Annotated in this window: 48 protein-coding genes and 2 pseudogenes (1 of these 50 only partly in view); 31 read left to right on the forward strand and 19 right to left on the reverse strand. The window is 69.3% G+C overall.

The window, feature by feature from the left end; genetic code table 11:
• A partial coding sequence (locus BM314_RS22930) for a methyl-accepting chemotaxis protein (protein WP_091980574.1) occupies positions 1-1,106 on the reverse strand: 1,106 nt, incomplete at its 3' end.
• A 247-nt stretch (positions 1,107-1,353) separates the two neighbouring features.
• On the opposite strand from BM314_RS22930, the gene BM314_RS22935 reads away from it, so the two are divergent.
• Positions 1,354-3,687, forward strand: coding sequence for a putative bifunctional diguanylate cyclase/phosphodiesterase (locus BM314_RS22935; RefSeq protein ID WP_091980422.1), 2,334 nt, complete (start codon positions 1,354-1,356; stop codon positions 3,685-3,687).
• Between the two features lie 7 nt (positions 3,688-3,694).
• Here BM314_RS22935 and BM314_RS22940 read toward each other — a convergent pair whose 3' ends face one another.
• Positions 3,695-5,509, reverse strand: coding sequence for an acyl-CoA thioesterase (locus tag BM314_RS22940; protein ID WP_091980425.1), 1,815 nt, complete (start codon positions 5,507-5,509; stop codon positions 3,695-3,697).
• 196 nt (positions 5,510-5,705) lie between these two features.
• Positions 5,706-6,590, reverse strand: a complete 885-nt coding sequence (locus tag BM314_RS22945) for a LysR family transcriptional regulator (protein ID WP_091980427.1) — start codon at positions 6,588-6,590, stop codon at positions 5,706-5,708.
• Positions 6,591-6,798: 208 nt separating this feature from the next.
• Between BM314_RS22945 and BM314_RS22950 the strand changes: the two genes are divergently transcribed.
• The 5 genes from BM314_RS22950 (at position 6,799) to BM314_RS22970 (ending at position 12,412) form a co-directional block, all read left to right on the forward strand.
• Positions 6,799-8,109, forward strand: a complete 1,311-nt coding sequence (locus tag BM314_RS22950; RefSeq protein WP_020093573.1) for a dicarboxylate/amino acid:cation symporter — start codon at positions 6,799-6,801, stop codon at positions 8,107-8,109.
• A 52-nt stretch (positions 8,110-8,161) separates the two neighbouring features.
• A complete protein-coding gene (locus BM314_RS22955; RefSeq protein ID WP_091980430.1) occupies positions 8,162-9,001 on the forward strand; it encodes a bifunctional allantoicase/(S)-ureidoglycine aminohydrolase in 840 nt (279 codons plus the stop codon).
• The gene (locus tag BM314_RS22960; protein ID WP_091980432.1) at positions 8,998-9,510 is read left to right on the forward strand and encodes an ureidoglycolate lyase; all 513 of its coding nucleotides are present in this window, start codon (positions 8,998-9,000) and stop codon (positions 9,508-9,510) included. The genes BM314_RS22955 and BM314_RS22960 overlap by 4 nt, the downstream gene beginning before the upstream one ends.
• A gap of 230 nt (positions 9,511-9,740) precedes the next feature.
• The gene (locus BM314_RS22965) at positions 9,741-10,775 is read left to right on the forward strand and encodes a TRAP transporter substrate-binding protein (protein ID WP_020093576.1); all 1,035 of its coding nucleotides are present in this window, start codon (positions 9,741-9,743) and stop codon (positions 10,773-10,775) included.
• Positions 10,775-12,412 carry an acyl-CoA synthetase gene (locus BM314_RS22970; protein WP_091980435.1) on the forward strand — a complete coding sequence of 546 codons (1,638 nt, stop codon included), beginning with the start codon at positions 10,775-10,777 and terminating at the stop codon, positions 12,410-12,412. The genes BM314_RS22965 and BM314_RS22970 overlap by 1 nt, the downstream gene beginning before the upstream one ends.
• Before the next feature lie 523 nt (positions 12,413-12,935).
• Here the strand turns inward: BM314_RS22970 and BM314_RS22975 are convergent.
• The 3 genes and pseudogenes from BM314_RS22975 to BM314_RS22985 form a co-directional block, all read right to left on the reverse strand.
• Positions 12,936-14,828, reverse strand: coding sequence for a TRAP transporter large permease (locus BM314_RS22975; RefSeq protein ID WP_091980437.1), 1,893 nt, complete (start codon positions 14,826-14,828; stop codon positions 12,936-12,938).
• Positions 14,829-15,078: 250 nt separating this feature from the next.
• Positions 15,079-15,458: pseudogene (locus tag BM314_RS22980) on the reverse strand (LysR family transcriptional regulator); the annotation flags it as partial.
• Between the two features lie 122 nt (positions 15,459-15,580).
• Entirely contained in the window at positions 15,581-15,868 is a 288-nt protein-coding gene (locus BM314_RS22985; RefSeq protein ID WP_020093581.1) for a hypothetical protein, read from the reverse strand.
• Between the two features lie 464 nt (positions 15,869-16,332).
• Between BM314_RS22985 and BM314_RS22990 the strand changes: the two genes are divergently transcribed.
• Positions 16,333-16,563 (forward strand): hypothetical protein, encoded by a 231-nt coding sequence (locus BM314_RS22990; RefSeq protein ID WP_091980440.1) that lies wholly within the window; start codon positions 16,333-16,335, stop codon positions 16,561-16,563.
• Between the two features lie 11 nt (positions 16,564-16,574).
• Here BM314_RS22990 and BM314_RS30730 read toward each other — a convergent pair whose 3' ends face one another.
• The 5 genes and pseudogenes from BM314_RS30730 to BM314_RS23015 form a co-directional block, all read right to left on the reverse strand.
• On the reverse strand, positions 16,575-16,715 hold the full coding sequence (locus tag BM314_RS30730) for a hypothetical protein (protein WP_012319948.1): 141 nt from the start codon (positions 16,713-16,715) through the stop codon (positions 16,575-16,577).
• A complete protein-coding gene (locus BM314_RS22995; RefSeq protein WP_091980442.1) occupies positions 16,715-16,960 on the reverse strand; it encodes a membrane-bound lytic murein transglycosylase EmtA in 246 nt (81 codons plus the stop codon). The genes BM314_RS30730 and BM314_RS22995 overlap by 1 nt, the downstream gene beginning before the upstream one ends.
• Before the next feature lie 292 nt (positions 16,961-17,252).
• Positions 17,253-18,470 carry a flagellin N-terminal helical domain-containing protein gene (locus tag BM314_RS23000; protein ID WP_091980445.1) on the reverse strand — a complete coding sequence of 406 codons (1,218 nt, stop codon included), beginning with the start codon at positions 18,468-18,470 and terminating at the stop codon, positions 17,253-17,255.
• 200 nt (positions 18,471-18,670) lie between these two features.
• A pseudogene (locus BM314_RS23005) lies at positions 18,671-19,123 on the reverse strand (transposase); the annotation flags it as partial.
• Positions 19,124-19,809: 686 nt separating this feature from the next.
• Positions 19,810-20,118 (reverse strand): hypothetical protein, encoded by a 309-nt coding sequence (locus BM314_RS23015; protein WP_091924196.1) that lies wholly within the window; start codon positions 20,116-20,118, stop codon positions 19,810-19,812.
• Between the two features lie 170 nt (positions 20,119-20,288).
• Here BM314_RS23015 and BM314_RS23020 point away from each other — a divergent pair, with 170 nt between their 5' ends.
• The 8 genes from BM314_RS23020 (at position 20,289) to BM314_RS23055 (ending at position 31,352) form a co-directional block, all read left to right on the forward strand.
• A complete protein-coding gene (locus BM314_RS23020; protein ID WP_091924199.1) occupies positions 20,289-20,897 on the forward strand; it encodes a PAS domain-containing protein in 609 nt (202 codons plus the stop codon).
• Positions 20,898-21,736: 839 nt separating this feature from the next.
• On the forward strand, positions 21,737-22,633 hold the full coding sequence (locus BM314_RS23025; RefSeq protein WP_091980450.1) for a LysR substrate-binding domain-containing protein: 897 nt from the start codon (positions 21,737-21,739) through the stop codon (positions 22,631-22,633).
• Between the two features lie 219 nt (positions 22,634-22,852).
• The gene (locus tag BM314_RS23030) at positions 22,853-23,602 is read left to right on the forward strand and encodes an SDR family NAD(P)-dependent oxidoreductase (protein ID WP_091980453.1); all 750 of its coding nucleotides are present in this window, start codon (positions 22,853-22,855) and stop codon (positions 23,600-23,602) included.
• A 13-nt stretch (positions 23,603-23,615) separates the two neighbouring features.
• Positions 23,616-24,467 (forward strand): transketolase, encoded by an 852-nt coding sequence (locus BM314_RS23035; RefSeq protein WP_056522141.1) that lies wholly within the window; start codon positions 23,616-23,618, stop codon positions 24,465-24,467.
• Positions 24,464-25,486 (forward strand): transketolase family protein, encoded by a 1,023-nt coding sequence (locus BM314_RS23040; protein ID WP_091678179.1) that lies wholly within the window; start codon positions 24,464-24,466, stop codon positions 25,484-25,486. Before BM314_RS23035 ends, BM314_RS23040 begins: the two co-directional genes overlap by 4 nt.
• 303 nt (positions 25,487-25,789) lie before the next feature.
• Positions 25,790-26,806 (forward strand): TRAP transporter substrate-binding protein, encoded by a 1,017-nt coding sequence (locus tag BM314_RS23045; protein ID WP_091980455.1) that lies wholly within the window; start codon positions 25,790-25,792, stop codon positions 26,804-26,806.
• A 12-nt stretch (positions 26,807-26,818) separates the two neighbouring features.
• Positions 26,819-28,720 (forward strand): TRAP transporter large permease, encoded by a 1,902-nt coding sequence (locus BM314_RS23050; RefSeq protein ID WP_091980458.1) that lies wholly within the window; start codon positions 26,819-26,821, stop codon positions 28,718-28,720.
• A 757-nt stretch (positions 28,721-29,477) separates the two neighbouring features.
• A complete protein-coding gene (locus BM314_RS23055; protein ID WP_091980460.1) occupies positions 29,478-31,352 on the forward strand; it encodes a Hint domain-containing protein in 1,875 nt (624 codons plus the stop codon).
• 27 nt (positions 31,353-31,379) lie between these two features.
• Here the strand turns inward: BM314_RS23055 and BM314_RS23060 are convergent, their stop codons facing one another.
• The 3 genes from BM314_RS23060 to BM314_RS23070 all read right to left on the reverse strand — a co-directional run bounded on the left by BM314_RS23060 (position 31,380) and on the right by BM314_RS23070 (position 35,394).
• Positions 31,380-33,068 (reverse strand): putative bifunctional diguanylate cyclase/phosphodiesterase, encoded by a 1,689-nt coding sequence (locus BM314_RS23060; RefSeq protein ID WP_091980463.1) that lies wholly within the window; start codon positions 33,066-33,068, stop codon positions 31,380-31,382.
• The gene (locus BM314_RS23065) at positions 33,065-34,903 is read right to left on the reverse strand and encodes an ATP-binding protein (protein WP_091980466.1); all 1,839 of its coding nucleotides are present in this window, start codon (positions 34,901-34,903) and stop codon (positions 33,065-33,067) included. The genes BM314_RS23060 and BM314_RS23065 overlap by 4 nt, the downstream gene beginning before the upstream one ends.
• A gap of 290 nt (positions 34,904-35,193) precedes the next feature.
• Entirely contained in the window at positions 35,194-35,394 is a 201-nt protein-coding gene (locus BM314_RS23070; RefSeq protein ID WP_056522129.1) for a hypothetical protein, read from the reverse strand.
• Positions 35,395-35,584: 190 nt separating this feature from the next.
• Here BM314_RS23070 and BM314_RS23075 point away from each other — a divergent pair, with 190 nt between their 5' ends.
• The 3 genes from BM314_RS23075 (at position 35,585) to BM314_RS23085 (ending at position 37,473) form a co-directional block, all read left to right on the forward strand.
• A complete protein-coding gene (locus BM314_RS23075) occupies positions 35,585-35,827 on the forward strand; it encodes a hypothetical protein (protein WP_020091367.1) in 243 nt (80 codons plus the stop codon).
• Between the two features lie 34 nt (positions 35,828-35,861).
• Positions 35,862-36,077 carry a hypothetical protein gene (locus tag BM314_RS23080; RefSeq protein ID WP_056522126.1) on the forward strand — a complete coding sequence of 72 codons (216 nt, stop codon included), beginning with the start codon at positions 35,862-35,864 and terminating at the stop codon, positions 36,075-36,077.
• Between the two features lie 115 nt (positions 36,078-36,192).
• On the forward strand, positions 36,193-37,473 hold the full coding sequence (locus BM314_RS23085; protein WP_091980467.1) for an O-acetylhomoserine aminocarboxypropyltransferase: 1,281 nt from the start codon (positions 36,193-36,195) through the stop codon (positions 37,471-37,473).
• 163 nt (positions 37,474-37,636) lie between these two features.
• Here the strand turns inward: BM314_RS23085 and BM314_RS23090 are convergent, their stop codons facing one another.
• A complete protein-coding gene (locus BM314_RS23090; RefSeq protein WP_091980470.1) occupies positions 37,637-39,424 on the reverse strand; it encodes an acyl-CoA dehydrogenase C-terminal domain-containing protein in 1,788 nt (595 codons plus the stop codon).
• Between the two features lie 301 nt (positions 39,425-39,725).
• Here BM314_RS23090 and BM314_RS23095 point away from each other — a divergent pair, with 301 nt between their 5' ends.
• Positions 39,726-42,995 carry an SEL1-like repeat protein gene (locus tag BM314_RS23095; RefSeq protein WP_091980472.1) on the forward strand — a complete coding sequence of 1,090 codons (3,270 nt, stop codon included), beginning with the start codon at positions 39,726-39,728 and terminating at the stop codon, positions 42,993-42,995.
• Between the two features lie 138 nt (positions 42,996-43,133).
• On the forward strand, positions 43,134-43,571 hold the full coding sequence (locus BM314_RS23100; RefSeq protein ID WP_020091372.1) for a DUF3429 domain-containing protein: 438 nt from the start codon (positions 43,134-43,136) through the stop codon (positions 43,569-43,571).
• Positions 43,572-43,602: 31 nt separating this feature from the next.
• Here the strand turns inward: BM314_RS23100 and BM314_RS23105 are convergent, their stop codons facing one another.
• Complete coding sequence (locus BM314_RS23105) at positions 43,603-43,833, reverse strand: hypothetical protein (RefSeq protein WP_091980475.1); 231 nt, start codon at positions 43,831-43,833, stop codon at positions 43,603-43,605.
• A 150-nt stretch (positions 43,834-43,983) separates the two neighbouring features.
• Here BM314_RS23105 and BM314_RS23110 point away from each other — a divergent pair, with 150 nt between their 5' ends.
• From BM314_RS23110 to BM314_RS23120, 3 genes are all read left to right on the forward strand, one after another.
• The gene (locus tag BM314_RS23110; protein WP_091980478.1) at positions 43,984-44,712 is read left to right on the forward strand and encodes an autoinducer binding domain-containing protein; all 729 of its coding nucleotides are present in this window, start codon (positions 43,984-43,986) and stop codon (positions 44,710-44,712) included.
• 175 nt (positions 44,713-44,887) lie between these two features.
• Complete coding sequence (locus BM314_RS23115; protein WP_026604656.1) at positions 44,888-45,511, forward strand: acyl-homoserine-lactone synthase; 624 nt, start codon at positions 44,888-44,890, stop codon at positions 45,509-45,511.
• A 2-nt stretch (positions 45,512-45,513) separates the two neighbouring features.
• The gene (locus BM314_RS23120; RefSeq protein ID WP_020091376.1) at positions 45,514-45,693 is read left to right on the forward strand and encodes a hypothetical protein; all 180 of its coding nucleotides are present in this window, start codon (positions 45,514-45,516) and stop codon (positions 45,691-45,693) included.
• A gap of 78 nt (positions 45,694-45,771) precedes the next feature.
• Here the strand turns inward: BM314_RS23120 and BM314_RS23125 are convergent, their stop codons facing one another.
• Positions 45,772-46,986 (reverse strand): NADP-dependent isocitrate dehydrogenase, encoded by a 1,215-nt coding sequence (locus BM314_RS23125; protein ID WP_020091377.1) that lies wholly within the window; start codon positions 46,984-46,986, stop codon positions 45,772-45,774.
• Positions 46,987-47,192: 206 nt separating this feature from the next.
• Between BM314_RS23125 and BM314_RS23130 the strand changes: the two genes are divergently transcribed.
• Positions 47,193-47,978 (forward strand): RNA methyltransferase, encoded by a 786-nt coding sequence (locus BM314_RS23130; RefSeq protein WP_091980480.1) that lies wholly within the window; start codon positions 47,193-47,195, stop codon positions 47,976-47,978.
• Here the strand turns inward: BM314_RS23130 and BM314_RS23135 are convergent, their stop codons facing one another.
• A complete protein-coding gene (locus tag BM314_RS23135) occupies positions 47,979-48,164 on the reverse strand; it encodes a hypothetical protein (RefSeq protein WP_020091379.1) in 186 nt (61 codons plus the stop codon). It abuts the gene before it with no gap.
• Between the two features lie 127 nt (positions 48,165-48,291).
• Between BM314_RS23135 and ccmA the strand changes: the two genes are divergently transcribed.
• From ccmA to BM314_RS23165, 6 genes are all read left to right on the forward strand, one after another.
• Complete coding sequence (gene ccmA / locus BM314_RS23140; RefSeq protein ID WP_091980482.1) at positions 48,292-48,930, forward strand: heme ABC exporter ATP-binding protein CcmA; 639 nt, start codon at positions 48,292-48,294, stop codon at positions 48,928-48,930.
• On the forward strand, positions 48,927-49,595 hold the full coding sequence (ccmB, locus tag BM314_RS23145) for a heme exporter protein CcmB (RefSeq protein ID WP_026604658.1): 669 nt from the start codon (positions 48,927-48,929) through the stop codon (positions 49,593-49,595). The genes ccmA and ccmB overlap by 4 nt, the downstream gene beginning before the upstream one ends.
• Before the next feature lie 311 nt (positions 49,596-49,906).
• Positions 49,907-50,173 (forward strand): 30S ribosomal protein S20, encoded by a 267-nt coding sequence (gene rpsT / locus BM314_RS23150; RefSeq protein ID WP_007561677.1) that lies wholly within the window; start codon positions 49,907-49,909, stop codon positions 50,171-50,173.
• Between the two features lie 489 nt (positions 50,174-50,662).
• A complete protein-coding gene (dnaA, locus tag BM314_RS23155) occupies positions 50,663-52,159 on the forward strand; it encodes a chromosomal replication initiator protein DnaA (RefSeq protein WP_091980484.1) in 1,497 nt (498 codons plus the stop codon).
• 279 nt (positions 52,160-52,438) lie between these two features.
• The gene (locus BM314_RS23160; protein WP_091980576.1) at positions 52,439-53,647 is read left to right on the forward strand and encodes an acetyl-CoA C-acetyltransferase; all 1,209 of its coding nucleotides are present in this window, start codon (positions 52,439-52,441) and stop codon (positions 53,645-53,647) included.
• A gap of 120 nt (positions 53,648-53,767) precedes the next feature.
• Positions 53,768-54,283, forward strand: a complete 516-nt coding sequence (locus BM314_RS23165) for a hypothetical protein (RefSeq protein ID WP_056522105.1) — start codon at positions 53,768-53,770, stop codon at positions 54,281-54,283.
• A gap of 30 nt (positions 54,284-54,313) precedes the next feature.
• On the opposite strand, the gene BM314_RS23170 is transcribed toward BM314_RS23165, so the two are convergent.
• The gene (locus BM314_RS23170; protein ID WP_020091385.1) at positions 54,314-55,093 is read right to left on the reverse strand and encodes an EAL domain-containing protein; all 780 of its coding nucleotides are present in this window, start codon (positions 55,091-55,093) and stop codon (positions 54,314-54,316) included.
• 113 nt (positions 55,094-55,206) lie between these two features.
• Between BM314_RS23170 and BM314_RS23175 the strand changes: the two genes are divergently transcribed.
• On the forward strand, positions 55,207-57,096 hold the 5' portion of the coding sequence (locus BM314_RS23175) for a 3-hydroxyacyl-CoA dehydrogenase NAD-binding domain-containing protein (protein WP_091980486.1). The gene runs 312 nt beyond the window's last position; the window shows 1,890 of its 2,202 coding nt (coding positions 1-1,890); it begins with the start codon at positions 55,207-55,209; its stop codon lies off the right edge, out of view.

Raw genomic sequence — 57,096 nt, forward strand, 5'->3', positions numbered from 1 at the left:
ATCGTCTGGGTCTTCTCCGACAGGCTGACGATGTTGCCGGCCACCGCCTCCGCCTGCTCGCGGATCGCGTCCATGGCCTTGGCGGTGTCGGACACCGCGCGCAGGCCCTGGCGCGAGGTCTGCGCGGTCGCCTGGGCGGTGGCGATCACCTCGGTGGCGCGCTTGGAGATCTGCGCCCCCGAATGGGTGATCTCGTCGACCGTGGCGGCGGTCTCCTGCACGGCGGCGAACTGCTGCTCGACCGAGGCGGCCTGCTCCTGCGCCGAGGCGCGGATCTCGGCCGCGGCCGCGTTCAGGTCCGCCGTCGCCGCCCGGTTCGTCCGCGCCAGGTCCGACAGACCCGAGACCATCGTGTTCAGCGTCGTGCTCAGACGGCCCACTTCGCCGCCGGCGCGGACATCGAGCGTGCTCGACAGGTCGCCCTCGCCGACCCGTCCCACGAAGCCCATCACCGCCACGAGAGGCCTGACGACGAGGCGGTTGATGGCGATCCCGATGCCCAGGCAGATCAGCAGCGTGATCAGCGTTCCGCCCCAGAGGGCGAGGCCCTCGTTGCGCTCGCTCCGCGCGACGCGATCGGCCAGCGCGGCCCGAACCGCTCCTTCGAGACCCTCGATGGCCGCGAGCTTCTCGCGGAAGGTGTCGAACAGCCGCTTGCCCTGACCGTCCGCCTCGATCTTGACCGCCTCGTCACGCTTCGCCGGATCGGCCGCGATTCGCACGACGACCTCGCCGACCTCGGTCTGCCAGCTGCGGGCCGCGGCCACCGCGTCGGCCAAGAGGCGCGTCCGCTCGGGATCGTGGCCGATCAGGGTCCTGAGCCTGTCGATCGCCTCGTCCAGTGTCTGGCGCCCCGTGCGGTAGGGCTCCAGGCTGCCGTCGCGGCCCGTGATCAGGTAGCCGCGCAGTCCGGTCTCCTGATTGAGCATGGCCGCGCGGAAGCCGTCGAGGGCGCGGATCAGCTGGTTGGACCGGCTCCGGGCATCGGTCGCGTCCCGCAGCTGATCGGCCGTGATCAGGACCGCGCCGCTGGTCAGGACCGACACCAGGGCGATGACACCGATCGCACCGCCCAGGATGCGGTTGAGGCCCAGCGTTTGCGGCATCGTCTGCTTCATCCTACGCGGCCCCACGGACGGCTCTGGCTGAGCCGCGACCGGGGCGCGCTCGCCTCTTAGCGCCGCCGCCCGGCGGATGCGAGCCGCAGCGCCGGGTACCGGTGCGATATTTACGAGTTGTAAACCGACGAGCGACTTGTACTTGTGCAAGCGAGCGATTGTGTATGCATCTAAATAGCGAGACCCGCAGTTTTCGATCGTAAAGGTTTCTCAGAGGGCGTTTGCGTCGCGCGAGATGTTGATTTCTTTCCTGATCGATACCGATCGCAAAGCGGATCCACTCGACGCGAACCTTCGCGCGCGGGCCCGCGTCGAGCAGCTCGACGTCGCGCTCCGCCTGGTTCCCTTCACGATTCTTGTGAGCCTCAGCGTCGTACAGGTCATCGTTTATCTGTTCTGGCAACCGGGCAACCGGGTTTACCTCGCCGGGCTCGAGGCGCTCGTTCTGCCCCTGGCGGTGGTCTCGCTCCAGCAGTGCTGGCGCTGGCGCTCCCGTCCGAAACCGCTCGAAGTGCCGTCCTCATTCGTCCAGGGCGTGGTGCTGGCCGCCCAGGCCTACGGCCTCCTGCTGGCCTCCATCCCGGTCATGCTCTTCGCCGGGGCCGACGCGCACGGGCGGCTCCTGATCGCCTCCAGCATCGCGGGCCTGATCGCGACCGGCATGAGCGCGGCGGTGCTGCCCCGCGTCGCCATCGGCTATTCCGGCCTGATCATACTCGGCTCGTTCATCGCCCTCGCGACGACCGGGGAGCCCTTCTACATCTACGTCGCGGTCCTGCTGTTCTTCTACGCGATCTTCATCTGCTTCACGATCGTGCATCTCAGCCGGCTGTTGACGATGCGGGTCATCGCGCAGATCGAGCTGGAACGGCAGCAGGAATTCACCCACCTCCTGCTCAACGAGTTCGAGGAGAGCGCTAGCGACTGGCTGTGGGAGACGGATGCCGACCTGCGCCTCCAGCACGTCTCGCCGCGTCTGATCGAGGTCGCCGGCTCCTCCGAGCGCCAGCTGATGGGCCTGCCCCTGGAGCGGCTGCTGCTGCCGCCGGTGGCGCCGCCCAGGAGCCACTCGAGCACCACCCTGTGGGGCTGCATCGCCGAGCGGCGCGCGTTCCGGAACCTGCACCTGCAGCTCGACATCGCCGGCGAGCGGCGGACGTGGTGCCTCAGCGGCAAGCCGACCTTCAACCGGGCCGGCGCATTCTCGGGCTATCGCGGCGTCGGCTCCGACGTGACCGAGAAGCGGCGCTCCGAGGAGCGGCTGTCGTATCTCGCCCTGCACGATTCCCTGACCGATCTGCCCAACCGGGTCCTGTTCCATCAGCTCCAGGAAACGGCGCGGGAACGGCTCGCGCAGGGGGACCGGTTCGCCGTGCTCGCCCTCGACCTCGACGAGTTCAAGAGCGTCAACGACACCTTCGGCCACGCGGCCGGCGACAGGCTCCTGAAATCGGTCGCCGAGCGGCTGCGGAGCTTCGAGGCGTCCGACGTCCAGCTCGCCCGTCTGGCGGGCGACGAGTTCGCGGTTCTCGCGACCGGACGGAGCGCCCGGGACCTGCACGGCATCGAGTCGCTCGCGAACGGCATCGTCGAGGCGCTCGCGTCGCCGTTCACCATCGACGGCATCCGGCTGTCCGTCAGCGTCAGCATCGGGATCGCGATCGCCCCGCAGGACGGGTGCCAGGAGATCATGCGGCGGGCCGACCTCGCCCTCTACCGCATGAAGAGCGAGGGCCGGAACGGCTACCGCTTCTACGAAGCGGAGATGGACGAGCGGATCGAGGCGCGGCGCGCCCTGACGGCCGACCTGCGGGGCGCCCTCGATCGGGACGAGTTCGTCCTCTACTTCCAGCCGATCGTGGCGGCCAAGGAGTGCCGCGTGCGCGGCTTCGAGGCGCTGATTCGGTGGAAGCATCCGGTGCGCGGCTTCGTCTCGCCCGGGGATTTCATCCCGCTCGCCGAGGAGACCGGGGTGATCATACCGCTGGGCGAGTGGATCCTCCGGGAGGCCTGTCGGATCGCGGCGGGCTGGCCGGGAGATGTCCGCATCGCCGTCAACCTGTCCCCGCGGCAGTTCCGGCACTCGGACCTGACGCAACTCGTCCGCTCCGCGCTGCGCACGAGCGGGCTCGCCGCCCCGCGCCTGGAGCTGGAGGTGACCGAATCGGTGTTCCTGGAGGCCACGCCGGCGATCAACGCCACGCTCGCCAAGCTCCGCGAGATGGGCGTGCGGCTGTCCCTCGACGATTTCGGAACCGGCTACTCGAGCTTGAGCTACCTGCGCCGGATCGCCTTCGACAAGATCAAGATCGACCAGAGCTTCGTCCGCGACCTGCCGCAGGAGCGGAGCGCTGCGGCGATCGTGAACGCGATCATCGACATGGCGACGAGCCTCGACATGACGATCACCGCGGAGGGCGTCGAGACGGATGCCCAGCGCGCCTGCTTGCTGGAGCAGGGGTGCCACGAGTTCCAGGGCTACCTGTTCAGCAAGCCGCTGCCGGCCGAGCAGGCCGCCGCGCTGGCGCGCAGCCGTCAACTCCTCCCGGCGGCGGTTCGGGCGGCGTGAGGCGCGGTCAGACGCCGAGCGGCGCGACGCCGGTCGTGCCGCTCCCGCCCGCGACGGCGTGCGGGGACGTCTTCGGCCAGTAGGGCAGGAAGCCCTCGATGATCGCCCGCGGAATATCGAGCGGGCGATAGTGGACTGTGTCCACGAACATCAGCGACTGCTCGCCCCGGCCGAGGAGGCCGTTGACCTCGCTGTGGATCTCGTGCGCCAGGGTCACGAACTTCCGGTTGTGGCTCGCGATCGAGATGCGGACGGTGACCGGCTCGAACTCCATCGCCTCCCGGCGGAAGTCGTGCTGGAAGGACTTTGTCAGAATGTAGAAGTCCGTCGATTTCAGGTCGAAATCCGGCATGCAGATGTTGAAGAAAAGCTCGCGGGCCTTGCCCACCCAGCGCACGTAATTGGCGAAGTAGACGTTCCCGACTGAGTTGGTGTCGTCGTAGGTCGGGATGAGGCGCAGGACGAACCAGTGCCCGTCGAACCCGTGCGACGCGACGGCGTCGGTCTGGTCCACCGCCACGGGCACCGGCGCCGCCCGCGGCGCCCGCTCCGCCGCCGGGATCAGCTCCGCGACCGGCGGCGGCGCGCGCCAGCCGAGGACCTCGGCGATCATCGGGAGTGCGCCGATCAGGCCGATCAGCGGCGCGATGGCCAGCAGCGCCCAGCTCGGGGCCAGATAGCCTGTCACGAAGATCAGGCACGCCGTCGCCCCGATCATGGAGGTGAGAACCGGGTCGTAGCGGCGGGTCGCGCCGAGCGTCTCGCACACGAGACACGCCGCCGCCCCGACGAGGAGCGTGGCGAAGGGCATCATCAGGTAGAGGAGCGAGAGGTTCGCCCAGATCGCCGCCGCCGCTGTGGCGAGCGCGGCACCGAGGATCCAGACCGGCGACGCCACGAGGCCGGCCGGCACGAAGGCGAGGAGCGGGGAATTGCTGCGGGCCGTGACCGAGATCCCGAGCCAGCGCGTGGCGCTGTAGAAGCTGTCGATCGTGGTCGCGGCGGCGATCGCCGTCCAGATCACGAAGGCCACCGCGACGCCGGTCGCGGGTTCGCGCCCGATCGCCTGCGCCACGGCCGCGTAGGCTCCCGACAGGCCGTCGGACGAGACGACCGGCATGCCGAGCCCCGCCCGCGCGGCGATGAGCGCGTTGATCGTCAGGAGACCGAGGAAGAGGAGCGCGCCGGTCACGTAGGCCGCGCGCACCGACCCGCCCGAGCGCCGGATCTCGACCGCCCGCTGCCACTGCTGGATGTCCATCCAGGGGCCGAGCAGGAAGCCGACCAGCGAGGGGACGACGAGCCCGTAGAAGCGCTCGTCGAAGGCCTGCAGCGGGACGTCCCAGCCGTCCCGCTGCGCGGACAGACCGCCGAGCAGGATCACGCTCGCGGCGAGCCCGACCGCCAGCGCCCCGCAATGGACGATGCGGATCCCGCGCAGCGGGACGGCATGGCCGAGCGAGCAGGCGACGAGGACCAATGCGATCACGCCCACGGCGGCGTCGTGGCCGAACAGGGGAAGCCACGCGTAGGCCGCGAAGCCGAAGATCGTGATCGCGACGGCGAAGAACTGGGCCCCCATGAACAGGAGCGCGTAGGGGCCCTGCACGGCGGCCACGATCGCGTCGAGATTCCGACGGGGCGCGCCGAGCATCCAGCCGAACAGGCCGAGACCGGTCGCGTTCGGCAGGGCGAAGGCAAGGAACCCGACCCAGCCGTATGTCAGCGTGACATGGATCGCGTAGAAAAACCCGAGCCCCCAGAACCACGACAAAGCAATCGTGGGTGCCCAGGCCGCGGAGCGGATGAACTGGGAAGGCATTGTGGCTTCAATCGCTCCGGACCTTAAGCTGCAATAGCGTATCAGATTCGTTTCGGGAATATGGCGAACCCAAAAGAAGGCGGATACAAGAAATTCAGTGAGGGAAAAGCATCGGGCTGCTCCGCCACGGCCGGCGATCCGAGGGGGCGCGTGTCCTACAGGCACCCGCCATGGCGCCGAGGCCCGGGTGATCCGCCTAGTCGGCGAGCGTCTTCCGACCGTCGCGGACCAGATCGACGAAGTTGCAGACCAGGGCGGCTTTCGCGGGCGACCACAGCGCGAAGACGTCGGCGCGGATGCGGGGTCCCTCGAGCGGCCTGTAGACCACGTCGGCATGCGCCAGCCGGGCGACGTATTCCGGGATGATTGCGATGCCCAGGCCGGATGCGACGAGGCTCGTCAATGAGGCCGCCTCGACGGCCTGATGGGTGATGGTGGGGACGAACCCGGACTCGACGCAGCAATCCCAGAGATACTTGGCGAACAGCGAATCGGACATCCGGAGGAACACGAATCGCTCGTCCCGCAGGTCGGCGAGCCGGAGGCTGCCCCGCGCGAGACGGTGCCCCCTGGGAAGGACGACCTGCACGGTCTCGCTCCACGCGCGGACCCGGACCAGATCGGCATCCTGCGGCGGGGCTCGCAGGAAGCTGACGTCGGTCTGCCCCGCCTTCAGCATCGCGATCTGGCGATCCGGCGACATCTCGTGGATCCGGAGATCCACCGCGGGATAGACCTGCGCGAAATCCCGGATCGCGTGCCCGAGCGGCCCGGCGAGCATCGAGCCCGTCAGGCCGACATTGATGATGCCGGCGGTGCCCGCGCCGATCGCCCGGGCGCGCTCGACGGCCTCTGCGGCCCGCTCCAGGAGCCCGATCGCCTGAATGTGAAAGTCGTGACCGGCCCGCGTCAGCGCCACGCGCCGGGTCGTCCGCTCGAAGAGAGCCGTCCCGATCTCCGCCTCCAGATCGCGGATCTGCTGGCTGAGCGGCGGCTGCGCGACACCGAGGCTCTCCGCGGCGGCGGTGAAGCTCAGGTGCTTCGCCACGGCGACGAAGTAGCGGAGATGGCGCAGTTCCATGGGCGGATTAAAACTCTGAGCATCTCAAACTAAATGAAATAGATACTTGACGTCTAGATCGTTCGGCACGATTTTGCCGCCGGGAAGGCCGAGCAGGCATCGCTTTGCACAATGCCGCCGCGCCGCGCGGTCGGGCTCGACCGGACCCGCCCATGAGAGGCGGGACGATCGCGGTCGGGTCGGGGCGAGCCTTCCGAGGGAGATCGCGATGAAGCGCTTGTACGGGTCGCTGTTCGGGCAGGTTGTGGCCGCCCTGATGATCGGCATCCTCGTCGGCCGGCTCTGGCCCGACTTCGCCGTCACCCTCAAGCCGCTGGGCGACGTCTTCATCAAGCTCATCAAGATGGTGGTCGCGCCGCTGGTCTTCGGCGTCGTCGTGCACGGCATCGTCGGCGCGGGCGACCTCCGGAAGGTCGGTCGCGTCGGGCTCAAGTCCCTGATCTACTTCGAGGTGGTGACGACCATCGCGCTCGCGCTGGGACTCGTCCTCGCCTACGTGTTCGCGCCCGGTCACGGCATGAACGTCGATGTTGCGACCCTCGATGCCAAGTCGCTCACCAGCTACACCGACCGGGTCGGGCAGGTGACGGGCACCGTCGACTTCCTGATGAAGATCGTGCCGACGACCTTCATCGACGCCTTCGCCAAGGGCGACATACTCCAGGTTCTGCTCCTCGCGATCCTGTTCGGCGCCGGGCTCTCGCTCCTCGGCGAGCGCGGCAAGCCCCTGGCCGACAGCCTGGAGCGCATCACCGAGGTCCTGTTCCGGATCATCGGCTTCATCGTGCGGCTGGCGCCGCTCGGCGTGCTGGGCGCGGTCGCCTTCACGGTCGGGAAGTACGGCGTCGGGTCCCTGAAGCAGCTCAGCATGCTGGTGATGCTCTTCTACGCCGGCGTCGCGCTCTTCGTGGTCGTGGTGCTCGGCAGCATCATGCGGCTCGCGGGATTCAGCCTCTTCAAGCTGCTCGCCTACCTGCGCGAGGAGTTGACCGTCGTCGCCGGCACCGCCTCGTCGGACTGCGTGCTGCCGCAGGTCATGCGCAAGCTGGAGCGGCTCGGCATCAAGGAATCCACCGTCGGCCTCGTGATCCCGACTGGCTACTCCTTCAACCTCGACGCCTTCTCGCTCTACCTGACCCTCGCCACCGTGTTCATCGCCCAGGCGACCAACACGGACCTGTCCTTCGGCCACCTGATGCTGATCCTCGGCATCGCGCTCCTGACCTCCAAGGGCGCCCACGGCGTGCCCGGCTCGGCGATCGTGGTCCTCGCCGCCACGCTGTCGGCGGTGCCGGAGATCCCGGTGATCGGGCTGGTCCTCGTCCTATCGGTCGACTGGTTCGTCGGCATCGCCCGCGCCCTCGGGAACCTGATCGGCAACTGTGTCGCGACCGTCGTCATCGCCGCCTGGGAGGGCGACATCGACCGAGTGCGGGCCAACCGCGTCCTGAACGGCGAGGACACGACCGACACGGCGGAGATCCTCGAGGCACCCGTCGCCGAGCCGCGTACCGCGTGACCAGCTCCCCGACAGACGTTTACAGCTTGAAGTCGAATTCTGGAGACCGACCATGAGCGCTGGAGCCTACAACCCCCCGTGCGGTGGCCTACCCGGCCAGACGCGGCTGATGACCGGCCGCGCGGTGTTCACCGAGGCCTACGCGGTGATCCCCCACGGCGTCATGAGCGACATCGTCACCAGCCTCCTGCCGGGCTGGGACAGGACCCAGGCCTGGATCGTGGCCCGGCCGCTCTCGGGCTTCGCCGAGACCTTCGCCCAGTACCTCATGGAGGTCGCCCCCGGCGGCGGCAGCCAGGCCCCCGAGCCGGAGCCGCAGGCCCAGGGCGTCCTGTTCGTGGTCGCCGGCACGGCCAACCTCACCCTGGAGGGCGCGCGGCACGCCCTGCGGCCGGGCAGCTACGCCTACCTCGCTCCCGGGGCGGCCTGGGCGCTGCGCAACGACGGCGACGCGCCCGCGCGCTTCCACTGGATCCGCAAGGCCTACCAGCCCGCCGCCGGCCTCGACGCGCCGACGTCCTTCGTCACCCACGAATCGGCGGTCGAGCCGGCCGGCATGGTCGGCACCGACGGCGCCTGGGCGACGACCCGCTTCGTCGCCTCCGACGACCTGCGCCACGACATGCACGTCAACATCGTCAGCATGCGCCCGGGCGCCTCGATCCCGTTCGAGGAGACCCACGTCATGGAGCACGGACTGTTCGTGCTGGAGGGCAAGGCGGTCTACCGGCTCAACCGCGACTGGGTCGAGGTCGAGGCGGGCGACTTCATGTGGCTGCGCGCCTTCTGCCCCCAGGCCTGCTACGCGGGCGGGCCGGGCCCGTTCCGGTACCTGCTGTACAAGGACGTCAACCGCCACCCGGCGCTGGCGCCGCGCGGGCTCGGCCGGTGAGCGCTGGCGCCCGCACGGTGGTCGCCCGGCCGCTGACGGCCGAGGCGTTCGCGCCGTTCGGCACGGTGATCGACGTCGCCGCGGTGGCGCCGCGGCCGATGAACGGCGGGATGGCGCGGCGCTTCCACGATCTGGCGGCGGTCGAGGTCGTGGGCGAGGGGTCGCGGGTGGTGATCGGGCTGGTCGAGGCGCAGCCCTACCCGGTGCCGCTGCGGCTCGGCCTGGTCGAGCGGCACCCGCTGGGCGCGCAAGCGTTCCTGCCGCTGAGCGCGGCGCCGTTCTTGGTGGTGGTCTGCCCGGACGCGGAAGGTCGTCCCGGCCCGCCCCAGGCCTTCGTGACGGCGCCGGGGCAGGGCATCTGCTACGCGCGCAACACGTGGCACGGGGTGCTGACGCCCTACGGCCAGCCGCAGGACTTCGTCGTGGTCGACCGCGGCGGCCCGGGCGTGAACCTCGAGGAACACACCTTCGAGGAACCCTGGACGGTGCATCTGCCCGGCCGGGACTGAGGCCGAGCGCGCCATCCGCGCCATCGTCGCGTCGCCACGGTCTCGCGCGGCCGGGGCCGCCTCCGGTCGCCCCGTATCAGCGGCGGCCGGATGCAATCATTCCCGGGGACGCGGCCGCGAAAGTCCGTTGACTGGCACCGGTCAGCGGCTATCGAGGCCGCAATCAGGAGTCCGCACCAACGCGGACCCGAGGAAACGTCGGGCCCCGCGCCCGCACCGGAAAGGCCGCCATGTCCCCGTACCGCACGCCCCTGTCCCGCCGCCGATTCCTGGCGACCGGCTCGACGGCCCTCATCGCCGGTACCGTGGCGGCCCCGCACGTGGCGCGGGCGCAGAAGGCAGAATTCACGTACAAGTACGCCAACAACCTGCCCGACACGCATCCGATGAACATCCGCGCCCGCGAGATGGCGGAGGCGCTGCGTACGGAGACCGGCGGCCGGTTCGATCTCAAGATCTTCCCGACGAGCCAGCTCGGCTCCGACACCGACACGCTCAGCCAGCTGCGCTCGGGCAGCGTCGAGTTCTTCACGATGTCGCCGCTGATCCTCTCGACGCTGGTGCCGAACGCGTCGATCAACGGTATCGGCTACGCCTTCCCGAGCTACGACGCCGTCTGGCCGGCCATGGACGGCGAGCTCGGCGCCTGGGTCCGCCAGCAGATCGCCAAGGCCGGCCTCGTCGCCATGGAGAAGATCTGGGACAACGGCTACCGCCAGACCACCTCGTCGACCAAGCCGATCGCCACGCCCGACGACTTCAAGGGCTTCCGGATCCGCGTCCCGGTCTCGCCGCTCTGGACCTCGATGTTCAAGGCCTTCGACGCGGCTCCCGCGTCGATCAACCTGAACGAGACCTACTCGGCCCTGCAGACCAAGATCGTCGAGGGCCAGGAGAACCCGCTGGCGGTGATCTCCACGACGAAGTTCTACGAGGTGCAGAAGTACTGCTCGCTCACCAACCACATGTGGGACGGGTACTGGTTCCTGGCGAACCGCCGCGCCTGGGAGCGACTGCCGGCGGACCTGCGCGAGACGGTGGCCCGCCACATCAACGCCGCCGGCATGAAGGAGCGGGCGGACGTCGCCCAGCTCAACGCCAATCTGCAGGCGGACCTGTCGAAGAACGGGATGGTCTTCAACAAGCCCGACCCAGAGCCCTTCCGCGACAAGCTGCGCAAGGCCGGTTTCTACGCCGAGTGGAAGGGCCGGTACGGCGACGAGGGCTGGTCGCTGCTCGAGAAGGCCTGCGGGAAGCTCACCTGATGAGCGCCGCGGGGGCGCCGCGCGGCGGGGTCGCGCCGTGCTCCCGGCGGGTGATGAATCTCGCCCATTTCCTGCGCCGCGCCGCGCGCCGGTTTCCGGACGCGGTGGGGCTCGCCTGGGGCGAGCGGCGCTGGACCTGGGCCGAGCTCGACGCCCGGGTCGACGCGATGGCGGCGGCGCTCGCCGCCCGTGGCGTGACCAAGGGTGATCGCGTCCTGGTCCAGGCGCGCAACAGCAACCAGCTGTTCGAGTCGATGTTCGTCTGCTTCCGGCTCGGGGCCGTCTGGGTGCCGGCCAATTTCCGGCAGACGCCCGCGGAGATCGCCTACCTCGCCCGTGCCAGCGGCGCCTCGACGCTGATCTGCGGCGCGGGTTTCCCGGAGCACGCCGCCGCGGTGCGCGAGGCCTGCCCGGACCTAGACCGCGTCGTGGCGATCGGCGACGCGGCCTTCGGGGCCGGCTACGACGCGCTCGTCGCAGACTATCTGGGCGCGGCCGCGCCCGTCGCCGATGTCGAGCACGACGATCCGTGCTGGTTCTTCTTCACCTCCGGCACGACGGGCCGCCCCAAGGCGGCGGTCCTGACCCACGGCCAGATGGCCTTCGTCATCACCAATCACCTCTGCGACCTGATGCCGGGCACGACGGAGGCCGACGCGTCCCTGGTCGTGGCGCCGCTCTCGCACGGCGCCGGCATCCACCAGCTCGCGCAGGTCGCGGCCGGCACCAAGACGGTGCTGACCGCGGGCGAGCGGCTCGATCCCGAGGAGGTCTGGGCTCTCATCGAGGCGTGGCGCGTCACGAACCTCTTCACCGTGCCGACCATCGTGAAGCTGCTGACCGAGCACCCCGCGGTGTCGACGCACGACCATTCCAGCCTGCGCCACGTCATCTACGCGGGCGCGCCGATGTACCGGGCGGACCAGCAGCACGCGCTGCGGGTGCTCGGGCCGGTGCTGGTGCAATACTTCGGCCTCGGCGAGGTGACGGGCAACATCACGGTGCTGCCGCCCCGCCTGCACGCGGCCGAGGACGGGCCGGACGTCAAGGTCGGCACCTGCGGATTCGAGCGCACCGGCATGCAGGTCCAGATCCAGGACATGCAGGGCCGCGAGTGCCCGCCGGGCGTCACCGGCGAGATCTGCGTATGCGGGACGGCCGTGTTCGCGGGCTACTACGACAATCCGGAGGCCAACGCGGCGGCGTTCCGCGACGGCTGGTTCCGGACCGGCGATCTCGGCCATCTCGATTCCGAGGGCTTCCTGTTCATCACCGGCCGCGCCTCGGACATGTACATCTCCGGCGGCTCCAACGTGTACCCGCGCGAGATCGAGGAGAAGCTCCTCACGCATCCGGCGATCACCGAGGCCGCGATTCTCGGCGTCCCGGATCCCGGCTGGGGCGAGGTCGGCGTCGCGGTCTGCGTCGCGCGTCCCGGGGCCGCGGTGCAGGAGGGAGAGCTGATCGCGTGGCTGTCCGCGACTGTCGCCCGCTACAAGTTGCCTCGGCGCGTGTTCTTCTGGGAGGCCCTGCCGAAATCCGGCTACGGCAAGGTGACGAAGCGCGCGATCCGCGAGGGACTTGAGGCGCGGGGCGACCTGCCCTTCGACGGGCAGACGAGGCCGCAGGCCCGATAGGGCTGTCGCGATCCCATCCGGTTGATGCGGCGCCCCGTCTTTGCGAGCGGAGCGAAGCAATCCAGTCAGCGCCACGATCTCAGTGGACGCGCCGCCCTGGATCGCTTCTCTCCGCTCTCGAGGACGGCAGCGGCGGAATCGGCCTCCATATGCGGGACGCAGATTCAGGGAGCCGCGTCGATCTCGGGGCACTCGACCGGTAGCCAACATTCCGAGCGGAAAGTCGGGCCGGTCCACATCCCTCCGCGCACATTATGATCTCGCTGCATGGTAGCTCCGAGATGCAGACCCTGACATGTCCCCGGAGCTGCGCGCATATTGCAGTGCAGCACGCCGGGCCCCTGCCCGGCCCGGACCGGGATCTCGGCACCATGACAACCCTCGCGAATCTCGTCAGCCGGCTCGAGGGTGCAGTGCGGCGCGCCGCGGCCGAACGCTACGCCGAGCAGCGCGAGCGGATCGCGCGGACCGGCGGCGCCGGCATGATCTGATCGCGCGCGGCGCGTCCCCGCGGTGGAGATCGTCAGAGAAAGCCGATCGAGAACCAGGGAACGAGGATGATGGCGAGCAGCCCGATCAGCAGGGCCACGATGTAGCCGACGATCGGGCGCATCCCGGCATCGGGATGGATCCGGCTGATGGCGCAGGCGGCGTAATAGCCGACGCCGAAGGGCGGGGCGAACAGGCCGATGCCCATCGCGAGGATAACCACCATCGAATAGTGCACCTCGTGCACGCCCACCGCCCGCGCGATCGGGAACAGCAGCGGCCCGAACAGCACGATCGCCGGTATGCCCTCCAGCACCGAGCCCAGGATGATGAAGGCGAAGGCCGAGACGAACAGGAACCCGAGCGCGCCGCCCGGGAGGCTCTTCATCACCTCGGCGAGCGTCTGCGAGAAGCCCGACTGCGTAAGCGCCCAGGCCATCCCGGTGGCCGCACCGATGATCAGCAGGATCGCCCCCGACAGGGTCGCGGTGGTCACCAGCATCGGGTAGAGCCGCCGCCACTCGAACTGGCGGTAGATCAGCAGGCCGGCCAGCGCCGCGTAGACGATGCCGATGGTCGAGACCTCGGTAGCGGTGGCGATGCCCTCGACCACGGCGAAGCGGATCACGAACGGCAGCGCCAGCGCCGGGATCGCCACCAGGAAAGCGCGGCCGATGACCCGGCTGGACGGTCGGGTAACGTGGCTCAGGTCCTCGCGGCGGTAGCGCCACCAGACCAGCGCGCACAGCGTCGCGGCGAGCACGAGGCCCGGCATCAGGCCGCCGGTGAACAGGGCGGTGATCGACACGCCGGTGACCGAGCCGATGGTGATCAGCACGATCGAGGGCGGGATCGTCTCGGTCTGCGCGCCGGTGGTGGCGAGCAGGGCGACCAGATCGCCCTCCTTGGCGCCGCGGGCCTTCATCTCGGGAAACAGCACGGGCGCCACGGCGGCCATGTCGGCGGCCTTGGAGCCGGAGATGCCCGAGACGAGGTACATGGCCCCGACCAGCACGTAGTGCAGGCCGCCGCGGACGTGGCCGAGCAGCGAGGCCAGGAAGCCGACCATGGCTTTCGCCATGCCGGTCATCTCGATCAGCAGGCCGAGGAACACGAACAGCGGCACGGCGAGGAGGATGAGGTGGCTCATGCCCTCGTCCATGCGACCGACCACCACCATCGACGGCGCGTCGGTGGTCAGCGTGATGTAGGCGAAGGTCGACAGGCCGAACGCGAAGGCGATCGGCACGCCGGAGAAGACCAGCGCGCCGACGCCGACGACGAAGAACAGCAGCAGGTTGAGATTCCCGAGGTTGGCGAGCCACGGCTGCAGCGCCAGGAGCGCGGCGGCAACACCGCCCCCCAGGATCAGCGCCCCCACGGTCAGTTTCCAGTCGGCGGTCTCCAGGAGTCGGATCAGCGCCACGATCAGCATGAGGCCGAGGCCGATCGGCAGGGCGGCGGCGCGCCACGCGTTGTTCAGCTCCAGCGCCGGCGTCTGCACGAAGGTCTCCTCGCTGGCGAACTCGAAGGCCGGCTCCAGCAGCAGGGCGACGAAGATCAGGCCGGCGACCAGGGCGACCGTCTCCAGGAAGGCGCGCAGGCGCGGGCCGCTCATGGCCACGAAAGCGGTCATGCGCATGTGCTCGGCGCGCCGGAAGGCGACCACGGCGCCGAGCATGGCGAGCCACAGGAACAGGATCGAGGCGAGCTCGTCCGACCAGATGATGGGATCGCGGAACACGTAGCGGCTGACGACACCGGCGAGCAGCACCGCGATCTCGGCCAGGACGAGCAGTGCCGCCGGGATCTCCACGAGGTGGCCGAGCCCGGCATCCACCCGGCGCAGCCAGCCGCGGGCGCGCAGCGGCGGTCCCGAAAATTCAATCCCCGCCGTCGACTCGACGGCCGCAACATCGATCTGCATGGCGCCCCTCCGTCGGGGCCGCTCCCGATGCCGCTGGCGGCGGGATCGACCCCACATGCGTCTTCGCGTGTGTCTTGCGGTGCGTCTCGGCGCGCCTTCGTTCTCCGATACCGTTATCCGATCCTGCGGAAAACGGTCCCGGTCAGTTTGCCCGACGCATCCTCACGATGCGACCGCGCCCCGTCGCCGTACTTCGTTTTCCAGTCCTTGTGGAATCTCTGCCGTTCAGCGGCGCGCGAATCCGCGCCAGCAGGTCGGCCGGCTTGCGGATGCGGGCCGCCCGAGCGGGTCGCGGAGCGGCGTGACAGTTTCCTGACCCAGCGGCATCCGCACCAAATTTTCGCTGCGGGGCGGTCCTGAGACGATGTCGGCGACGAACGCCTCGGTGATGAGGCGGGCAGGGTTCATGCCGGCGGCGAGCCGCAACCCGAAATCCGGATGGGCGCTCAGGAATCGCGCCAGCCGCAGCGCCACGAGGTCGAAGACGCGGTTCGACTCGGCGGAGGCGCGCCCGACATGGTCGCACAACGCCTCTCCGGCAGGGGTCCGCGGGATGCCCTGACCCACCTGCTCGAACAGAAGGACGCCCAGCGTCGCTTCCGTCCTGCGCGATGCCCGACTGACCGCGCTCGGGGGAGAGGTTGGACGGCGGAGAGGGGTACGGACGGCCTCATCCGGAACAGGAAAGGCCGCGACCGGTGCCGCTGGGATCGGGCCCGGGCCGGCGATACGCCGGTCGCGGCGCGCCGGGATCAGGCCGACCGGTGGCCGCGGACCCGGACCGGCGCGGCGACCGGGACGATCTTGCCCTGCTGGGCAACCTCGCAGAGGACCGCCACCATCGCGTCGGCCTGCGTCTCGAGGTCGGGCGGCCCGACATCGTCGCGCGTGTTGCGCCAGGCGATGAAGATGCAGGCCAGGATGGCCGACGCGCTGGCTGCCAGGGGTGCGATGATCAGCGCGGCGAGGGCGCTCACCGGCGCCAGGATCGTGGCTGTCGCGAGACCGCTGACGATGGCTGCGGCTATCAAGACGATCATCGGAGCCTCGCCCGATCTGCGTGGCCGGATCCCGTGCCCGTCCACCGTCCTAGGATCACGTCACAAAGGTTTATGCTTCGTTAACGGGAAGCTTCCATCCGCTAATTCCGTGGCAGCTGTCCCGCCGATTGCTTGACGATCGCCCGTTCAGCGCCCGCGAGGACAGGTCGGGGCGCGGATTCGTGCCCCTGGCCCCGGTCTGCCGGGTCGCGCAACACGACGAGCTGCGCCGTGGCCGGCCCGATCGCGGACGCCGGCACGCCGGTGGCGCCGGACTGTGCGGAGACTGTTCACGCCTTCGTGAGGTTACGCGCTGCAATCCGCTCGCGCAGCGTGTCGACCACATGCCCAGAAGTGTTCAAACTGATACGATCGGATCAGGCCTAGTACAGGGCGATCCCTTGCTGCTCAGGGTTGGGCAATGATAGCCCTTGCGCGCCCGGCGTGTAGGAATTCTGTCTCCAATGGCCATCGATGTTCGAGCTGTCGCGCGCCTGCGCGAAATCGCAGCCGTCATTGGCTGTCCGGTCGAGGCCTTCTACGGACCGGATGGCGAGGCCGTCGACCTCGGCATGACGCACGAACTCTTTCACCTCTGGCACGCGATACAGGATCCGAATGCGCGTCAGCGCGTCCTGAACAGCGCGCGGCGTGAGGCTCTCGGCGACGCGGTCCCCGGGACGGTCGCCGAATAGCCGCCGCGCCGTCAGCGCCCCTGTGCGATCCAGCCCAGGACCGTCGCGCAGCGCTCGGCCTGCTCGCGGGTCAATCCCGACGCGACGGCGGCGCCGTTGCGGTAGACCACGAAGGTCCCGTCGTCGGTCGCGCGGATCTTGACGGACGCCATCACTCGGCTCCCGACGTGAGAGCCCGGAGCTGGGAGAGTCCTGCCGCGGTTATCTGCCAGACCGCCACCGGACCACCCGGATCCTCGAGCGGGTCGATCCGCCGGAGATGGCCGGTGCTCTCGAGCGCCGTCAGTCGGCTGTGGTCGCCGGGCCAGGACGCGTCCGCCCTCTGATGGATCGTGATCTGGTAATCCCGTGCCTCCGCTGCCTTGTTGAGGAGACGGCGCTGGTGGTTCACTCGCATCGGCACTCCGGCTCAGCTCGGGTCGGTACGCAGAAACTACGGACAGGCTGGCCGATACGGTTAAGCTTGGCAACCCCGCGGTCGCAACGGGCTCTGGATCGTCCTGTTCAGAATGCGTGCGATGCGAGGGCCGCCTTCCCGCGTGGATTCTCCTCGGCGCTCCGTCGAGCCGGGGCGGTTGCCGGCGCGACGTCGGCTTCGGATGTCGGGCTCCACGATCGCGGGCGCGGACATAGAGAGAGGCCGGCCGGGTTGCCCCGGCCGGCCTCTGGCGCTTCGCGGTGCGTATCGCTTACCGCAGGAGCTGGAGGACGCCCTGCTGGGCGGAGTTGGCAAGCGACAGGGCCGAGATGCCCATCGACTGGCGGGTCGACAGCGCCTGCGAGTTGGCCGCCTCCTGGTTCAGGTCGGCGTTGGTCAGGTTGGCCGAGCCCGTCTGCAGCACGTTGATCAGCTGCTTGGAGAAGTCCTGGCGGTTCTGAACCACCGACAGGTTCGAGCCCAGGGAGCTCGCCGCGGAGGTCAGCGAGTTGCCGGCGCTGGTCAGGGTCGCCAGGGTCTTGTTGACGTCCGCGTTCAGCAGGAAGTTGCCGAGGCCGTTCTGGCTCGACGAACTGTTCGAGCTGGTGATCGACGACAGGCCCAGACCGCTCGACGTCGCGTCGACCGAGGCGACGTTCAGGGTCGAGCTGCCGGTGTCGTTGAACTTGATGTTCAGGTCATTGCCCTTGCCGGCAATGAGGTTGACACCGTTGTAGCTGGCGTCGCCGGCGAGCTGCGTGATCTGGTTGAGCAGGTTGTTGTACTGATTGGCCAGCGAGGCGCGCTGCGTCACGCCCGAGATCGACAGGTCGCTGGACACCACGGTGCTGGCGGCGGTGCCGTAGGTCGAGGCGGTGGTGGCCGAGGCGGTGAAGCCGAGCGCCGTCTGGCTGCCCGAGTTCTGGAATTCCACGTCCGCCTGAGCGTTCAGGACGATCTTGGTGCCGGTGCTGTCGACCGAGAAGATCGCGCCGGCGCCGAAGGCGCCGCTCGACGAGGTCGAGGCCGAGCTGACCGCGGCGTTGAGGGCCGCCACCGTCGCGCTGACGCTCGAGGAGGCGGCGACCGTGGCCGAGACCGAGCTGCCGTTGATGGTCAGGAGCACCGTCGAGGAGGCGGTGCTGGCGCTGTAGGCGTTGGCGGCTGTGCCGGTGGTGGAGAGCTGGGTCGAGAGCGCCTGGCTGGCGATCGACTTGGCCTGGCCCACCAGCTTCTGGATCGAGGTGATGCCCTGGTTGGCGGCCTGGATCGACTGGATGCCGTTGGAGATGCCGTCGAGGAGCGAGTTCAGGCTCGAGGAGCGTCCGTCGAGGGCCTGGGAGGTGAAGAAGTTGGTCGGGTTGTCGAGGGCGGAGTTGACGGTCTTGCCGGTCGCGAGCCGGTTCTGGGTGGTCGACATCAGCTGGGCGGTGTCCTGCAGCGAGAGCAGGTTCTGGCGCGTCGCGGCCGACAGGGTGATCGAAGACATGGATCGCTATCTTTCTGACTCAACGCGCCGCTTTTTCGGCGGCCTCATGGACAACGGCGCTCGAAATTGATCAAGCTCGACTCGGAAACAATGCAGAAATTAAATTACCGAAGTGAACAGAAATATAACGACGCGCGTTGCCGGCGACTATACTTTTCATGGAACTGAGACACGTCGAGTCGCCCAAGGGTTGATTCTGAAGTGACGTGCCGCGTCAGGAGAGGGCCGAGGGTTTCCACCGCCATGCGCAGCATCGAGCCCTTCTCGCACTTGGCCCCATTGTAGCCCGCTCGTTCGCCGCTCTCGGGCGAGGAGCGCGAGGTCCTGCCGTCGAGCATGGTTGCGGTCGGCTCCGGCGCCCGACCCGCGGCGAGGTGCAGCACCGCGCGCGGATCCTCGGCCCGTTGCTCGAAGCAGCCACCTGATAGTCCGCGCTGCGCCTGCCGATACACGGCAAACCAGGGCGGCAGGTCGTGCGGCCTCAGCCGCCACGGGCAGCCGCTCCTGACGACGTGGCGCAGCGCGCTGAACACCTCCCGCAACGCATGCTCGCGCTGACCGGCATCCTCGCGCAGCAGCGTCAGTTCGGGCGCGACCGGCGCCCGCTCCTCATCGGAAACGTCGGACGGATACGGCTCGCGGGCAGGGCTCATCCCCACCCATCCGAGCATCAGCCTCAATCAGGACCCTAACAGCCTCGGAGCGCATCTGAAGAGCAGAGCAGAATGCACAATAGCCCCGCGCGGCGGTGTCGGCGGGGCAGAAGATGATGCTCTGGAAGAGCCGGAGCGGGTGTCGCATACCGCGGACCATATTGCCAAACCTGATGTGTTGGGTCCAGCAGTTGCCGGCGCCAGCGGCTGAGCTATTCTCATTCTTATGCGCACAGTCTTCGCTGTACTCAGTCTCGTCGCTGTCGGACCGGCCGCTGCTGCGGACGTCTACCTGTTCGACCTGCTGCGCCGACCCGGCGACAAGCGCGCCTACAACGCGATGCTGAGGAGTGGTCCTTCAGTGCCGAAGTGGGTGACGGCCTAGAGCCGCACGTCGAACGGACCGTCCCAACCTTCCAGAGAAGTAAAAGCGGACGGCGAAACCTACCTGCTCGCTGACGTGTGCAAGGTCCACGACTGCCTCGACCATAAACTTCAGGTGATATTCGCGCCGGGCGGGCGGCGCGCGTGGGGCCGGCTGTATGAGAACGGCCGCACCAGCTGGATAGGCAGCCCATCGCCGGCGCTCGGGAAGGCGGCCGATCGGATCGGATTCTGAGGCGGTCGCATATTCCACGTCGCCACGCCCCGATCGGCTCACCGGGCGGAGGGCCGGCTGTTCAGCCTCAGGCGCGCTCGGCCGTCTTCTGAACCAGCTCCAGGAGCCTGCGTCGATCCTCAGGATCACGGACCAGGTTGAAAGCGGCCAGCAACTCCGCGCACTCAGCGTCGCTGGCGACCGGGGCCACCGGAATGGCCGCGGCGGAAGCTCCCGCATCGACGGCGTTCGGTGGCCTGTAGAACGCAGAGGGCGGCACCTGCACCGCTTCCGCGATACGACTCAGGAGCCGTTCCGTCCTCTGTTGCCGAAGCGTCGGGACCCCGCAGTCCTCCTCATGGTGAAGGGCGCTGGGGGGCGGCGTCTTGCTGCTCATAGGCCTCCGTCTCGGCGTCCCGCACGCGCCGTGTACACTGTTATACCGTTTCAAATTCTATTTGAATGCGTGTGAAGCGCAACGGTTGTGCTAGCGCAAAGCTTGCCCTTTGTGGTTGTGTCGTGCGACAGGTCACATGGGTGTGAGCGAACAGCGAGAGCAGGTACGGCGTGCCGAAGCCCCGATCCCTTGGCGGTCAGACGTGTCCGAAGGCATTTCAGTCGGCGCTCGATGAACTCGACGTCATCGGCCAGTGGGAGTGGGACGCGGCGACGGACTGCGCGCGCTCGGACGCCTTCGTGGCGCTTCTCTTCGATGTCGACCCGCAGCAGGCGGAGGCGGGCGTTCCACTGACCCAATACGTCGAAGCCATACACCCCGAGGATCGGGTGCGGGTTCTCGATCTGATCCGGCGCAGCGCCAGCGAAGGTAGCACCTTCCTGACCGAGTACAGGGTCATCTCAGTCGACCACCAGACCCGCTGGGTTCTGGCGCGAGGCCGCTTCACCGCTGATCATCAAGGGCGACCGGTCGGCGGTGGCGGCATCCTCGTGGACATCACCTCACTGCGGATGAGCGAGGGCACTTTCGCGGAGGGCACGCGCCGCCCCGATGAAACCGCGCTCGACCGGGCCGCCGATCACGCCATCGCCGCACAGGAGGCGATTGTGGAGTTGCGAGATCCGGCTCTGAAAGCGCTGGCCGACGCGCTCTTGATATCGCTGGGCCGGAAGCTTGCGCAGCAAGAGGTGCAGGACCGGCGCCGGAAGATGAACTGATCGAGGGCGCTCTTGCCCCCTCACGACGCGGAAGCGCGCCCGACGTCACCAGCGTGTGAGCCGCGACGCGAGGCCGCTCATCGGCAAGATGGCCGGCGGCTACCACGCCATCTCCACTGACGGGTGAGCCGACGATCGATAGACTCGCGGCCGATGTACCGAATCTCGCCTGCAAGCCTCTGCCGGCTCCGCACGCTCGCTCAGACCGACGCCGCTTCTATCAGGTGAGCGGTTACCTGCGTGGCCTGTAGGTGGTCGGCTTGGTCGTCGCCACCGGGTCGACTAATCTTGAGAACGTCGAGTACAGCGTCACCGATACCAGTCGAGCCGAGTTCGAGGGGCGGCCCGGTCTATCCTCGTCCAGCTTGTACGGCCTCATGGATTTTCGCGCGACCGGTCCCCGGATCCGAAGCGCGTCCAGAAGGGTGGGCTTGCGAGGAACGCGACGACCGTGTCGAGCTGCCGGAGCCGGTCCTGATTGTCCGCTCAGGATCGCAATCGGATGTCGCGCTTTCGTCTCGAAGCGGATGTGCTGCCTTCCGGTTCGATCCTGCTGATTGGACCGATGCGCGCTGGTTCCCCGCGGACAGAAGGGGAAGCGGTCCGATAGGTGTTGCTTCGACCAAACACTGGCGCATCATCTCATGCGGGAGGTGCCCCTATGGAATGCCTAGACCCTCAATCCAGAAGGCGACCGGTCATAAGGCGAGTAGGGCATCGTGACGCGTTATTCATTGTCCCGGATGCAGTCAGCGCAATAAGATCAAGCATCGTGAGGAAACTGCTCGCAAATAGGCGATGTGATACTCTCATAAAATGGAGGACTTCAAGATAGCGTCATGGCTTCGGATCTTCCTTTGTCTGCGTTCCGCATCTTCGAGGCAGCGGCGCGACGTCGCTCTTTCAAGGAGGCTGCCGGCGAGCTGAACCTCTCGGCCAGCGCTGTCAGCCACGCCATGAGCAAGCTCGAGGAGTCGCTCGGCGTGCCTCTCTTCGAGCGCGTCGGGCAGGGTATCGCGCCAACGACAGCGGGAGAGGCGCTCCTCGATCACGTCAGCCGGGCTTTCGCCGAGCTGCACCGCGGGCTCGACATGATCTCGACCCGCGGCTCGCAATTGCTGCGCCTGCATTGCGCCCCGAGCTTTGCCGCACAGTGGCTGACGCCCCGGCTGTCGGGTTTTCTGCGCGACCATCCTGGGATGGAGGTGCGACTGGCCGCAGGCATGGACTACGCGCGCTTCACCAACGACGAGTTCGATGCCGATATCGTCTACGGCCCCCCGCGCGGCGAGGGCTTGCTGCGCATGCCTCTCGGCGTTGAAACGGTGACACCGCTCTGCGACCCGTCGCGAGCAGAGCAGATCAAGAAGCCGTCCGATCTGTTCCGGCATCCCTTGATCCAGAGCGACACGAAGCTGGTGCGCTGGCCGCACTGGTTCGACAAGAACGGCCTCTCGGCGCCGGCATCCGCAGCCCTGCGCTTCGACCGCAGCTTCCTGGCATTGACCGGAGCGGCCGATGGCCTCGGCGTCGCCCTGGAGTCGACACGTCTCGCGGAACGGGAAATGACGATCGGACGCCTCGTGGCGCCGCTTGCAGGTCGGTCAGTGGATATCCACTACACCGGTCACCATCTCGTCTTTCCGCCATCATCGCGACGGCGCGAACCTCTGAGGATCTTCGCGCGCTGGCTCGCTAAAGAACTGTCTGTATCGCCGAGCTCTGAGCTGGAATAGCGTTTAATGAATTTCATTCATGTTTGAATGCAATCTTCGCGTTTGTTCATTGCCTCTCGGGCAGCCATAAGGGCGTCAACGATAGGACGCGAGGAAACGGCTCAGACGCTGACGCCCGTCAGAGCGCGGCCCAAGAGGGTGAGCTGGCTTCATGCTACGCTTTCTCCGCCTCCCATCGCAGAAGAAGCCGGGTTCGGCCGGTTTGCAGGGAGGGTCTACATGCTTCTCGAGAACAAGGTCTGCGTGATCACCGGGGCGGCCTCCGCCCGCGGCATCGGCAAGGCCACCGCCCGGCTCTTCGCGAAGCAGGGCGCCCGCGTCGTCATCCTCGACCTCGACGCCGGCCAGGCCGAGGCGGCCGCCCGCGACCTCGGTGACGGCCATCTCGGCCTCGCCTGCAACGTCACCGACCGGGGCGCATGCCAAGCTGCCGCTGATGAGACGATCGCCCGCCTCGGCTCGATCGACGTGCTGATCAACAACGCCGGCATCACCCAGCCGCTCAAGCTGATGGATGTGGGACCGGAGAACTACGACGCGGTCACCGACGTCAACCTGCGCGGCACGCTCTACATGAGCCAGGCCGTGGTCCCGCAGATGCGGAAGCAGAAATCCGGCTCGATCATCTGCATGTCGTCGGTCTCGGCCCAGCGCGGCGGCGGCATCTTCGGCGGTCCGCACTATTCCGCGGCGAAGGCCGGCGTCCTCGGCCTGCAGAAGGCCATGGCCCGCGAGCTGGGCGCTGACAGCATCCGGGTCAATTCCGTCACCCCCGGTCTGATCCAGACCGACATCACCGGCGACAAGCTCACCCCCGAGCTGAAGGTCGAGATCGCCAAGGGCATCCCACTCGGTCGCCTCGGCGTCGCCGACGACATCGCCAATGCCTGCCTGTTCCTGGCCTCCGACCTGTCCGCGTACATCACCGGCGCGGTGATCGACGTGAACGGCGGCATGCTGATCCACTGAGAGGGAGGACCTCATGTCAACCGAACGGCCCCACGAGGGTTCGAACATCTCGCTGGCCGACCGGGCCTACAATATCCGCCGCCACGCCCTGCTGATGGGCGAGGTCCAGGGACAGGGCTACATCGCCCAGGCGCTCGGCATCTCCGATGTGCTGGCGGTGAGCTACTTCCACGCGATGACCTACCGTCCGGAGGATCCGGAATGGGAGGGCCGCGACCGCTTCTGCCTCTCCATCGGCCACTACGCCATCGCCCTCTACGCGGCGCTGATCGAGGCCGGGATCATCCCGGAGGACGAGCTGACGAGCTACGGCGGCGACGACAGCCGCCTGCCGATGTCCGGCATGGCCGCCTACACGCCCGGCATGGAGATCACCGGCGGGTCGCTCGGCCACGGGCTCGGGATCGCGGTCGGCATGGCGCTGGGCCTGAAGCGGAAGAACGCGAAGAGCTTCGTCTACAACCTGTTCTCCGACGGCGAGCTCGACGAGGGCTCGACCTGGGAGGCCGCCATGTCGGCCGGGTCGTTCAAGCTCGACAACCTGATCGGCATCGTCGACGTGAACGGCATGCAGGCGGACGGCCCCTCGCACGGGGTTCTCAACTTCGAGCCGCTGGCGCCGAAGTTCGAGGCGTTCAACTGGTTCGTTCAGCGGGTCGACGGCAACGACCTCGACGCGCTCGTGAAGGCCTTCGATGCCGCCCGGCACCATCCGGGTCCCGAACCCCGGGTGATCATCTGCGACACGAAGATGGCCAAGGGCGTGCCGTTCCTCGAGGAGCGCGAGCGCAACCACTTCCTGCGGGTCGAGCCGGCCGAGTGGACGCAGGCGCTGGAGATCCTGGACGAGGGGAGGGTGCAGTGAGACGCTCGAAATATGAGAGGCCCGCGCCGCGCGTCGGTGGCGGCGCCAAGACCTCGGCGATGATCGCCTCGCTGGCCGCCCCGGGGCAGCGCACGAAGCCCGCCCCGTTCGGCCACGCCCTCGTCGAGCTCGCCAAGACCCGGCCCGACATCGTCGGCCTCTCGGCGGATCTGGCCAAGTACACGGACCTGCACATCTTCGCGCAGGCCCACCCGGACCGGTTCTACCAGATGGGGATGGCCGAGCAGCTCCTGATGAGCGCGGCCGCCGGCCTCGCCCGCGAGGGGTTCGTCTCGGTTGCCACCACCTACGCGGTGTTCGCGGCGCGGCGCGCCTACGACTTCATCTGCCTCGCGATCGCGGAGGAGAACCTCAACGTCAAGATCGCCTGCGCGCTGCCCGGCCTGACCACCGGCTACGGGCCCAGCCATCAGGCGACCGAGGATGTCGCGATCTTCCGCGGCATGCCGAACATGACGATCCTCGACCCGTGCGACGCGCACGAGATCGAGCAGATGGTCCCTGCGATGGTCGCCCACCAGGGCCCGGTCTACCTGCGGCTGCTGCGCGGCAACGTCCCGCTGGTGCTCGACGAGTACGGCTACCGGTTCGAGTGGGGCAAGGCCAAGACGATCCGCGATGGCCGCGACGTGCTGGTGATCTCGTCGGGCCTGATGACGATGCGCGCCCTGGAGGTGGCCGAGGCCCTGCGCGAGGATCGGGTCGACGTGGCGGTGCTGCACGTGCCGACGATCAAGCCGCTCGACGCGGCGACGATCCTGGCCGAGGCCCGTCGCGGTGGGCGCCTCGTGGTCGTTGCCGAGAACCACTCGGTGGTCGGCGGCCTCGGCGAGGCGGTGGCGGGATTGTTGATGCGCGACGGTACCCTGCCGGAGCGCGGCTTCCGTCAAGTCGGCCTGCCGGACGAGTTCCTCGACGCCGGAGCGCTGCCGACCCTTCACGACCGCTACGGCATCTCGACCGAGGCGATGGCTCGAAGCATCCGCGGTTGGCTGTAGGCGCAGCCGTCGCTCGCGACAACAAGCGACTGATCGCACCCATAACTGAGCTGAATTGAGATGATCGCGGATCTCCGCGTCCGCGATCATGCTGTGCCGTAGAAAGATTTCTCTATTCATTCGGTCGCATCGCGCGCTCCGAGCGATGATGCGCGTCTGAAAACAATTAACGACTTCAATAATCGATCAAGACAATAAAAACGCTCAGCAAAAGGGCGACCTGCGCGCATGGGCAGAGGCCGACGATCTCAAAGACCGTAGCAGGCGGGATCGCGCCACCGAGCATCATCAGGGAGTGACATCGTGAGCACATTCGACATAAGCCGTCGGACACTTCTTGCCGGCGCCGCGGCTGTCCCGATCTTCGGCATCATCACGCGCCGGGGCGAGGCCGCCGAATTCGGCTACAAGCTCGCCACCGGGCAGGACCCGACCCATCCGGTCAACGTCCGGGCGCAGGAAGCGTGCGACCGGATCCGCGAGGCGACGAGCGGGCGCGTCGACATCAAGGTGTTCCCGGCCAATCAACTCGGCTCGGACACCGACCTGCTGTCGCAGGTGCGGAACGGCTCGGTCGAGTTCTTCAACCTCTCACACTCGATCCTGTCGACCTTCGTGCCGGCGTCCAGCCTGCCCAACACCGGCTTCGCCTTCAAGGATTACGATGCCGTCTGGAAGGCCATGGACGGGGCGCTCGGCGACTATGTCCGCGCCGAGATCGCCAAGACGCCGATCACGACCATCTGCAAGAGCTGGGACAACGGCTTCCGTCAGATCACCTCCTCGACCCGTGAGATCAGGACGCCCGAGGATCTGAAGGGCTTCAAGATCCGCGTGCCCCAAGCACCGATGTTGACCTCGCTCTTCAAGGCCCTCGACGCCGGGGCCGCGCCCATCAATTTCAACGAGCTGTACTCGGCGCTCCAAACCAAGGTCGTGGAGGGCGAAGAGAACCCGCTGCCGATCATCGCCACGACGCGCCTCTACGAGGTGCAGAAGTCCTGCAGCCTGACCGGCCACGTCTGGGACGGCTACTGGATTCTCGGAAACAAGCGCGCTTGGCAGAAGCTGCCCGAGGACCTGCGCGCGATCGTGACCAGGGAGTTCGACCGCTCGGGTCAGGATCAGCGTGCGGACGTGGCCAGGCTCAGCGACTCTCTGCGCACGACCCTGTCAGAGAAGGGGATCAGGTTCATCGATGTCGACCGCGAGCCTTTCCGTGCCGCTCTCGCCAAGACGAGTTTCTACAAGGACTGGAAGGCGAAGTTCGGTGAAGTCGGCTGGAGCCACCTCGAAGCCGTATCCGGCAAGCTCGGTTGAGGGTGGGGTGTCATGCACGCCGATATCGCTGCCGCCGCCTCTGTCGAGGCAACGCCCAGTCACGGCCTGCACGGGCCCCCGCTGAGCGGTCACCCATGGCTCGGGACCGCCGATCGGTTCCTCGGTCATCTCGTCGAGATCCCGGCCGCCCTGCTGGTGCTGGCCGAGATCGGGGTGCTGCTCGCCGGCGTCGTGAGCCGCTACGTCTTCCATGAGCCGCTCGTCTGGTCGGACGAACTCGCCGGCATCCTGTTCCTGTGGCTCGCCATGCTGGGCGCCGTGGTCGCCTTCCGCCGCGCCGAGCACATGCGCATGACGGCGATCGTCGCCATGACCGGACCCCGCACCCGCGCCTTTCTGGAAACAGTCGCGCTGGTGGCCGGCCTGATCTTCGTGAGCCTCGTCCTGCACCCGGCCTACGAGTTCGCGGCCGAGGAGATCTACGTCCAGACGCCGGCCCTCGATCTCAACAATGCGTGGCGCGCCGCTGCCTTGCCGATCGGCCTCGGCCTGATGCTGCTGGTCGCCGTCATCCGCCTCTTCGAAACGGCCGATTGGCGGATGACGGCCGGCGCACTGGGGCTCGGCATTGCGGTCGCGGGTGGGCTCGCCGCCCTCCAGCCTTGGCTGGCGGGGCTGGGCAACCTCAACCTGTTGCTGTTCTTCGTCGTCGGCGTCGGCGCGCTGGTCTTCTCCGGCGTGCCGATCGCCTTCGCGTTCGGCCTGTCGACCTTCGCCTACATCACGCTGACCACCAACGCCCCCTCCATGGTGGTGGTCGGCCGCATGGACGAGGGCATGAGCCACCTCATCCTCCTCGCCGTGCCGCTGTTCGTGTTCCTCGGCCTGCTGATCGAGATGACCGGCATGGCGAAAGCCATGGTCGGCTTCCTGGCCTCGCTGCTCGGCCACGTCCGCGGCGGCCTGCACTACGTGCTGGTCGGGGCCATGTACCTCGTCTCGGGCATCTCCGGCTCCAAGGCCGCCGACATGGCCGCCGTCGCCCCCGTGCTGTTCCCCGAGATGAAGGCCCGCGGCGCCAAGGAGGGCGACCTCGTGGCCCTGCTCGCCACCACGGGCGCGCAGACCGAGACGATCCCGCCCTCGATCGTGCTGATCACCATCGGCTCGGTCACCGGCGTGTCGATCACCGCGCTGTTCACCGGCGGCCTGGTGCCGGGCCTCGTCCTCGCCGCGACGCTCTGCGCGCTGGTCTGGTGGCGCTACCGCCGCGAGGACCTGAGCCACGTCGCCCGGCCGTCCGGCCGGGTCATCGGCCGTGCCTTCCTGGTGGCGATCCCGGCGCTGGCGCTGCCGTTCGTGATCCGCTTCGCCGTGGTCGAGGGCATCGCCACCGCCACCGAGGTCTCGACCATCGGCATCGTCTACGCGGCGCTGGCGGGCTTGCTGGTCTACCGCCAGTTCGAGTGGCGGCGGCTCTACCCGATGCTGGTGACCACCGCCGCGCTGTCCGGCGCGATCCTGCTGATCATCGGCGCGGCCACCGGGATGGCCTGGGCGCTCACGCAGTCGGGCTTCTCGGAGACGCTCGCCGTCGTGATGAAGGGCCTTCCGGGCGGCGCGCTCGGGTTCCTGTTCGTCTCGGCCTTCGCCTTCATCATCCTGGGCTCGGTGCTGGAGGGCATACCGGCGATCGTGCTGTTCGGGCCGCTGCTGTTCCCGATCGCGCGGGCGGTGGGCGTGCACGAGGTCCACTACGCCATGGTGGTGATCCTCGCGATGGGCATCGGCCTGTTCGCCCCGCCCTTCGGCGTCGGCTATTACGCGGCCTGCGCCATCAGCCGGATCAACCCCGACGCCGGCATGCGCCCGATCGTCGGCTACATCCTCGCCCTGCTGGTCGGGCTGCTCGCCATCATCCTCGTCCCCTGGTTCTCGATCGGGTTCCTCTGAGGCGATGCAACGCGATCCGGGGCGCGACTGCATTCACTGGGATGCAGCCGCTTCCTCGTCGGGGGACTGTCCGATCAGCGCATCCTGTGAGGTGCCGCCGACCCGCGAGGCCGCACGGCCCGACCGAAGAGGGCAGTGAGCGCGGCCTGTCGCTCATCGGTCGCCCAGGACAAGGCCACGTGCTGGATCGGATCGACGCTTGCCCCCGCGATCGCGTGCGACTGCGCGGGCTCCTTCCAATGCACGCGCGTTCTGGCCCGGAAGATCGGAGCCGAAATGGCTTGCGGGCCGGCATCGATCGCCTGCCTGAACAGCCTCTACGGCGACAGCAGGGGCGGACCCGAGGCTCATCGCGCGGCGACGTCCGAGCATCCGGTCGAGCATCACCCAGCGTTCCGATCCGCTGGCCGCGATGACGCGGTAGAGGCCCCCGCCGTCACCGGGCCTCCAGCCCGTCACGGCCGTTCCGCGCGGCGCCTCGATTGATCGTCAGCCAGTTCGGCCGCAGCCGCGCGGCGGCGTGACTGATTTGCGCCACGTGGCCGATACGGTTAGTCAGCCTTAACCGTGTCGTCTTTCCCTGCTCGATGGCGCGACGCGACCGGCGGGCGTTCAGGCGATGGCCTGTCGCCGCCGATGCTCACTTCGTCCGCGCGAGACGCAGGACATTATTAACTATTCGCGGATTGCTTGTAGGCAATCTTGATTTGACAGCGCGCCACGTCCGGCGAACCAGAACGGTGATGAGACGGCGTCGATGCTTGATCTGACGGGCTATCGCCTGACCTACGACGACGAGTTCAACGCGCGCAGCATCTCGCAGAACGGCGTCGGGACGACCTACCGCGATATTCGCGCCGAGTGGCGGTACGACGCCAACTCCGACATCGGCTTCGGCCGGTCCTCGTTCTTCGATTCCGGGTCCGGTTACGATCCCTTCAGCGTCCAGAACGGTGTCCTGACGATCACGGCGGCGCCGCCCGGGACGAGCGCGTCCGGCTATCCGGGCAGCTGGCAGTCCGGCCTCATCAGCACGCAGGGCAACTTTTCGCAGACTTACGGCTACTTCGAGATCCGCGCGGATTTCTCCAACAATCCCGATGCCTGGGACGCCTTCTGGCTGCTGCCGAATCAGCAGAGCCCGCAGTCGAGCAGCGCCAACGGGCACCAGGAACTCGACGTCGTCGAGCATTACGGAAACAACGACCGCGGCGTCTACAGCACGATCCACACGACCGACCCGCAGCCGCCCGGAACGACCTGGCAGCAGACCCGCCAAGTCTACAGCGAGATGCCCAATCCCAACGGGTATCACACCTACGGCATGAACTGGCAGGCCGATCGCATCAGCTTCTACGTGGACGGTCAGCTCGTCGGTTCGCAGGCGACGCCGTCCGACCTGCACAGCCCCATGTATCTGCTGGCCAACCTGGCCGTGCAGAGCACGGCGACGACGGGCACCCGCTTCAGCTCGAGCATCGACTATATCCGCGTCTACTCGAACAACCCCAACGCGGTCGCGGTGCCGCAGGACCGCGTGTCGTCGCCGGATGGCCGGGATCCGGGTTTGTACGGGGCGACGGCCGGTCTCCGGTCGGGCGCCGGCGCGGCCGGAGCGCAGCCGGGCGCGACCGGGTCGAACTCCGGTTCGACGGCGCCTGCATCGGGCGCCAACGGGGCGAATGGATCTTCTCAATCGTCCTCCGGCACGGCTCAAGGGACCGCGGCGCCGGGAAACGCCCCGTGCTACTGCACCGGCACGTCCATCAGGACCGACCGCGGCGACGTCGCTGTCGAGCGGCTCGCGGTGGGCGACAGGGTCGTCACGGCCGCGGGCCTGCATCGGCCGATCCGGTGGATCGGTCGCCGCACCTATCCCGGATCGTCGGCCCCGCCGACCGAGCGGCCTGTGCGCATCCGGGCCGGCGCGCTCGACGACGGCGTCCCCGCCCGCGACCTGCTCGTCTCGCCGGACCACGCCGTCTGGCTGGACGGGCTGTTCGTCGCCGCCGGCCACCTCGTCAACGGAACCAGCATCACCCGCGGTGAGCGCGTGATCGATCTCACCTACTGGCATGTCGAACTCGACAGCCACGACCTGTTGCTGGCGGAGGGCGCGCCGGCCGAGAGCTTCCTGCCCGCTCCCGGCCTCCGGCGGCTCTTCGACGGCCGCGATCCGGACGACAGCGCGATCGGTCCGCAGGCCTACGCGCCGCGCGCCGCGCTCGGTCCCCAGCTGGCCGCCCTGCGCAGGCGGCTGATCCGTCGGGCCGGCGCGACGTCGCGTCCGGGCGCCGTGCGGGCGTGGCTGGATCGCTGCGCGCTGCGCGCGGACGGCGCGCTGCGCGTGGCCGGCTGGGCCCACGACGCCGCGCAGCCCGACGCCCCCGTATGCCTGGACATCGTGGTCGACGGGACGATCGTGGCGGTGACGGTGGCGGCGGAGTACCGCGCCGACATCGCGGCGGCGGGCGTGGGCGACGGCCGGCACGGATTCGACCTCGGCGTCGAGGCGCCCCTCGCTCCCGGTGTGCCGCACGTGGTCGAGGTGCGCCGCTCGATCGACGAGGCGGTCATCTGCGCCATGGCCGCGGACGCGGCGGGCGTGTGGCGGCCCCTGCTGGCCGCCTGACGCGCCACCGCGGCTGCGCGGCGGACGTCAGGCGCGCCGCATCAGGCTGGACGCGCGCAGGTCCGACGCGCGCAGGTCCGACGCGCGGCCGCGCGCGGCCGGACCGCGCGCCCCGGACATGCGCGGCGGCTCGGCCTGCCGGATCTGGTCGAGCAGCAGCGGGCGCGCGAAGTAGTAGCCCTGGGCGCAGCGGATCTGCGTGGCGCCGAGCAGGTAGGCGACCTCTTCGAAGGTCTCGACGCCTTCGGCCACCACCGTCATGCCGAGCGCCGCACCGAGCGACTCGATCGCCTTCAGGACGATCTGGCTGCGTGGCCGCTTGTCGATGTCGGTGATGAACGAGCGATCGATCTTCAACTCGTCCGCGGTGATGTCCGCCAGGGCCGCGAGGGACGAGTAGCCGACGCCGAAATCGTCGATCGAGACGCGCGCGCCGATCGCCCGGATCTTTGGCAGGACCTCGCGCTGGAAGCGGCCCGTCGTGAAGAAGGCCTCTTCGGTCAGTTCGAGCACGAAGCGCTCCGCGAGGCCGGTCTCGCCGAGCGCCGCGCAGAAGGCCGTCATGAACGGCACGTCGCAGGCCTGTTTGGCGGCGATGTTGAGGCTCACGGTGACGTCGGGTCCGAAAACCTCGTCGATGTCGGGCATCGCCCGCACCGTCTCGGCCAGGAGCTGCAGGGTGATCTCGTTGATCAGCCCGAGCTCGATGGCGAGGGCGATGAAGTCGCCCGGCGCCTGGATCATGCCGACCTCGTCGCGCCAGCGCAGGAGCACCTCGACGCCCGTGACCGCGTGGGAGCGCATGTCGACCTTGGGCTGGAAGGCGCAGCAGAAGCAGCGGTCGCGGATCGCCAGCCGGAGGCGCTGCTCCACGGCCATGCGGGCCGTCGCGGCCTGGCTCATCGCGTCGTCGAAGACGCTGACGCCGCCTTTCAGCTCGCCCTTCACCCGGTACATCGCGTTGTCGGCCTGTCGGGCGAGGGTCTCGTAGCTGTCGCCGTGCTCCGGGAAGAGGCTGACGCCGATGGAGGCGGAGGCGAAGATCTCGTGCCCGTCGATGAAGAACGGCTGCTTCAGGCGCTCCGAGATGGCGCGCACGGCGGCCAGCGCCGCGTCCCCGTCGGTGACGGGAGCGAGGAGCAGCACGAACTCGTCGCCGCCGATCCGCGCCAGGAGGTCGCTCGGGCGCAGCGCGCCGCCGATCCGGTCGGACACCTTGCGCAGCAGGGCATCGCCCGCGGCGTGGCTATAGTAGTCGTTGATGTGCTTGAAGTTGTCGAGATCGATGAAGGCCAGGGCGAACCGGTCCCCCGGCGCGGACCCCGCCAGGACATCCGCGATGCTCTGCTCGAACATCGTCCGGTTTGGCAGGCCAGTCAGGGCGTCGATGAAGGCCTTGGTGATCAGCTCCCGCTGGATCCGGTGATGGTGCGTGACGTCGATCAGGGTCGTCAGCGTGAAACCGTCCCGGTCCTCGGCGACCGGCCGCGTCCGCACCTCGAGCATCCGGTCGTCGACTGCCTCGACGGTCCCGGCGTCCCGGGCGCCGGCCGCCGCGGCGGGAAGCGCCTGGACGGCCCTGTCCCCGAGGGCGCGCGCGGCGGCGTTGGCGAGGACGCAGTGACCCTGGGTGTCATGGACCACGACCCCGACAGGGAGCGCCTGGAGGGTGGCCTCGAGCAGGGTTCGACGCTCCGGGAAAGCGGGCTCGCTCATGCCCCGCCCTGCTGCCACAGGGGCTTGGCAGGCTGGGGTCCCGTTTGGGCACCGGTCTGAGCTTGGTCGCCCCCCTCCAGGGGGCGGCGGAGGAGACGGCGATGCACCTGCTCGAGGGCGGCGCCGTGCGGGCTGTCCGAGCCCGCCTCGCGCCCGAGGCGCGCCGCCGCGGCCGGATCGCCGTCGTACCCGGCGACCTTGTTCATGGTGGCGCCGCGCCAGCGCTCGACGACGGCGCCGACGAAGGCCGCGCCGGCGACGGTCGCGTCGTCCTCGGCGGCCCTGCCGCTCGCGTCGTTGCGCGGGTGACGGGCCGACGGCAGCGGCCGGAAGGTCATCCGCGCCGGGATCGGGACGCCCTCGCCGAAGGCGATGACCTCGCCGGTCCCCAGCGACGGCACGAAGGTGAGGAGGTTGGCGGCGTCCGAAACGGCCGCGGCCAGGAAGGCCTGGTCGCGCGCGTTCGTCATGCGCATGGCGAACAGGGTGCTGCATTGCGACATGATCGTCGCGTCGAGCTCGGCCGGGCGCTGGGTGACCAGCCCGAGATGGACGCCGTGCTTGCGGCCCTCTCGGGCGATCCGCGCCAGGGCGCGCCGCGTCGGCGTGAAGCCCACCGACCGGTCGGCCGAGGCGAAGCGGTGGGCCTCCTCGCAGACGAACAGCAGCGGGACGGCGCCCTCGCTCCAGATGCCGAACTCGAAGGCGAGGCGGCACAGCACGCACACGACGGCGTCGACGACCTCCATCGGAAGACCGGCGAGCTGCATGATCGTCATCGGCCGCCCGTCGGGATCGAGTCGGAACAGGTGCGCCAGAATCTCGCCCATCATGTCGCCGCCGACATTGGCGTTGTCGAACATGAAACCGTGCCGGGGATCGTTCCGGATCGCCTCGATCCGGGTGATCAGCCGGTGATAGTGCATCCGGGAGACGCGGTTCTCGAGCCGACCCATCCGCTCGTCGATGAGCGCGAGCAGATCCTGCAGCATGTAGGGGACTGGCGTGTCGACCGTGTAGCCGGCGCCCTTGCCGAAGGGCCGCTTCACGATCTGGCGGTCGCTCGCCTCCTTGTACTGCCCGTACTTGCTCTTCGCGAGGGGGATCACCTCGGCCAGGATCTCGATTTCCTCGTCCACGGCCGGCCTGCCGCCGTAGATGACGTCGGCGATCTCCTCGAGGTTGAACAGCCAGAACGGCAGCTTGAGGGTCCGCGGGCTGATGACGCTCGCGCGGTCGCCGAAGCTGGCGGCGTACTCGTTGTGCACGTCCAGCAGGAAGACGCGCACGGACGGTCGCGCCCGCATCACCTCGTCGAGGATGACGGTGACGCCGCTTGACTTCCCGACACCGGTCGCGCCGAGCACCGCGAAGTGCTTGGAGAGCAGGTCGTCGATCTTGATGCAGGCCGGGGTCTCGGGATCCTGGTAGAGCGCGCCCACGGCCGCCGTGCCGGTCGCCGAGACCTGATGGACGATCCGGAGATCGGTGGCGGACAGGAGTTCCACATCGTCGCCGATCGCCGGGTAGCAGCTCACGCCGCGGCTGAAGCGGTGCGCGCCGTGCGCCGCGTGAATCTCGCCGAGCAGGTCGAGGCTCGCGTAGGCGCCCGGCCGGTGCCCGCGCTCGCTGCCCGAGGACAGCGTGGTGACGATGCCGACGAGGATCGCCTCTCCGGCACGGATCCGGACCAGATTGCCGACGGTGACGCGCACCCTGGGCCGGCCGCCCTGCACGATGAGTTCGAGATGGACCTTGGATCCCTCGATCGACGTCACCGCGCCCATGGGCGACGCGGCATCGTCGTGCCGGACCGTTCCGTCGCCGCTCAGCATCGTTCGCACCCTGGTCAGAAACAGAATCGGCGCGATACTGGTCGGGCGTGATTAAAGTTCTGACAAAGAAATATGGCCAGCGAAACAATGCTTAACCGATGCCTTACGGTTCGTAAGCATCGTCAAGGTTGTATTTGATGGCCGCCGCGACGGTCGCGCGGGAGGACGCGGACCGGTCGGCGCATGATCCAGCGGGATCGTCTGCCATCGACATGCCGGCGCGGCGCGGAAACACCCGCGCAAATTCCACATGGAAGGTCGGGTCCGCCCCTGCCGGTTGCGGCCGCAGCCTACGCGACCTGACCGTCGCCGAAATGCTCGCGCATCCAGCACTCTCCGGAGATCCGCGCTCCGTTCTGCGTCACGAACGCGTAGGGCGAGTGCTCCACAACTGCGCCGCCGCGGCTGCGGATGATCCAGCGAAAACACCGCGGATCGTCCAGGCACGGGACGATCTCGACGGTATGAGAGCGCGTGATTTCGGTCGTCATGACCGGTAAACGCTCGAGCGCGGGACTCCGCTCCACGGATCGTGTGTGGAAGGTTACCGAGCGGTGTGGGCGCGCACGCCAGTTGGACCTGTCCGTCAGGTTCCATGGCCGGAACCTTCCCCACCGCGGCCCGGTTCGGGCCGAGCCCTCCGGCCGGGCGCGACCCGGCTCCGCGCGACAAGGATGCTGCATGCCGATCAAGGCCCTCAACGACCGCAAGAAGCTGTCGAACGACTTCAACGAGGCCAACGACGCCTTCATCGACGAGGTGCTGAGCGCGCTCCAGGGCGGCCGGATTCCGGTCGATCTTGCCAGGGCCTACCTCGCGCATCCGGTTGCGATGATGCACACGGACGGGGCGCAGGCCGTCGCCAATTACTTCGAGCGCATGCTGGCCCAGCGCCCGAACATCGACTGGACGCCGGGCGCCTGAGCGCGGCGAGGCACCCCGACGAGAAGGAGCGCGGATGACCGCCGACGAGATCGAGGATCTGAACCGGGCGCGCGCCGCCCTGGCCCGCCAGCGGAACGCCATCGCGCGGCGCCTGGGCGGCCTTGACCTGGCGCCGATCTCCATGGCCGAGGACCTGACCCGGACCCTGCTCGCCATCGAGGCCGTGGACCGTGCCCTGGTCGACGCGGGCCAGCCGCATATCGACATCGGCCACCGGCCGGACGCCTAGGGATTGCGAAGCGCTCGGTCGCGCCCGAGTCTTCGCGCCCGAGTCTTCGCGCCCAAGTCTTGCGCCGCACTCCCAGGCGTGCGTACAGGCTCGGGTGCTCTGAGGAGACCCGACGATGTCCGACCGCATGCCCGGCTTCAACACGCTGGCGATCCACGCGGGCGCCGCCCCCGACGCGGCCACCGGCGCGCGGGCGACGCCGATCTACCAGACCACCAGCTTCGTGTTCGACGACGTCGACCACGCCGCGTCGCTGTTCGGGCTCCAGGCCTTCGGCAACATCTACACGCGGATCACCAACCCGACGAACGCTGTCCTCGAGGAGCGCATCGCCGCGCTCGAAGGTGGGACCGCAGCCCTGGCGGTGGCCTCCGGCCACGCGGCCGAGTTCCTGACCATGCACGCCCTGATGCAGCCGGGCGACGAGTTCGTGGCGTCCAACAAGCTCTACGGCGGCTCGATCAACCAGTTCAACCACTCGTACAAGAACTTCGGCTGGTCGGTGGCCTGGGCCGACAACGACGACCCCGCCTCGTTCGAGGCGGCGATCACGCCGCGCACCAAGGCGATCTTCTGCGAATCGATCGCCAATCCCGGCGGCGTCATCACCGACCTGGCGGCGCTGTCGCAGATCGCCAAGAAGCACAACATCCCGCTCGTCGTCGACAACACCATGGCGACGCCGTACCTGATCCGGCCGTTCGAGCACGGCGCCGACATCGTGGTGCACTCGGCGACCAAGTTCCTCGGCGGCCACGGCAATTCGATCGGCGGCCTGATCGTCGACGGCGGCTCGTTCCAGTGGGCCGGCGACGCCCGCTACCCGATGATGAGCCAGCCCCGGCCGGAATATTCCGGCATGGTCCTGGCCGAGACCTTCGGCAATTTCGGCTTCGCCATCGCCTGCCGGGTGCTGGGCCTGCGCGATCTCGGGCCGGCGCTGTCGCCGTTCAACGCCTTCCTGATCCTGAACGGCATCGAGACGCTGCCGCTGCGCATGCAGCGCCACTCCGACAACGCGCTGACGGTGGCCAAGCACCTGTCGACGCATCCGGCGGTGTCGTGGGTCAGCTATCCCGGCCTAGAGACCGACCGGTACCATCAGCTCGCCCGGCGCTACACGCCGAACGGCGCGGGGGCCGTCTTCACCTTCGGGCTCAAGGGCGACTACGACGCGGGCGTCAAGCTGGTGTCGAGCCTGCAGCTGTTCTCGCACCTCGCCAATATCGGCGACACGCGCTCCCTGATCATTCACCCGGCCTCGACGACCCACCGCCAGCTCACCGACGCGCAGAAGACCGCCGCGGGCGCGGGACCCGACGTGGTGCGGCTGTCGATCGGCCTGGAGGATCCGGCCGACCTGATCGAGGATCTGGACGCGGCACTCGGTGCGTGAGCCCGGCGTCATCGCGAGCGCGGTGAAGCGACCCAGGGCGGTGCGACGTCATTGAGCGGGGCGCGACCCTGGATTGCTTCGCTCCGCTCGCAAGGACGGCGGTGCTTCCAGCGATCTGACCAGAAGCCGCCGGCTGGCGCGAGGCGCACAGCCGGCGGGCTGCTCAGAACGCCTCCGCCTCCAGCGCCATGGTGCTCTCGGCCCCGGCCTTGATCCGGTTGAGGCGCAGGGCGGTCTCCGGCAGCATCCGCTCCATGAAGAACCGGCCGCTCGTGAGCTTCGACTCCCAGCGGGGGGAGGGGGCCTCGGCGTGCTTGGCCTGGGCGGCCTTGGCGATCTTCGCCCACATGTAGCCGAGGGCCACGAGGCCGAAGAGGTGCATGAAGTCGGTCGCGCCGGCGCCGGCATTGTCGGGCTTGCTGAACGCGTTCTGCATCAGCCACATCACGGCACCCTGGAGGTCGTTCAGCCCGGCCTGGAGCGGCTTGGTGAACGGCGCCATGGCGGGATCCTCGCCGTGGTCCTTCAGGAAGGTCTGGACCTCGCCCAGGAAGGTCATCATCGCCCGGCCGCCGTCCTTCGGCAGCTTGCGGCCGATCAGGTCCATGGCCTGGATGCCGTTGGCGCCCTCGTAGATCATGGCGATGCGGGCATCGCGCACGAACTGCGACATGCCCCATTCCTCGATGTAGCCGTGGCCGCCGAGGAGCTGCTGGGCCTCGACCGCGTTGGCGAAGCCGCGGTCGGTGAATACGCCCTTCACCACCGGGGTCATCAGGCCGAGATGGTCGTCGGCGGCCTGCCGCTCCTTGGCATCCTCGGAGCGGTGCAGGATGTCGGCCTGGAGCGCGGTCCAGAGCATGAGGGCCCGGGCCGCCTCGTTGAAGGCGCGGATCTGCATCAGCGTGCGGCGCACGTCTGGATGGACTATGATCGGGTCGGCGGCCTTCTCGGGCGCCTTGGCGCCGGTCAGCGCCCGGCCCTGGAGCCGGTCCTTCGCGTAGGCGGCGGCATTCTGGTAGGCGACCTCGGACTGGCCGAGGCCCTGGACGCCCACCGCGAGCCGCGCCTCGTTCATCATCACGAACATGGCGTTGAGGCCGCGATTCTCCTGGCCCACGAGCCAGCCCGTAGCCCCGTCGTAGTTCATCACGCAGGTGGCGTTGCCGTGGATGCCCATCTTGTGCTCGAGGGAGCCGCAGGACACGCCGTTGCGCGCGCCGAGGGACCCGTCGGCGTTCACCAGGAATTTCGGCACCACGAACAGCGAGATGCCCTTTGTGCCGGCGGGCGCGCCCTCGATCCGGGCGATGACGAGGTGCACGATGTTCTCGGCGAGGTCGTGCTCGCCGGCCGAGATGAAGATCTTGGTGCCGGTGATGCTGTAGGAGCCGTCGCCGTTCGGCACGGCCTTGGTCTTGAGAAGCCCGAGATCCGTGCCGCAGTGCGGCTCGGTCAGGTTCATGGTCCCGGTCCAGGCGCCCTCGACCATCTTGGGCAGGTACAGCGCCTTCTGCTCCTCCGAGCCGTGGACCAGCAGCGCCGCCATCGCGCCCTGCGTCAGGCCGGGATACATGCCGAAGGCGAGGTTCGCGCCCGAGGCGAATTCCTGGATCGCCGTGTTCAGGGTGTGCGGCAGGCCCTGGCCGCCATAGGCCTCCGGCACCGACAGGCCCATCCAGCCGCCGCTGGCGTAGGTGTCGTAGGCGGCCTTGAAGCCGGTCGGCGTGCGCACCGTCCCGTCAGCCTCGCGGCGGCAGCCCTCGACGTCGCCCGTGCGGTTGAGCGGGGCGAGCACCTCCTCGGCGAGCTTCGCCCCCTCGCGCAGGACGGCCTCGACCACGTCGGGCGAGGCGTCGGCGAAGCCCGCCAGGTTGTCCCGGGCATGGAAGCCGAGGACGTCGGTGAGCAAGAACAGCGTATCCTCGACCGGAGCGCGATACTGCGGCATCTCTGGCTTCCCCCGTCTGGTGCAGGCCTCTCGGAACGGCCCGCCGCGTTGGCCGCATGTAAACGCCGCGCCGCTCCCGGAGCAACGGCTCCGCCCGCCCGGAGCGCGACAGGCGCGGCCGTTCCTCAGCAGCCGCGTGGTCGCGGCCATTACCGGGCCCATCAAACCTTAACTTCGTGTTTACCAAGAAAGTTAATGGTCACGCTCGAACGATCCGACGCGTGCGTCCGTGGATACCGAATTCCGGTCCCGCTCTGCGCCGAGGAAACGGACGCCGAACGCTGCCGACGACAGGCCACCGATGACCCGCAACGCGATGCCGCAGCTCGACAGTTTCGATCCCGAGGTGCTCGACGCGGCCCGCGACGTGGCGGCGCGGGCCGGGGTCCCGCTCGAGACCTGGATCGCGTCGGTAGTGCCGCAGCAGCAATCGGCCGGTCAGGGAAATCGCCGGCACCGGCGGCGCCACCGCGCCGAGCAACTCGCCCTCGGCGGCAACCGGCCCGAGGCCTCGGCCGAGCGCGCCCTCCCGCCGGCCTCGCCCGACCAGCGGGCTCACGGGACCGCGCCGCGCGCCGAGGGCTACGGCGACGGCATCGCCGCTCTGATGGACCGCCTCGACGGTCTCGACCGCGCCCTCGACCACGAGCGCCGCGCCGCGCAGGACGCCGAGGCGCGCCGCCTCGCGGAGATCGAGGCTCGCATCGAGCGCGCCCTGAAGGCGGCCCCCGTCCAGCAGGTGACCGAGCGGCTCGGCGACATCGAGCGCCGCATGTCCCAGCTCGGCGAGCAGGTCGCCGCGACCCGGCCGCCCGGCCGTCGCCCGCGTCCCGCCGCCGCCGACATCCGCAGCGCCGTCCAGGACATTCGCCAGCGCCAGCGCGAGCTGGCACAGGGCGCCGAGCCGGCGCTCGCCGCGTCCGCGGCCGATGGCGGCGTCGTCGCCAGCATGCGCCTGGACCTCGCCCGCCGCCTGGAGGCGCGGATCGAGGAGGGCGTCGCCCCGTCGACCGCCCTGATCGAGCTTCAGGAGGAGACCACGCGCCTGCGCGAGGCGATCAACCAACTCGCGACCAGCCGGGACATCGGTGCCCTCGAGCAGGCCGTCGTCACCCTGGCGAGCGGAATCGAGCGCGCCCAGGCGGGGACCGATCTCACCGCCATCGCGGTGCCGATCGAGCAGGTCCGGGCCCAGGTCGAGCGCCTCGCCGAGGAGGTGGCCGAGAACGTCCACAGCCGCGTCGCGGAGGACGTCCGGCGCCTCGCCGAGCGCCTCGACACCGCCGCCGCGACCGGCGCCGCCGGTCCGGACGACCGGACCCTCGCAGGCCTGTTCGCCGAACTCGAGGAGATCCGCCGTCAGATCGCCGCGCTCGCCGGCCCGGAGCGCATCCAGGGTCTCGCGCAGAGCCTGCAGGCTGTGAGCACGCAGATCGCCCAGCTGCAGCGGACGGCCGCCGGCCCGGACCTCCGGCCGATCCTCGAGGAGATCCGCAGCGACGTGAAGATCGCCGCGCCGGCGGCGCTGGCGGAGCAGATCCAGGCACTCGCCGAGAAGGTCGACGTGCTCTGCGCACGGGACGACTGGTCCGAGCGCACCGGCGACGTGAACGTGGCCCGCTCGGGCGACATGGCCTCCATCCACGCCATGCTCCGCAGCCTCGCCGAGAAGGTCGATCAGGTCGGCACCCGGTCCGAGCACGAGGGCCTCGACGCCCTGGAGCGGCAGGTGGTCTCGCTGGCCGGCCGCCTCGACGCGCCGCACAGCGCCGATCCGGCGCTGGCCGGGCTGGAGCGCACGATGGGCGACCTGCTGCGGCAGGTCACGGCGCTCCGGGAATCGGCGCCGAGCGAGGCCGTGGTGGAGCGTGCCGCCCGCAACGCGGTGGCCCAGACCCTTCAGACATCCGGCCTCGGTGCCGCCGAGACCGGCGAGATCGGCCTCCTGCGCGCCAGCCTCGCGGACATGCAGGCCCGGCAGGTGGCCTCCGATCAGCGCCTCGGCGCGACCCTCGACGGGGTTCAGTCGGCCCTGGAGCGGCTCCTCGTCCGGCTCGGGCCCGCCGAGGCCGTCCCGGCGCGGGGGCCGTCCCTCGACGAGCGCCTGATGTCGTCGACGAGCCCGGATGTGTCCCCCGCGCCCGTCGAGGCGCGCGCAAGGTCGCGGCGCGACAATGCCGAGGCATCTCGCCTGGCCGACGATCTTCTGGAGCCCGGCAGCGGCCGGCCGCCGCGCGAGCCGCGCGCTGCCCGCGAGCCCTCCGCCCGCCGGGCCGTGCAGGAGCGCCTCGGCGACGTCGCCGCCGCGCGATCCGCGGCCGATTCCAAGTCCGAGACCGACATCAAGACCAGCTTCATCGCGGCCGCGCGCCGGGCGGCCCAGGCTGCCCAGGCGGAGCTGGCCGCCGAGGCGCCCGCCGAGCGCCGGGAAGCCCGGAGTGACCGGGTCGCCGCTCTGCAGGGGGCGGCGACCGGCCGCCTCGGACGGTTGCGCGCCGAGATCGATCGCCGTCGCCGGCCGCTGCTGCTCGGCCTCGCGGCCATCGTTCTGGCTCTCGGTGCGCTCCAGGCGATCACCATGCGCGGCGCGGACGAGCCGCGGCCGGCGGCTCCGACGAGCCAGGTCGCGCCGTCCCGCGGCGATGCCGCGGAGGTCCAGAAGGACAGTGCGGACGTCTCCAGGGACGCTTCGAAGGACTCTTCGAAGGACGCCGCCAAGGAGAGCGCGGAGTCGAAGCCGGCGCCGGCTGATCCGACGACGACTCAGTCTCTGCCCAACTCCGTTCCCTCGGACGCCCGGCCCAATGCCAAGGCGGCGGTGCCGCAGGTCTCGGGGATGAACAGCCTGCAGGCCGAGTTCGGCAACCTGCCGCCGGCGCTGGCAAAGGTGAAGCTCGCCGCCCTCGACGGTGACGGCGCGTCGATCTGGGACCTCGCGACGCGGGAGGCCGATGGCCGCGGCATGCCGCGCGATCTGTCGATCGCCGCCAAGCTCTTCGAGAAGCTGGCCGCGGCCGGCTACGCGCCCGCCCAGTACAAGGTCGCGGGCCATTACGAGAAGGGCTCGGGCGTCGTCCGAGACCTCGACAAGGCGAAGCTCTGGTACGGCCGCGCCGCCGAGCAGGGCCACGCCCGCTCCATGCACAATCTGGCGGTGCTCTACGCCGAGAACCCGGCCGCCAACGGCAAGCCGGATTTCGCCTCCGCGGCCTCGTGGTTCCGGCAGGGCGCCGAGTTCGGCGTCCGCGACAGCCAGTACAATCTCGGCGTCCTCTACGCGCGCGGCCTCGGCCTGACGCAGGACCTGATCCAGTCCTACGCGTGGTTCTCTGCCGCCGCGAGCCAGGGCGACGACGATGCCGGCAAGAAGCGCGACGACGTGGCCAACAAGCTCAGCCCCGCCGACCTCGCCAGCGCCAAGAGCCTCGCGGCGAACTTCAAGCCGCGAAAGATCGACGCGGCGGTCAACGAGCCGCCCGCGCCGAAGATGCCGGCGAGCGCGCCGATGTCCCTCCTCGGCGCACCGATGCCCGGCGCTGTCCCGTTCACGGCGCCGCCGCGCCGGAGCTGACGCCACTTCGGGCCTGCGGCCCGGCCGCGGGTCCGACCTTGACCGCCACGCCGCGATGCGGGAACGCTGCGGCAGGGCGGCGTCGGACCGGGGTCGGATCGCGCGGGTCGCCAACCCTTGCCGATGCCCGGAGGATTGATGGCGCACCGGAACTCTGTCCCGATCGGCGCAATCGTTCTCGGCGTGGCCGGACTCATCCCGTTCCTGGGCTTCGCTGCCCTGGCGGTGTCGGGCACGGACGGCGGCCTGAGCAGCATCGGCCTGTCGCCGCGCACCATCCTGTCGGCCTACGGCGCCGTGATCGCCTCGTTCCTCGGCGGGATCCGATGGGGCGCCGCCGCGGCGCGCAATGGCGGCAACGGCGATTATCTCGTGGCCATCGTGCCGTCCCTGGTCGCCTGGGCCGCGATGGCCGCCCCCGCACCGTGGGACCTGCGCATCCTCGGCGGCCTCGTGCTCGCCTGGGGCCTCATCGATCAGGATCTGCCCCGCCGCGGGCTCACGCCCCTCTGGCTCGGCCGCCTGCGCCTGGTCCTCTCGGGCGTCGCCGGGGCCGCGCTCCTCGTGGCGGCCTGACCGCGGAGCGGCGGCCGTGCGGCACGCGCCGTCAGGTCTCGCGGCTCATCTCGCGCAGCAGGTTCAGGACGGCGGTGCGCCGCGCCGGCGACTTGATCGCCTGGAACAGCGCGGCGACCTCCGCGCAGTCGCGCGCGTCCTGGTCCGCCGCGGTCTCGTCGGACCGCTCCGTCTGGAGGAAGAAGGTCGGACAGACATTCAGCGTGGCTGCGATCCGTTCCAGTAGCCAGCGCGTCGTCGGCGGGGTCGCGTCGTCAGTCATACCGTTGAAACTCGCACTCCGCCCGCTGGACCGATTCAAACGGCAGAGCTTTCCGCGGCTACCCTAGCCTTTCAGCGGCGGCGATGCCATCCTCAGGTTGCGTTCGACTCATCATTTGTCGCAGTGCGTGCATCAATTTCGAGCTAGGGCATGCCGCATTCGAAGCACCTCGACAGGACCTTCAACGTGTTGCGCGATCTGGAACGGGCCGCCTCGCCCGACGAGATCGCGCGGCTCCTGGTCGACGCCTTCACCCGCTACGGGGTCTCGTACATCATGGCCGGGATCGTCCCGGAACCCGGCCTGCCGAAGCGGCGGCACGCCGGGTTCGTGCTCGCGAGCACCATGCCGGAAGGCTGGGCCCGCCGGTACGTGACGCAGGGCTACGCCCTCCACGACCCCACGGTCCGCCAGCTGTGCACCACGGCGACGCCCTTCGACTGGAGCGCAGTGCTGCCGGATACCCCGACGGCCGGGCGCGTCATGAACGAGGCCGGCGATTTCGGCATACGCGCGGGCATCACGATCCCGTTCGTGACCCTCGACGGCGAGCCGGGTGGGATCAGCGTCTCGGGGGAGCGGATCGAGATCGATCCGGCCGAGCGCGTCGCCCTCAACCTCGTCGCGACCTACGCGGTCGGTCAGCTGCTGCTGATGAACAGCCGGCCGGCTGGGCGCGCGCCGGTGCGCCTCTCGCCGCGGGAGCGCGAGACCCTGCAATGGGCGGCGGAGGGCAAGACCGACGTCGAGATCGGCATCGTCATGGGCATCACCGCCGCCGGCGTCGACTACCATCTGCGCTCGGCCCGGGCGAAGCTCGACACCGTGAACCGCGCCCACACCGTGGCGCAGGCGCTTCGAGCGGGTCTGATAACCTAGAGAACGCGCCACGCGGTCCGCACATTCCACGGCCCGGCATCGGTGAACGCGGTTCGCACAGCGGCAAGTCCTTGGCGCCGCTGCCGGCTGCGCTCGCGGACCCTACGGTTTCTCGTAGTACACAGCCCCCTGTGAAACGACGAAAACCCACGTCAGACCAACGTGAGGTTTGCTCGTGATCCACATCGTCACCCCCGCCAACGCGGATCGCTACGCCGACGCGATGGAGCAGGCCTGGCGCCTGCGCCACGACATCTTCGTCGCCGAGAAGGGCTGGAGCGAGCTGGCCAGGCCGGACGGCCGCGAGATCGACCAGTTCGACACGCCGCACGCGATCCACTTCCTCGCCATGGAGGACGACACCGTCGTCGGCTACAGCCGGCTCCTGCCGACCACGCGCCCGCATCTCCTGTCGGACGTCCTGCCGCAGCTTTGCGAGGGCGAGCGGCCGGTCGGCCCCCAGATCTGGGAATGGACCCGCCAGGGCGTCGCCCGCTCGCACCGGGCCAAGGGCCGCGTCGTCAATCCGGTCTCGATCGCGCTGCTCACCGGGATCGTGGAGTGGGGCCTCGCCCACGGGGTCAACAGCCTGCTGCTGCAGATGCCGACCCTCTACATGATCCACGTCATTCAGCTGCATTTCCGCCCGCAGCCGCTCGGCCTGCCCGTCCAGATCGCCGGCGAGGAGATCATGGCCGCGACCGCCCGGTTCGACGCCCGCACCCTGGCCAAGCTCCGCGCCGTCCGCGGCGACAGTCGCTCGGTCCTCGTCTCCGAACCCGCTTACCTGGTGGCCTGAACATGATCTTCGACAGCAAGGATACCGCGCTGGACGCGCTCGCCGCGCAGTGCCTGCGGGTTCGCGAACTCATCGACTCGGTCGGCGATCCGCTGATGCGGGCCGCCATCGACCTCCTGCTTCTCGAGGTCGCCCGGGCCCTCGCCCAGACGGGTCCGCAGGACCAGGCGAGCGGCGCCTGAGGCGCCGGCGGCACGCGGATGTGAAAGCGGCGGGCGTCCCGGAGGACGCCCGCCGCGTTTCGCGTCGAGGCTGGAGCCTCAGGCGCCCATCGCGGTCTTCAGGTTCTGGTCGACCTTGTCGAGGAAGCCGGTGGTCGAGAGCCACTTCTGGTCCGGTCCGACGAGGAGGGCGAGGTCCTTGGTCATGTGGCCGGCCTCGACCGTGTCGACGCAGACCTTCTCCAGGGTCGCGGAGAATTTCGCCAGATCGTCGTTGCCGTCGAGCTTGGCGCGGTGCGACAGGCCCCGGGTCCAGGCGAAGATCGACGCGATCGAGTTGGTCGAGGTCTCGCGGCCCTTCTGGTGCTCGCGGTAGTGGCGGGTGACGGTGCCGTGCGCGGCCTCGGCCTCGACGGTCCGGCCGTCCGGCGTCATCAGCACGGAGGTCATCAGGCCGAGGGATCCGAAGCCCTGCGCGGCCGTGTCGGACTGCACGTCGCCGTCGTAGTTCTTGCAGGCCCAGACGTAGCCGCCCGACCACTTCAGGCAGGAGGCCACCATGTCGTCGATCAGGCGATGCTCATAGGTGATGCCGAGCGGCTTGAACTTCGACTCGAACTCCTCCTCGTAGACCTTCTGGAACAGGTCCTTGAACCGGCCGTCATAGGCCTTGAGGATCGTGTTCTTGGTCGACAGGTAGACCGGGTACTTGCGCGCGAGGCCGTAGTTCATCGAGGCGCGGGCGAAGTCGATGATCGACTGGTCGAGGTTGTACATCGACATGGCGACGCCGGCCTCGGGGAACTTGAACACCTCCTTCTCGATGACCGTGCCGTCATCGCCCTCGAACTTGATGGTCAGGCGGCCCTTGCCGGGCACCTTGAAGTCCGTGGCGCGGTACTGGTCGCCGTAGGCGTGGCGGCCGATCACGAAGGGCTGCGTCCAGCCGGGCACCAGGCGGGGCACGTTCTTGCAGATGATCGGCTCGCGGAAGATCACGCCGCCCAGGATGTTGCGGATCGTGCCGTTGGGCGAGCGCCACATCTCCTTGAGGCCGAATTCCTGCACCCGCTGCTCGTCGGGGGTGATGGTGGCGCACTTCACGCCGACGCCGTGGCGCTTGATCGCCTCGGCGGCGTCGACCGTGACCTTGTCGTTGGTGGCGTCGCGGTGCTCGACGCCGAGGTCGTAGTACTCGAGATCGACGTCGAGATAGGGGTGGATGAGCTTGTTCTTGATCTCGGCCCAGATGATCCGGGTCATCTCGTCGCCGTCGAGCTCGACGACGGGGTTCGCTACCTTGATCTTCGCCATGGACCGATGCCTTCCCGCGTTGTCCCCGCGCACGGCATGCAAGGGCCGTGCGGTCGTTGTCCCGGGTGGCCTGACGGGCGCCCCGGGCCGGAATCGCCCCGCGACATAGCGCGGCCCTTCCGGCGACGGAAGGCGGGCGCTGTCATCCGGGCGGCATCGTCACTCGGCCCTCGACGGGCGCGGGCCCGCCGTGCCAGACGGCCGCCATGACGAGCCGAGACGCACAGGGCGACGCCCCCGAGGTTTCCCCGAGGAAGGTCACCGAACTGCCGCCCGGGATCGCCCCCGCGGTGATCCTGGTGGAGCCGCAACTCGCCGAGAATATCGGCATGACCGCCCGTGCCATGGCGAATTTCGGCCTGTCGGAGCTGCGCCTCGTCAACCCGAAGAACGGCTGGCCCAAGAAGGGCGTCCGCGAGGCGGCCTCGGGCGCGACGCACGTCCTGGACGCGGCCACGATCTACGGCAGCGTCGCCGAGGCCATCGCCGACTGCCGGTACGTGCTGGCGACCACGGCGCGGGAGCGCGGGCAGATGAAGCGGGTCTTCGCGCCCGAGGAGGCCATGGGCGAGCTCGCGGCCCGCGAGGGCCAGCGCACCGCGGTGATGTTCGGCCGCGAGCGGGTCGGCCTCACCAACGACGAGGTGTCGCTCGCCGACGCGATCGTCACTTTCCCGGTCTCCCCGGACTTTCCCTCGCTCAACCTCGCCCAGGCGGTGCTGCTGGTCGGCTACGCGTGGCGGCAGGCGAGCGGCCGGGCGCGCCTGCCCTTCACGGGCGAACTCCTGTCGCCGCCGGCGACCCGCGAGGCGCTCATCGCGCTGTTCGGAAGCCTGGAGGCGGCGCTCGACGGGGCCGGCTTCTACCCGCCGGAGAAGAAGGAGATCATCGCCCGCAACATGCGCGACATGCTTCACCGCATGTGCCTGACCGAGCAGGATGTGCGGACGTTTCGCGGGGCGCTGCGGGCCCTGGCGCGGAAGGGCGGCTGATCAGCCGGAGGCCGGCTTCATCTCCGGCGGCTTGCCGCCGCCGAAGCAGCGGCCGACCGCCTCCCAGAACGCCGTCTGCTCCTCGGGGGTGCACTGCGCCATGCGCGCCTCGACCTTGGCGCGTCCGGCCACCGCGTCGGGCGTCGCGGCGACCTCGGTCTCGCTCGGGTTTCTCGCCTCGGCCATGGGCAATCCTCCGTTGCAGAACGAAAGCGCAGCTGGGCCGTGCGGTTCCGTTCCGCGGCGCAATCGGGCATGGAGTCGGCGATTGGCCGAGCGGCCGCGCGGTGGCGGGACGAGGGCGGGGTATCGGGTGCGGCTCAGCGTGGACAATCTGGCCTGCCGCCGCTCCGGCCGCCGCATCTTCGCCAACCTGTCCTTCGCCCTCGGACCCGGCGACGCCCTGGCGATCACCGGGCGGAACGGCGCGGGCAAGTCGAGCCTCCTCGCCATCCTGTCGGGCCGGCTGCGGGCCGATGCCGGGCGGGTCGACGTCTCCGATGTCGGCGAGGCGAGCCTGCCCGAGTGCCTCCACGCGGTCGGCCACCGCGACGGGCTGAAGAGTTCGCTCACGGCGGGAGAGAACCTCCTGTTCGCCCAGCGGCTCCTGGGCGCGCCGCGCCTGAACCCGCGCGCCGCGCTGGAGCGGCTCGGCCTCGGCCACGCGCACGACCTGCCGGTGGCCTATCTCTCGGCGGGCCAGCGGCGGCGCGTGGCCCTGGCGCGGCTCCTCGTCTGCGCCCGTCCGCTCTGGCTCCTGGACGAGCCGACCGCCGCCCTCGACACGGCCTCGCAGGCGGTGCTCGCCGCGCTGATGGAGGGCCATCGGGCCGGCGGCGGGCTCGTGATCGCCGCCACCCACCAGTCGCTCGGCCTCGCCGGGGCGGCGGAGCTGCGCATCGAGACCGCGGCCGCGGCACCGGTCGCGGACGCGCTGGAGGAGTGGGCGTGATTCGCGCGGTCATTGCCCTCGTCGCCCGCGACCTGCGCCTCGCCGGCCGGGTCGGCGGTTCCGGCGCCCTGTCGCTGGTCTTCTTCCTGATGATCGTCGCGCTGGTGCCCTTCGCCCTCGGGCCCGACCTCAATCTGCTGTCGCGGATCGGCCCGGCGATCCTGTGGCTCGCCGCCGTTCTGGCCACGCTGATCGGCCTCGACCGCCTGTTCCAGGCCGACGAGGAGGACGGCTCCCTCGACCTGATGACCGCCGCGCCGGTGCCCCTCGAGCTTGTGGTGCTCGGCAAGGTCGCGGCGCACTGGCTGACCACGGGCCTGCCGCTCGCCCTGGCCGCGCCGCTCTTCGGGCTGCTGGTGGCCCTCGACGGCACCGCAATGGGCGCGACGTCCCTGACGCTGCTCGCCGGCACCCCGGCCCTGAGCTTCATCGGCGCGGTGGGCGCGGCGCTCACCGCCTCGATTCGCCGGGGCGGCCTGATCCTGGCCGTGCTGGTCCTGCCGCTGATGATCCCGACGCTGATCTTCGGCGTCTCGGCCGCGCAGGCGGCGAGCGGCGGCACGGTGCCGTTCCTCGTGCCGCTGGCGGTGCTGGCGGCGCTGACGCTGATCGCCGCCGTGGTCGGGACGCTGGCGGCGGCGGCGGCCCTGCGCTGGCCCGAATAGCCGGAGCGCTCCTGCGAGAGCCGGCCGGCGCCCGTCATCGTCGCGGCGATGCGGCCTCCCGCGATCCGACGACTTCGGGGAGGTCTGCCGTATGCGTCCCGGCGCCCGGACTGAGGCCGAGGCCCGCGATCCAGTTTCGCCCCCGAGCGCGTTGACGCGCGGCGCCCCCCTGACTATAGAAGCCGCTTCGCCGAGGGGCCGCGCTTTCGCGCGCGTTGCGTCTCGGCCATCGCCAGACAACCTGACGCGACGACCGATTTCCGGCACAGCCGGCCCGTCGGCATCGCCCGACGAGAAACACGAGGACGTACATGGCCAACACCGCTTCGGCCAAGAAGATGACCCGCAAGATCGCCAAGCGCACGGCGATCAACCGCTCGCGCCGCTCGCGCATGCGGACCTTCGTCCGCAAGGTCGAGGAGGCCATCGCCACCGGTAACCAGCAGGACGCGCTGGCCGCACTCCGCGCCGCCGAGCCCGAGATGATGCGCGCCGCCCAGCACGGCATCGTTCACAAGAACAATGCCTCGCGGAAGGTCTCGCGCCTCGCCGCCCGCGTGAAGGCGCTCGCCGCCTAAGACGCCACGCACCACCGAGACGGTCTCGAGCCCGGCCTTCGCGCCGGGCTTTTTCGTGCGCGCTGTCCGGATCGGGCCGCGCGCTGCCGGCGGCGCCATGAGTCGAAAGCGTTAACCCTATCCAAGAATCGGCACGATTGCGGTTCCCGGAAACGGCGTGTAACTTAACAGAAACTGACACCGGACAAGCAAAACACGACGATTTCAGGACTCCAGCGAATCGATCTGATTCGCCAAGACTCTAGCCGCCGTGTTCAGCTCCCGCGGGAACACTTGCGAATGGGAATCGGCGCCGTCCCCACAAGTCCCACTGTTAAAGGAACCGTAGGTAATTGTTGATAGGCTCTCCCAATCGGCAAAAGTTCCTCGCGGTGGGGTTGACTCCGTCCAGAGGACTCTGTCCCGCCCGTTCTTGCGGGACGCTGAGGGCGTAATTCGTGCGTACGCGCCGCCTGCGGGATTCCGTGGGCAGCGTCGGGAGAGCCAGTGATGCGTGTCGACGGAACGGTGGCGAGCGACGACGACGGGGGCCGCAACGGCGGCGGCAACACGGATTACGGGTCTGCCTGGGCCCGGGTGAAGCGCCGGCTGCGGGCCGAACTCGGCGAGGACGTGTTCGCCAGCTGGTTCGCCCGGCTGGAGCTGGAGGCCGTGGCCGGCGGAACCGCCCGCCTGACGGTCCCGACCCGCTTCCTCAAGAGCTGGATCGAGTCGCACTACCTCGACCGCGTGCTCAACACCTTCAAGGCCGAGGTCGAGGAGATCGCGCGGATCGAGGTCGGCGTGCGCGGGACCGGGGCCCCGGTCCGTCCGGTCGCCGTCGGAGCCGCGAAGGCAGGCCCGGTCAGCGGCCCGCTCGCCCGCCTCCACGCGACCAACGCGCCGATGCCGGTCGCCGCGGTCGCACCGACGCCCGAGGCGCGCGGCGCCGAGGCCGGCGGTGACCTGAGCGGCACGCCGCTCGACGCGCGGCTAACCTTCGCGAGCTTCGTGATCGGGCGGTCGAACGCCCTGGCGCACGCCGCCGCCGAGCGGGTCGCCAATCACCAGGGGGAGGGCGCGCTCTACAACCCGCTCTACCTCCACGCGGGCGTCGGGCTGGGCAAGACCCACCTGCTGCACGGGATCGGCCACGCCGCCCGCGAGGCCGGCCGCCGGGTGATCTACCTGACCGCCGACCGCTTCATGTACGGCTTCGTCAACGCCCTGAAGACCCAGTCGGCGCTCGCCTACAAGGAGCGGCTGCGGGGCATCGACCTGCTGATCCTGGACGACGTCCAGTTCATCCAGGGCAAGTCGATTCAGGCCGAGTTCGGCCACACGATCAACGCGCTCATCGATGCCGGCCGTCAGGTCGTGGTCGCCTCCGACCGGCCCCCGACCGAACTCGAGGCCCTGGACGAGCGGGTGCGCTCGCGGCTCGGCGGTGGCCTCGTGGTCGAGATCACGGCCCTCGACGAGGCTTTGCGCGTCTCGATCCTGTCGGCACGCCTCGCCGCCGTGCGGGCCGCGCATCCGGGCTTCGACGTCTCACCGCAGGTGGCGGCCTACGTGGCCCGCGCGATCACCGCCAACGGCCGCGACCTCGAGGGCGCGGTCAACCGCCTGCTGGCCCACGCCACGCTCACCGGCACCGCCGTGACGATGGAGACGGCCGAGAGCGCGATCCGCGACCTCGTGAAGAACCGCGAGCCGAAGCGGATCAAGATCGAGGACATCCAGAAGCTGGTCGCCTCGCGCTACAACGTCTCGCGGTCCGACATCCTGTCGGAACGGCGCACCGCCGCGGTGGTGAAGCCGCGTCAGATCGCCATGTACCTGTCGAAGGTCCTGACGCTGCGCTCGCTGCCGGAGATCGGCCGCCGCTTCGGAGGCCGCGACCACACCACGGTGCTGCACGCCGTGCGCAAGATCGAGAAGCAGATCGGCGAAGATTCGGTGCTCGGCGACGAGGTCGAGCTGCTGAAGCGAATGCTTCAGGACTAGTCGAACGCGCGAGGTTCCCCGCATCGCGTCCGGGCTGAGTTTGCTCTTTCAGGAGCAGGTTCGATCCGGGCGGGCGCGGGGACGGCCGGGCACCCGGCTGATCTGGCCGAGCCCGGACGAGCACGACCAAACCACCCCCGCTGTCACGCGCCCTTCGCCGGCTCCCCGCTATCGGGGCTGGCCGAGGGCGCGCGCGCCGTGGCAGACTGGCGCGAACCGAGACGGCCCTGTAAGGCCGCGTCGCCGACCGGCGAAGATCGACGCCCCGGGGGAGTGCTGATGACGGACGCCTTCATCTACGACCACGTTCGCACGCCGCGCGGGCGCGGCAAGGCGGACGGCTCCCTCCACGAAGTCACCGCCCTGCGGCTCGCCGAGACCGCGCTCCGCGCCCTCAAGGACCGCAACGGACTCGATACCGGCCTCGTCGACGACGTGGTGCTGGGCTGCGTCGATCCGGTGGGCGAGGCGGGGGGCGACATCGCCCGCGCCGCCGCCCTCGTGGCGGATTACGGCGCGCACGTCCCGGGCGTGCAGATCAACCGCTTCTGCGCCTCCGGCCTCGACGCGGTGAACTTCGCCGCCGCGCAGGTCATGAGCGGCCAGCACGAGATGTCGGTGGGCGGCGGCGTCGAATCGATGAGTCGCATCGGCATCGGCGCCTCGGGCGGCGCCTGGCCGGTCGACCCGGCGATCGCCATCAAGTCCTACTTCATGCCGCAGGGCGTCTCGGCCGACCTGATCGCCACCAAGTACGGCTTCTCACGCGACGATTGCGACGCCTACGCGGTCCGCTCCCAGGAGCGCGCCGCGAAATCCTGGGGTGAGGGGCTGTTCGACCGCTCGGTGGTTCCGGTCCGCGACGTGAACGGCATCACGCTGCTCGACCGCGACGAGCACATGCGTCCAGGCACCGACATGCAGTCGCTCGCCGCGCTGAAGGCCTCGTTCGTGCAGATGGGCCAGATGGGCGGCTTCGACGCCGTCGCGACGGACGCGCATCCGGACGTGGAGAGCGTCGAGCACGTCCACCACGCCGGCAACTCTTCCGGCATCGTCGACGGCGCCGCCGCCGTGCTGATCGGTTCCCGCGCTGCCGGCGAGGCCGCGGGCCTGCGCCCGCGCGCCCGGATCCGCGCCTTCGCCAATATCGGGTCCGACCCGGCCCTGATGCTCACCGGGCCGGTGGACGTCACCCGCAAGGTGCTGGCGAAGTCGGGCCTGAGCCTCTCGGACATCGACCTGTTCGAGGTCAACGAGGCCTTCGCGGCCGTGGTCCTGCGCTTCTGCCAGGCCTTTGACCTAGACCCGGAGGCGGTCAACGTGAATGGCGGCGCCATCGCCCTCGGCCACCCGCTCGGCGCCACCGGCGCGATGATCCTCGGAACCGCGCTCGACGAGCTGGAGCGGACCGGGAAGGAGCGCGCGCTGGTCACGCTGTGCATCGGCGCCGGCATGGGCACCGCGACCATCATCGAGCGGGTGTGAACCCCCGCACGCCCGGGAGCGGCGCCGCGCCGCTCCCCAAAGTCCGGGAACGCTGCTAGAGGCGCGGGCGACGCTCGGCCCTTTCGTGGTCCGGACGATAAAACAACGGGAGACAAGCCCTTGAACCGCCTGATTGCGACGCTCTGTCTGGGCGTCACCCTGAGCCTGCCGGTGGCCGCTCGCGCCGATGACGCGGCGGACCGCGTCGCCGCGGCCACCAACCTCGTCAACAAGACCCTGATCAAGAACCTCCAGACCGGGTTCAACGTCGCCCTCGAGAAGACCGTGGCGCCGATGCCGGAGGCCCGCGCCGAGGCCGTGCGCAAGGAGCTGCTGGACGAGTTCGAGAAGCAGCGGACCCTCATGGTCCAGGGGCTCTCGAAGGACTACGCCGAGAAGTTCAGCCTCGCCGAGCTCAAGCACCTCGACGAGATCTACTCGGACCCGACCTACCTCAAGTTCCAGACGATGAACGCCGATCCGAACTCGTCGGTGACGGCGATCTCGCAGAACTCCGTCACCAAGCTGCTCAACATGCTGGCGGTGGCCGCGGCGACCGACAACGGACCGAAGCCCGGCGCCCCGCCGGCGCCGACGGTTCCGCCGGCTGCGGCTCCGGCCCCGGCGCCGAAGTAGGCGATGAGCGCCGCGCGCGTCGGTCGGGTGTCAGGCCGCGCGCGCGGCCACCATGGGGGTGAAGCCCGCGACCGGGGGCAGCCCCTCCAGGAGGGGCTTGGCGAAGTGGTAGCCCTGGACGAGCGTGATCCCGATGCTGCGCAGGGCGTCGAGCTCCGCCGCGGTCTCCACGCCCTCGGCGAGCACCGCCACGTCGAGGGCTCGGGCGATGGCGACCACGCCCGAGACGATGGCGTAGCGCCCGGCATCGCTGTCGAGGCCGCGCAGCACGTCCATGTCGATCTTGATCAGGTCGGGGCGGAAATTGGCGAGCAGGCTCAGGCCCGCGAAGCCGGCGCCGAAATCGTCGAGCGCCGTCAGGAACCCCTGCTTCCGGTAGGCGGCGACGATGCCCTTGACGTGATCGATGTCCCGGAAGCGCTCCTGCTCGGTGAACTCGAACATGATCCGCCGGTGTGCGAAGTCGATGCGCCGCGCCGCCTCGAGCGACGCGCGGATGCAGGCGTTCGGCTCGTAGACCGCGTTGGGCATGAAGTTGATGGACAGCCGGGTGGCGCTGTCGCGGGGAAACAGCGTGCCGGCGAGCTCGATCGCCTTAACGCGGGCGGCCTGGTCGAACTGGTAGCGGGTCTCGTCGGTCACCCGGTCGAGGATCGTGTAGGCCGGCTCACCCTTCGGGCCGCGCACCAGCGCCTCGTAGGCCCAGACGCTGCCGTCCGCGAGGTCGAGGATCGGCTGGAACGCCATCGTGAAGTCGAAGTCGAGCTTGGTGCCGGCGCGACAGGCGCGGCAGCCGGAATCCTTCGTCATGTGCGGCTTTCGGTGAGTGACCCCGGCCGGCAGACAATGGCCGGACGCGCTCAACACAACCTTAACGCAAATGCGCCGGCGGATCGTCGGCGGAACCCAGGGAGGACGGCACCGTGACGCTGACCGATTTCCGCTTCGAGACCGATCCCGACGGCGTCGCTCTGGCGATCTGGGACATGCCCGGCCGCTCGATGAACGTGATCACCGAAGGTGTGATGGACCAGCTCGAGCAGATCATCGAGCAGGTCGCGTCCGACCCGGCGATCAAGGGCTGCGTCATCGCCACCGGCAAGGACAATTTCTCCGGCGGCGCCGATCTCACCATGCTTCAGGGCCTGGGCCGGGCCTACGAGCAGCTGAAGGCCGAGCAGGGCGAGGAAGTGGCGATGCGCCACTTCTTCGAGGCCTCCCGACGCCTGTCGCTGCTGTTCCGGCGGCTGGAGACCTGCGGCAAGCCCTTCGCGGCGGCGATCCAGGGCCTGTGCCTGGGGGGCGCCTTCGAGCTGGCGCTGTCGTGCCATCACCGCGTCGCCTCCGACGACGGGAAGACCCGGGTCGGCCTGCCGGAGATCAAGGTCGGCCTGTTCCCGGGCGGCGGCGGCACGCAGCGGGTCGCCCGCCTGATGCAGACCGGCGACGCCCTGCAGATGCTGTTCAAGGGCGAGCAGATCCGCGCGCCCATGGCCAAGGGCATGGGGCTGATCCACGCGGTGGCGCCGCAGGCCGAGATCGTGGAGCGCGCCAAGGCATGGATCCGCGAGGGCGGCTCGGCGGTGGCGCCCTGGGACGTGCCGAAGTTCAAGGCGCCGTCCGGCAAGGTCTACTCGCCCGCCGGCATGATGATCTGGCCGCCGGCCAACGCCATCTACCGGCGCGAGACCCACGACAATTACCCGGCTGCCAAGGCGATCCTGGCCTCCGTTTACGAGGGCCTGCAACTGCCGATGGACCTCGCCCTGCGGGTCGAGAGCCGGTACTTCGCGCATATCCTGCGCTCGACCGAGGCGGCGGCGATGATCCGCACGCTGTTCATCTCCATGGGCGAGCTGAACAAGGGTGCGCGCCGCCCGAAGGACGTGCCGGCCACGAACCTGCGAAAGGTCGGCGTGATCGGCGCCGGCTTCATGGGCGCGGGCGTGGCCTACGTCACCGCCCAGGCCGGGATCGAGGTGGTGCTGGTCGACCAGTCGGTCGAGGCGGCCGAGAAGGGCAAGGCCTACGCCCACACGCTGATCACCGGCCAGATCAACAAGGGCCGCGCCAAGACCGCCGACCGGGAGGCGCTGCTCGGCCGGATCCAGGCCACGGCGGATTACGGCGCCCTCGCGGAGTGCGACCTCGTGATCGAGGCCGTCTTCGAGGATCCGCGGGTGAAGGCCGAGGTGATCCAGAAGGTCGAGCCGGTGATCCGCCCCGACGCGATCTTCGCGTCCAACACCTCGACCCTGCCGATCACCGGCCTGGCCAAGGCGTCGCAGCGGCCCGCGCAGTTCGTCGGCATCCACTTCTTCTCGCCCGTGGAGAAGATGATGCTCGTCGAGATCATCAAAGGCGAGGCGACCGGGGACGCGGCGCTCGCCACCGCCCTCGACTACGTGCGGCTGATCAAGAAGACCCCGATCGTCGTCAACGACGCCCGCGGCTTCTTCGCCAACCGCTGCGTCGGCGCCTACATCCTCGAAGGCCACAAGATGCTCTTCGAGGGCGTGCCGCCGGCGATGATCGAGAGCGCCGGCCGCCAGGCGGGCATGCCGGTCGGGCCGCTGTCGCTCAACGACGAGGTCGCCCTTGACCTCGTGCTCAAGATCGCCAAGGCCACCGAGGCGCAGGTCGGGCAGGGCGCCGTCGACCCGGCGCAGAAGGCGATCCTCGCCGAGATGGTCGAGAACCAGGGCCGGCTCGGCCGCAAGAACCGCAAGGGCTTCTACGACTATCCCGAGGGCGCGCCGAAGCGTCTCTGGCCCGGCCTGAAGGACCTGCAGCCGAACCGCCTCGACCCCGAC

It is taken from the genome of Methylobacterium sp. 13MFTsu3.1M2, assembly GCF_900112625.1.
Lineage (GTDB): Bacteria > Pseudomonadota > Alphaproteobacteria > Rhizobiales > Beijerinckiaceae > Methylobacterium.

Excerpts from the sequence above, each read along its gene's own strand:
- BM314_RS23080 (WP_056522126.1), top strand. The coding sequence starts at position 35,862 with ATGACCGCCGACGAGATCGAGGATCTGAACCGGGCGCGCGCCGCCCTG.
- BM314_RS22955 (WP_091980430.1), top strand. The coding sequence starts at position 8,162 with ATGAGCGCTGGAGCCTACAACCCCCCGTGCGGTGGCCTACCCGGCCAG.
- BM314_RS23170 (WP_020091385.1), bottom strand. The coding sequence starts at position 55,093 with ATGACGAAGGATTCCGGCTGCCGCGCCTGTCGCGCCGGCACCAAGCTC.
- BM314_RS22950 (WP_020093573.1), top strand. The coding sequence starts at position 6,799 with ATGAAGCGCTTGTACGGGTCGCTGTTCGGGCAGGTTGTGGCCGCCCTG.
- BM314_RS23105 (WP_091980475.1), bottom strand. The coding sequence starts at position 43,833 with ATGACTGACGACGCGACCCCGCCGACGACGCGCTGGCTACTGGAACGG.
- BM314_RS22935 (WP_091980422.1), top strand. The coding sequence starts at position 1,354 with ATGTTGATTTCTTTCCTGATCGATACCGATCGCAAAGCGGATCCACTC.
- BM314_RS22965 (WP_020093576.1), top strand. The coding sequence starts at position 9,741 with ATGTCCCCGTACCGCACGCCCCTGTCCCGCCGCCGATTCCTGGCGACC.
- BM314_RS23030 (WP_091980453.1), top strand. The coding sequence starts at position 22,853 with ATGCTTCTCGAGAACAAGGTCTGCGTGATCACCGGGGCGGCCTCCGCC.
- BM314_RS22985 (WP_020093581.1), bottom strand. The coding sequence starts at position 15,868 with ATGATCGTCTTGATAGCCGCAGCCATCGTCAGCGGTCTCGCGACAGCC.
- BM314_RS23090 (WP_091980470.1), bottom strand. The coding sequence starts at position 39,424 with ATGCCGCAGTATCGCGCTCCGGTCGAGGATACGCTGTTCTTGCTCACC.
- BM314_RS23075 (WP_020091367.1), top strand. The coding sequence starts at position 35,585 with ATGCCGATCAAGGCCCTCAACGACCGCAAGAAGCTGTCGAACGACTTC.
- BM314_RS23130 (WP_091980480.1), top strand. The coding sequence starts at position 47,193 with ATGACGAGCCGAGACGCACAGGGCGACGCCCCCGAGGTTTCCCCGAGG.
- BM314_RS23110 (WP_091980478.1), top strand. The coding sequence starts at position 43,984 with ATGCCGCATTCGAAGCACCTCGACAGGACCTTCAACGTGTTGCGCGAT.
- BM314_RS23160 (WP_091980576.1), top strand. The coding sequence starts at position 52,439 with ATGACGGACGCCTTCATCTACGACCACGTTCGCACGCCGCGCGGGCGC.
- BM314_RS22945 (WP_091980427.1), bottom strand. The coding sequence starts at position 6,590 with ATGGAACTGCGCCATCTCCGCTACTTCGTCGCCGTGGCGAAGCACCTG.
- BM314_RS22970 (WP_091980435.1), top strand. The coding sequence starts at position 10,775 with ATGAGCGCCGCGGGGGCGCCGCGCGGCGGGGTCGCGCCGTGCTCCCGG.
- BM314_RS23025 (WP_091980450.1), top strand. The coding sequence starts at position 21,737 with ATGGCTTCGGATCTTCCTTTGTCTGCGTTCCGCATCTTCGAGGCAGCG.
- BM314_RS23095 (WP_091980472.1), top strand. The coding sequence starts at position 39,726 with ATGACCCGCAACGCGATGCCGCAGCTCGACAGTTTCGATCCCGAGGTG.
- BM314_RS23125 (WP_020091377.1), bottom strand. The coding sequence starts at position 46,986 with ATGGCGAAGATCAAGGTAGCGAACCCCGTCGTCGAGCTCGACGGCGAC.
- BM314_RS23100 (WP_020091372.1), top strand. The coding sequence starts at position 43,134 with ATGGCGCACCGGAACTCTGTCCCGATCGGCGCAATCGTTCTCGGCGTG.
- BM314_RS22990 (WP_091980440.1), top strand. The coding sequence starts at position 16,333 with ATGGCCATCGATGTTCGAGCTGTCGCGCGCCTGCGCGAAATCGCAGCC.
- BM314_RS23070 (WP_056522129.1), bottom strand. The coding sequence starts at position 35,394 with ATGACGACCGAAATCACGCGCTCTCATACCGTCGAGATCGTCCCGTGC.
- BM314_RS23060 (WP_091980463.1), bottom strand. The coding sequence starts at position 33,068 with ATGAGCGAGCCCGCTTTCCCGGAGCGTCGAACCCTGCTCGAGGCCACC.
- dnaA (WP_091980484.1), top strand. The coding sequence starts at position 50,663 with ATGCGTGTCGACGGAACGGTGGCGAGCGACGACGACGGGGGCCGCAAC.
- BM314_RS22995 (WP_091980442.1), bottom strand. The coding sequence starts at position 16,960 with ATGCGAGTGAACCACCAGCGCCGTCTCCTCAACAAGGCAGCGGAGGCA.
- BM314_RS23055 (WP_091980460.1), top strand. The coding sequence starts at position 29,478 with ATGCTTGATCTGACGGGCTATCGCCTGACCTACGACGACGAGTTCAAC.
- BM314_RS23065 (WP_091980466.1), bottom strand. The coding sequence starts at position 34,903 with ATGCTGAGCGGCGACGGAACGGTCCGGCACGACGATGCCGCGTCGCCC.
- BM314_RS23035 (WP_056522141.1), top strand. The coding sequence starts at position 23,616 with ATGTCAACCGAACGGCCCCACGAGGGTTCGAACATCTCGCTGGCCGAC.
- rpsT (WP_007561677.1), top strand. The coding sequence starts at position 49,907 with ATGGCCAACACCGCTTCGGCCAAGAAGATGACCCGCAAGATCGCCAAG.
- BM314_RS22975 (WP_091980437.1), bottom strand. The coding sequence starts at position 14,828 with ATGCAGATCGATGTTGCGGCCGTCGAGTCGACGGCGGGGATTGAATTT.
- BM314_RS23050 (WP_091980458.1), top strand. The coding sequence starts at position 26,819 with ATGCACGCCGATATCGCTGCCGCCGCCTCTGTCGAGGCAACGCCCAGT.
- BM314_RS23120 (WP_020091376.1), top strand. The coding sequence starts at position 45,514 with ATGATCTTCGACAGCAAGGATACCGCGCTGGACGCGCTCGCCGCGCAG.
- BM314_RS23015 (WP_091924196.1), bottom strand. The coding sequence starts at position 20,118 with ATGAGCAGCAAGACGCCGCCCCCCAGCGCCCTTCACCATGAGGAGGAC.
- BM314_RS30730 (WP_012319948.1), bottom strand. The coding sequence starts at position 16,715 with ATGGCGTCCGTCAAGATCCGCGCGACCGACGACGGGACCTTCGTGGTC.
- BM314_RS23000 (WP_091980445.1), bottom strand. The coding sequence starts at position 18,470 with ATGTCTTCGATCACCCTGTCGGCCGCGACGCGCCAGAACCTGCTCTCG.
- BM314_RS23085 (WP_091980467.1), top strand. The coding sequence starts at position 36,193 with ATGTCCGACCGCATGCCCGGCTTCAACACGCTGGCGATCCACGCGGGC.
- BM314_RS22940 (WP_091980425.1), bottom strand. The coding sequence starts at position 5,509 with ATGCCTTCCCAGTTCATCCGCTCCGCGGCCTGGGCACCCACGATTGCT.
- BM314_RS23135 (WP_020091379.1), bottom strand. The coding sequence starts at position 48,164 with ATGGCCGAGGCGAGAAACCCGAGCGAGACCGAGGTCGCCGCGACGCCC.